This is a genomic window from Stenotrophomonas sp. YJH_SMC_94-11 (genome assembly GCF_059370435.1).
Genome location: NZ_JCAFTR010000013.1, coordinates 1 through 56,000, shown reverse-complemented (window position 1 = coordinate 56,000; position 56,000 = coordinate 1). Strand labels below are relative to the sequence as shown.

The 56,000-nt window shown below is 67.6% G+C and carries 52 protein-coding genes and 1 pseudogene (1 of these 53 running past the window's edge); 20 read left to right on the top strand and 33 right to left on the bottom strand.

Going from position 1 to position 56,000, the window contains the following annotated elements:
• Positions 1-424, top strand: partial view of an EamA family transporter RarD gene (gene rarD, locus AC5P74_RS18880; protein ID WP_065178981.1) — the end only. Its footprint begins 473 nt before the window's first position; only the last 424 of its 897 coding nucleotides appear in the window; the start codon falls outside the window, past its left edge; it ends in the stop codon at positions 422-424.
• A gap of 120 nt (positions 425-544) precedes the next feature.
• Here the strand turns inward: rarD and AC5P74_RS18875 are convergent, their stop codons facing one another.
• Entirely contained in the window at positions 545-3,370 is a 2,826-nt protein-coding gene (locus tag AC5P74_RS18875; RefSeq protein ID WP_346607461.1) for a TonB-dependent receptor, read from the bottom strand.
• Positions 3,371-3,728: 358 nt separating this feature from the next.
• On the opposite strand from AC5P74_RS18875, the gene AC5P74_RS18870 reads away from it, so the two are divergent.
• Positions 3,729-4,028 carry a YrhB domain-containing protein gene (locus AC5P74_RS18870; RefSeq protein ID WP_346607462.1) on the top strand — a complete coding sequence of 100 codons (300 nt, stop codon included), beginning with the start codon at positions 3,729-3,731 and terminating at the stop codon, positions 4,026-4,028.
• A 74-nt stretch (positions 4,029-4,102) separates the two neighbouring features.
• Here the strand turns inward: AC5P74_RS18870 and AC5P74_RS18865 are convergent, their stop codons facing one another.
• The 4 genes from AC5P74_RS18865 to AC5P74_RS18850 all read right to left on the bottom strand — a co-directional run bounded on the left by AC5P74_RS18865 (position 4,103) and on the right by AC5P74_RS18850 (position 8,643).
• Positions 4,103-5,419, bottom strand: coding sequence for an ABC transporter permease (locus AC5P74_RS18865; RefSeq protein WP_053500634.1), 1,317 nt, complete (start codon positions 5,417-5,419; stop codon positions 4,103-4,105).
• Between the two features lie 12 nt (positions 5,420-5,431).
• The gene (locus AC5P74_RS18860) at positions 5,432-6,589 is read right to left on the bottom strand and encodes an ABC transporter permease (protein ID WP_005420575.1); all 1,158 of its coding nucleotides are present in this window, start codon (positions 6,587-6,589) and stop codon (positions 5,432-5,434) included.
• Positions 6,590-6,603: 14 nt separating this feature from the next.
• Positions 6,604-7,293: an ABC transporter ATP-binding protein gene (locus AC5P74_RS18855; RefSeq protein ID WP_053500632.1), complete on the bottom strand. Its 690-nt coding sequence runs from the start codon at positions 7,291-7,293 to the stop codon at positions 6,604-6,606.
• A 102-nt stretch (positions 7,294-7,395) separates the two neighbouring features.
• Positions 7,396-8,643, bottom strand: coding sequence for an efflux RND transporter periplasmic adaptor subunit (locus AC5P74_RS18850; protein ID WP_111176978.1), 1,248 nt, complete (start codon positions 8,641-8,643; stop codon positions 7,396-7,398).
• A 202-nt stretch (positions 8,644-8,845) separates the two neighbouring features.
• On the opposite strand from AC5P74_RS18850, the gene AC5P74_RS18845 reads away from it, so the two are divergent.
• From AC5P74_RS18845 to AC5P74_RS18835, 3 genes are read left to right on the top strand one after another with little or no spacing between them, the layout of a single operon-like run.
• On the top strand, positions 8,846-8,974 hold the full coding sequence (locus AC5P74_RS18845) for a hypothetical protein (RefSeq protein WP_257244013.1): 129 nt from the start codon (positions 8,846-8,848) through the stop codon (positions 8,972-8,974).
• Complete coding sequence (locus AC5P74_RS18840; protein WP_206619909.1) at positions 8,971-10,194, top strand: sensor histidine kinase; 1,224 nt, start codon at positions 8,971-8,973, stop codon at positions 10,192-10,194. Before AC5P74_RS18845 ends, AC5P74_RS18840 begins: the two co-directional genes overlap by 4 nt.
• On the top strand, positions 10,191-10,793 hold the full coding sequence (locus tag AC5P74_RS18835; RefSeq protein WP_171958078.1) for a response regulator transcription factor: 603 nt from the start codon (positions 10,191-10,193) through the stop codon (positions 10,791-10,793). The genes AC5P74_RS18840 and AC5P74_RS18835 overlap by 4 nt, the downstream gene beginning before the upstream one ends.
• A gap of 559 nt (positions 10,794-11,352) precedes the next feature.
• Here the strand turns inward: AC5P74_RS18835 and AC5P74_RS18830 are convergent.
• The 9 genes from AC5P74_RS18830 to AC5P74_RS18790 all read right to left on the bottom strand — a co-directional run bounded on the left by AC5P74_RS18830 (position 11,353) and on the right by AC5P74_RS18790 (position 19,261).
• Complete coding sequence (locus AC5P74_RS18830) at positions 11,353-11,889, bottom strand: cytochrome b (protein ID WP_005420561.1); 537 nt, start codon at positions 11,887-11,889, stop codon at positions 11,353-11,355.
• Complete coding sequence (locus tag AC5P74_RS18825; protein ID WP_346607464.1) at positions 11,886-12,989, bottom strand: catalase family peroxidase; 1,104 nt, start codon at positions 12,987-12,989, stop codon at positions 11,886-11,888. The genes AC5P74_RS18830 and AC5P74_RS18825 overlap by 4 nt, the downstream gene beginning before the upstream one ends.
• Positions 12,990-13,124: 135 nt before the next feature.
• Positions 13,125-14,492 (bottom strand): leucyl aminopeptidase family protein, encoded by a 1,368-nt coding sequence (locus AC5P74_RS18820; protein ID WP_346607465.1) that lies wholly within the window; start codon positions 14,490-14,492, stop codon positions 13,125-13,127.
• 3 nt (positions 14,493-14,495) lie between these two features.
• Positions 14,496-15,215, bottom strand: coding sequence for an HAD family hydrolase (locus AC5P74_RS18815; protein WP_053499497.1), 720 nt, complete (start codon positions 15,213-15,215; stop codon positions 14,496-14,498).
• A 31-nt stretch (positions 15,216-15,246) separates the two neighbouring features.
• Positions 15,247-16,356 (bottom strand): AI-2E family transporter, encoded by a 1,110-nt coding sequence (locus tag AC5P74_RS18810; RefSeq protein WP_005420552.1) that lies wholly within the window; start codon positions 16,354-16,356, stop codon positions 15,247-15,249.
• Positions 16,357-16,423: 67 nt separating this feature from the next.
• Positions 16,424-16,885 carry a hypothetical protein gene (locus tag AC5P74_RS18805; RefSeq protein WP_053499495.1) on the bottom strand — a complete coding sequence of 154 codons (462 nt, stop codon included), beginning with the start codon at positions 16,883-16,885 and terminating at the stop codon, positions 16,424-16,426.
• Positions 16,882-17,352, bottom strand: a complete 471-nt coding sequence (locus tag AC5P74_RS18800; RefSeq protein WP_004153834.1) for a phage holin family protein — start codon at positions 17,350-17,352, stop codon at positions 16,882-16,884. The genes AC5P74_RS18805 and AC5P74_RS18800 overlap by 4 nt, the downstream gene beginning before the upstream one ends.
• A gap of 8 nt (positions 17,353-17,360) precedes the next feature.
• A complete protein-coding gene (locus AC5P74_RS18795; RefSeq protein WP_004153835.1) occupies positions 17,361-17,726 on the bottom strand; it encodes a hypothetical protein in 366 nt (121 codons plus the stop codon).
• A 101-nt stretch (positions 17,727-17,827) separates the two neighbouring features.
• Entirely contained in the window at positions 17,828-19,261 is a 1,434-nt protein-coding gene (locus tag AC5P74_RS18790; RefSeq protein WP_005420544.1) for a Do family serine endopeptidase, read from the bottom strand.
• Between the two features lie 491 nt (positions 19,262-19,752).
• Here AC5P74_RS18790 and AC5P74_RS18785 point away from each other — a divergent pair, with 491 nt between their 5' ends.
• The gene (locus tag AC5P74_RS18785; protein ID WP_053499493.1) at positions 19,753-20,640 is read left to right on the top strand and encodes a hypothetical protein; all 888 of its coding nucleotides are present in this window, start codon (positions 19,753-19,755) and stop codon (positions 20,638-20,640) included.
• 106 nt (positions 20,641-20,746) lie between these two features.
• Positions 20,747-21,439 (top strand): hypothetical protein, encoded by a 693-nt coding sequence (locus tag AC5P74_RS18780; RefSeq protein ID WP_346607466.1) that lies wholly within the window; start codon positions 20,747-20,749, stop codon positions 21,437-21,439.
• 15 nt (positions 21,440-21,454) lie between these two features.
• On the opposite strand, the gene AC5P74_RS18775 is transcribed toward AC5P74_RS18780, so the two are convergent.
• Both AC5P74_RS18775 and AC5P74_RS18770 read right to left on the bottom strand, forming a co-directional pair.
• Positions 21,455-21,814: a DUF1428 domain-containing protein gene (locus AC5P74_RS18775; protein ID WP_005420538.1), complete on the bottom strand. Its 360-nt coding sequence runs from the start codon at positions 21,812-21,814 to the stop codon at positions 21,455-21,457.
• A 91-nt stretch (positions 21,815-21,905) separates the two neighbouring features.
• A pseudogene (locus AC5P74_RS18770) lies at positions 21,906-23,793 on the bottom strand (S9 family peptidase).
• 210 nt (positions 23,794-24,003) lie between these two features.
• On the opposite strand from AC5P74_RS18770, the gene AC5P74_RS18765 reads away from it, so the two are divergent.
• A complete protein-coding gene (locus AC5P74_RS18765) occupies positions 24,004-24,576 on the top strand; it encodes an OmpO family porin (RefSeq protein ID WP_171958086.1) in 573 nt (190 codons plus the stop codon).
• A gap of 198 nt (positions 24,577-24,774) precedes the next feature.
• Entirely contained in the window at positions 24,775-25,452 is a 678-nt protein-coding gene (locus AC5P74_RS18760; RefSeq protein WP_032954668.1) for a response regulator transcription factor, read from the top strand.
• A gap of 6 nt (positions 25,453-25,458) precedes the next feature.
• On the opposite strand, the gene AC5P74_RS18755 is transcribed toward AC5P74_RS18760, so the two are convergent.
• Complete coding sequence (locus AC5P74_RS18755; protein WP_049414316.1) at positions 25,459-25,848, bottom strand: DUF6165 family protein; 390 nt, start codon at positions 25,846-25,848, stop codon at positions 25,459-25,461.
• A 178-nt stretch (positions 25,849-26,026) separates the two neighbouring features.
• On the opposite strand from AC5P74_RS18755, the gene AC5P74_RS18750 reads away from it, so the two are divergent.
• Positions 26,027-26,725 (top strand): TorF family putative porin, encoded by a 699-nt coding sequence (locus AC5P74_RS18750; RefSeq protein ID WP_206619913.1) that lies wholly within the window; start codon positions 26,027-26,029, stop codon positions 26,723-26,725.
• Here AC5P74_RS18750 and AC5P74_RS18745 read toward each other — a convergent pair.
• Positions 26,722-27,870 carry an MFS transporter gene (locus tag AC5P74_RS18745; protein WP_346607471.1) on the bottom strand — a complete coding sequence of 383 codons (1,149 nt, stop codon included), beginning with the start codon at positions 27,868-27,870 and terminating at the stop codon, positions 26,722-26,724. The two genes, AC5P74_RS18750 and AC5P74_RS18745, sit on opposite strands and share 4 nt — an antisense overlap.
• A gap of 143 nt (positions 27,871-28,013) precedes the next feature.
• On the opposite strand from AC5P74_RS18745, the gene AC5P74_RS18740 reads away from it, so the two are divergent.
• Positions 28,014-28,901: a LysR family transcriptional regulator gene (locus AC5P74_RS18740; RefSeq protein ID WP_206619915.1), complete on the top strand. Its 888-nt coding sequence runs from the start codon at positions 28,014-28,016 to the stop codon at positions 28,899-28,901.
• Here AC5P74_RS18740 and AC5P74_RS18735 read toward each other — a convergent pair.
• Positions 28,870-29,337: a YehS family protein gene (locus AC5P74_RS18735; protein ID WP_005420526.1), complete on the bottom strand. Its 468-nt coding sequence runs from the start codon at positions 29,335-29,337 to the stop codon at positions 28,870-28,872. The genes AC5P74_RS18740 and AC5P74_RS18735 overlap by 32 nt on opposite strands.
• A gap of 84 nt (positions 29,338-29,421) precedes the next feature.
• Between AC5P74_RS18735 and AC5P74_RS18730 the strand changes: the two genes are divergently transcribed.
• Positions 29,422-29,910 (top strand): hypothetical protein, encoded by a 489-nt coding sequence (locus AC5P74_RS18730; protein WP_005420525.1) that lies wholly within the window; start codon positions 29,422-29,424, stop codon positions 29,908-29,910.
• A gap of 88 nt (positions 29,911-29,998) precedes the next feature.
• A complete protein-coding gene (locus tag AC5P74_RS18725) occupies positions 29,999-30,751 on the top strand; it encodes an SDR family NAD(P)-dependent oxidoreductase (RefSeq protein ID WP_005420523.1) in 753 nt (250 codons plus the stop codon).
• 127 nt (positions 30,752-30,878) lie between these two features.
• Here AC5P74_RS18725 and AC5P74_RS18720 read toward each other — a convergent pair whose 3' ends face one another.
• The 4 genes from AC5P74_RS18720 to AC5P74_RS18705 all read right to left on the bottom strand — a co-directional run bounded on the left by AC5P74_RS18720 (position 30,879) and on the right by AC5P74_RS18705 (position 34,992).
• On the bottom strand, positions 30,879-31,766 hold the full coding sequence (locus tag AC5P74_RS18720; protein WP_053499477.1) for an SPOR domain-containing protein: 888 nt from the start codon (positions 31,764-31,766) through the stop codon (positions 30,879-30,881).
• 21 nt (positions 31,767-31,787) lie between these two features.
• Positions 31,788-33,476, bottom strand: coding sequence for an arginine--tRNA ligase (gene argS, locus AC5P74_RS18715; protein WP_005420518.1), 1,689 nt, complete (start codon positions 33,474-33,476; stop codon positions 31,788-31,790).
• 114 nt (positions 33,477-33,590) lie between these two features.
• Entirely contained in the window at positions 33,591-34,295 is a 705-nt protein-coding gene (radC, locus tag AC5P74_RS18710; RefSeq protein ID WP_014035697.1) for a RadC family protein, read from the bottom strand.
• 70 nt (positions 34,296-34,365) lie between these two features.
• Positions 34,366-34,992, bottom strand: a complete 627-nt coding sequence (locus tag AC5P74_RS18705) for a response regulator (protein ID WP_005420514.1) — start codon at positions 34,990-34,992, stop codon at positions 34,366-34,368.
• A gap of 199 nt (positions 34,993-35,191) precedes the next feature.
• On the opposite strand from AC5P74_RS18705, the gene coaBC reads away from it, so the two are divergent.
• The 3 genes from coaBC to AC5P74_RS18690 are packed head-to-tail and all read left to right on the top strand — an operon-like array spanning position 35,192 to position 39,312.
• Complete coding sequence (coaBC, locus tag AC5P74_RS18700) at positions 35,192-36,481, top strand: bifunctional phosphopantothenoylcysteine decarboxylase/phosphopantothenate--cysteine ligase CoaBC (protein WP_005420512.1); 1,290 nt, start codon at positions 35,192-35,194, stop codon at positions 36,479-36,481.
• A complete protein-coding gene (dut, locus tag AC5P74_RS18695; protein ID WP_005420510.1) occupies positions 36,478-36,951 on the top strand; it encodes a dUTP diphosphatase in 474 nt (157 codons plus the stop codon). The genes coaBC and dut overlap by 4 nt, the downstream gene beginning before the upstream one ends.
• A 12-nt stretch (positions 36,952-36,963) precedes the next feature.
• The gene (locus tag AC5P74_RS18690; RefSeq protein WP_053499476.1) at positions 36,964-39,312 is read left to right on the top strand and encodes a phosphomannomutase/phosphoglucomutase; all 2,349 of its coding nucleotides are present in this window, start codon (positions 36,964-36,966) and stop codon (positions 39,310-39,312) included.
• A gap of 78 nt (positions 39,313-39,390) precedes the next feature.
• Here AC5P74_RS18690 and AC5P74_RS18685 read toward each other — a convergent pair whose 3' ends face one another.
• The 8 genes from AC5P74_RS18685 to pyrE all read right to left on the bottom strand — a co-directional run bounded on the left by AC5P74_RS18685 (position 39,391) and on the right by pyrE (position 48,889).
• Positions 39,391-40,104, bottom strand: a complete 714-nt coding sequence (locus AC5P74_RS18685; RefSeq protein ID WP_070489915.1) for a response regulator transcription factor — start codon at positions 40,102-40,104, stop codon at positions 39,391-39,393.
• Positions 40,085-42,745 (bottom strand): ATP-binding protein, encoded by a 2,661-nt coding sequence (locus AC5P74_RS18680; protein ID WP_053500336.1) that lies wholly within the window; start codon positions 42,743-42,745, stop codon positions 40,085-40,087. Before AC5P74_RS18680 ends, AC5P74_RS18685 begins: the two co-directional genes overlap by 20 nt.
• Before the next feature lie 51 nt (positions 42,746-42,796).
• Positions 42,797-43,447 (bottom strand): potassium-transporting ATPase subunit KdpC, encoded by a 651-nt coding sequence (gene kdpC / locus AC5P74_RS18675; protein WP_495205027.1) that lies wholly within the window; start codon positions 43,445-43,447, stop codon positions 42,797-42,799.
• Entirely contained in the window at positions 43,444-45,501 is a 2,058-nt protein-coding gene (kdpB, locus tag AC5P74_RS18670; RefSeq protein WP_346607469.1) for a potassium-transporting ATPase subunit KdpB, read from the bottom strand. The genes kdpC and kdpB overlap by 4 nt, the downstream gene beginning before the upstream one ends.
• Before the next feature lie 10 nt (positions 45,502-45,511).
• Positions 45,512-47,221, bottom strand: coding sequence for a potassium-transporting ATPase subunit KdpA (gene kdpA / locus AC5P74_RS18665; protein ID WP_053500329.1), 1,710 nt, complete (start codon positions 47,219-47,221; stop codon positions 45,512-45,514).
• Between the two features lie 12 nt (positions 47,222-47,233).
• Positions 47,234-47,326, bottom strand: coding sequence for a potassium-transporting ATPase subunit F (locus AC5P74_RS18660; protein WP_005407770.1), 93 nt, complete (start codon positions 47,324-47,326; stop codon positions 47,234-47,236).
• Between the two features lie 221 nt (positions 47,327-47,547).
• Positions 47,548-48,210, bottom strand: coding sequence for a hypothetical protein (locus tag AC5P74_RS18655; protein WP_005420473.1), 663 nt, complete (start codon positions 48,208-48,210; stop codon positions 47,548-47,550).
• 19 nt (positions 48,211-48,229) lie between these two features.
• A complete protein-coding gene (gene pyrE / locus AC5P74_RS18650) occupies positions 48,230-48,889 on the bottom strand; it encodes an orotate phosphoribosyltransferase (protein ID WP_005420471.1) in 660 nt (219 codons plus the stop codon).
• A gap of 161 nt (positions 48,890-49,050) precedes the next feature.
• On the opposite strand from pyrE, the gene AC5P74_RS18645 reads away from it, so the two are divergent.
• The 3 genes from AC5P74_RS18645 (at position 49,051) to AC5P74_RS18635 (ending at position 51,461) form a co-directional block, all read left to right on the top strand.
• A complete protein-coding gene (locus tag AC5P74_RS18645; RefSeq protein WP_005420469.1) occupies positions 49,051-49,851 on the top strand; it encodes an exodeoxyribonuclease III in 801 nt (266 codons plus the stop codon).
• Positions 49,848-51,152, top strand: a complete 1,305-nt coding sequence (locus AC5P74_RS18640; RefSeq protein WP_495205025.1) for an AmpG family muropeptide MFS transporter — start codon at positions 49,848-49,850, stop codon at positions 51,150-51,152. The genes AC5P74_RS18645 and AC5P74_RS18640 overlap by 4 nt, the downstream gene beginning before the upstream one ends.
• Positions 51,153-51,230: 78 nt before the next feature.
• Positions 51,231-51,461 (top strand): hypothetical protein, encoded by a 231-nt coding sequence (locus AC5P74_RS18635; protein ID WP_005420465.1) that lies wholly within the window; start codon positions 51,231-51,233, stop codon positions 51,459-51,461.
• Between the two features lie 68 nt (positions 51,462-51,529).
• Here AC5P74_RS18635 and AC5P74_RS18630 read toward each other — a convergent pair whose 3' ends face one another.
• Complete coding sequence (locus AC5P74_RS18630) at positions 51,530-52,657, bottom strand: anhydro-N-acetylmuramic acid kinase (protein ID WP_053500325.1); 1,128 nt, start codon at positions 52,655-52,657, stop codon at positions 51,530-51,532.
• A gap of 65 nt (positions 52,658-52,722) precedes the next feature.
• Positions 52,723-54,195 carry a M23 family metallopeptidase gene (locus AC5P74_RS18625; RefSeq protein ID WP_053500323.1) on the bottom strand — a complete coding sequence of 491 codons (1,473 nt, stop codon included), beginning with the start codon at positions 54,193-54,195 and terminating at the stop codon, positions 52,723-52,725.
• A gap of 167 nt (positions 54,196-54,362) precedes the next feature.
• Here AC5P74_RS18625 and tyrS point away from each other — a divergent pair, with 167 nt between their 5' ends.
• Positions 54,363-55,574 carry a tyrosine--tRNA ligase gene (gene tyrS / locus AC5P74_RS18620; RefSeq protein ID WP_005420460.1) on the top strand — a complete coding sequence of 404 codons (1,212 nt, stop codon included), beginning with the start codon at positions 54,363-54,365 and terminating at the stop codon, positions 55,572-55,574.
• Positions 55,575-56,000 lie beyond the last annotated feature (426 nt).

The window sequence follows — 56,000 nt, the reverse complement described above, 5'->3', positions numbered from 1 at the left end:
CCTGGCCTGTTCGTTCGGCTTGTATGGCCTGCTGCGCAAGCTGGTCTCGGTCGACCCGGTGGCCGGCCTCGGCGTGGAGAGCATGTACCTGTTCCTGCCGGCGCTGGCGTTTGCGATCTGGGCCGAGAACGGCCACGGCGGTGCGTTCTTCCATGGTTGGGGCTGGCGCAACGACCTGCTGCTGATCTTCGGCGGCGCGGTCACCGCAGTACCGCTGATCGGCTTCGCCTACGGCGTGAAGCGCATTCCGCTGTCGCTGGTCGGCATCCTGCAGTACATCGCGCCGAGCCTGCAGCTGCTGCTGGGTGTGTTCTTCTTCCATGAGGCATTCGACACTGCCAAGGCGATCGGGTTTGCAGCGATCTGGGCTGGCCTGGTGCTGTTCGTCGGCGACAACATCCGCACGATGCGCGCCAAGCGCTAGCGCCGGCGGGGATCCGACCCCGCTTCCACGCAAAAAAGAACGGCGCCCCGAGGGGCGCCGTTCTGCTTCCATCCACGGCCAGGAGAGAGGGATGGCCGTGGCGGGAACGCGGCTGCAGGCTTAGAAGCGCTGCTGGTACTTCATGTACATGAAGCGGCCGATGTCGAAGCCACCGTAGTAGGTGAAGCTGCTGTTCGGCTGGCTGTACATGATCGGGCCCTGGTGGTTGAACACGTTGTTCACGCCCAGTGACACGGTGCCATCCCACGGCAGGCTGTAGCGCACCTGCAGGTCGTGGAAGGTGTTGGAGCCCACCTTGTTGGTCGGCGAGGCGCTGGTGTACGACGAGTTGAAGCCCGGCATGTTGCACTCGTCCATGTACGAGCACTTCTCCTTCATGCTGGAGTAGTAGCGCGCGGTCCAGCCGATGCCGAGGTCGCCATACTGCCAATCCAGGTTGAAGGTGGAGCGCACGCGGAAGTCGCCCGCCCAACCGGTACGCTGTTCCACCGGGGTGGTGGCGGCGCTGTCGTTGCGCTGCTCCAGATAATCGGTGTAGGTGGTGTTCCAGTTGACGGCGAACTTGCCGAACGCGGTTTCCGGCAGGCGGTAACGCACGTTGATGTCATAGCCGGCAGTTTCGCGGTAGCCCGCGTTGACCAGCGAGCGGTCCAGCGCGTTGACCTGGCCGTTGCTGCCACGGGTGAAGCGGCCACAGGCAGCATCCGAACCCTGCACGTAGCACTGTTCCAGGATGTTGGTGGCCGACTCACCGACGATGGCGTTGTCGATGCGGATCTTCCACCAGTCCAGGCTGACGTCCAGGCCCTGCACGAAGTCCGGGCTGTAGACCAGGCCCACGGTCCAGGTCTTGGCGGTTTCCGGCTTCAGGTCCGGGTTGGAACCCGAGCTGAAATCGGTGGTGGCCTGCTGGCCGGGCTTGGTGGCCACGCTGCCATCGCTGTTGAGCTGGCGGAAGTTGGCCGGCACCTTCAGCGCCTGGCAACGGGCGGCGACGGCCGCGCTGCTGGCGGCGGTGCCGAAGGAGGTATCGCACGGGTCGGTGAACGAGTCGCGACTGCTGACGGTGCCGCCATACAGGTCATCCACGGTCGGCGCACGGAAGCCGGTGCCGTAGGTGGCGCGCACCAGCAGGCTGTCGATCGGCTTCCACTTCAGGCCGAACTTGCTGTTGGTGGTGGAACCGAAGTTGTTGTAGTCCGAGTAGCGACCGGCCACGTCCAGCGACAGTTCGCGGGCGAACGGCAGGTCGGCCAGCAACGGCACCTGCAGTTCCAGGTAGGCCTCGTTGAGCGAGTAGTTGCCGCGGGTCGGCTGGCCGCTGGTGCCGGCGATCTCGCCCTTCTGCACCTTCATGTCCGGCGTGTAGCTGGCCTCCTCGCTGCGGTGCTCGAAGCCCATCGCGGCCAGGATGTCGCCGGCCGGCAGGGTGAACAGCGAACCGGAGATGTTGCCGCTGGCGACCTTGGTGGTGCTCTGCATCTTGTCGACGAAGCGGGTGAACAGGTAGTCCTGCACGTCCTGGTTGCTCAGCGAGCCCGGGCCGGTGTAACCCATCGGGGCAGCCGGGTTCCACGGCACGCAGCCGGCGATCACCGCGCCCGGCGCACCGCAACGGGCCACGTTGCCGTCCATGAAGGACGGGCCGACGGCCAGGTTGACGTGCGGCTGGTACATGCTGCCGGTACCGATGCGCTCGCCTTCGTTGCGGTTGTACATGTAGTTGATGTTCCAGTCCCAGTACCGCGAACCGGTTTCGAAGCTGCCTTCCAGGCCGATGCTGGCGCGCTTGGTTTCCAGGTTGTTCTCGGTGCCGCGCGGCAGTTCCTCGGTGCGGTGCGCGAACAGCGCATCCTGGCCCCACAGGTTGAACGCGCTGTCCTTGGACAGGGCGGCACGGCTGCCATTGCGGGCCTGCGCGGCGCTGACCGAGTACGGGTAGCCGGCCAGGTGCTTGGTCGACTCGCGCTTGCTGTACAGCGCGTCGGCGACGATGCGCAGGTTGTCGGTGATCGAGAAGCCACCGTTGGCGAACACCGAGGTGCGCTCCAGGCCGGTCAGCAGGCTCATGTTCGACTTGGTGTTGGCACCATCGGCCGGGTTCGGCGCATGGAAGTTGCCGGCCTTGCTTGGGTCGCCGCCCGGACCCACGGTCAGGTTCTTGCCGCCGACGGTGACGTAGCCCCACGGCGTGTTGCCGTTGAGGCCATCGTTCGGGTGGCGCGGGCCGTTGGTGTAACGGCTGAACTCGCGGTCCTTGCCCAGCACCTCGTCTTCCTTGGTGCGCTCGGCGCCCACGCTGAACCAGCCGCGCTCGAAGGTCTTGCCGAAGGTTGCACTGTATGCGCGCTTCTGGCCGTCACCCTGGCCGTACTGGCCGACATAGACGCTGGCTTCGCCACCATCGAAATTCTTGCGGGTGATGATGTTGACCACACCGGCGATGGCATCGGAGCCGTACAGCGCGGAGGCGCCGTCGGTCAGCACTTCCACGCGCTCGACGATGGACGACGGGATCGAGGCCAGGTCGGAGTAGCCGCCGGCGCTGACGCCCATGCGGCGGCCGTCGATCAGCACCAGGCTGCGTTCCGGGCCAAGGTTGCGCAGGCTGACGTACATGCCGCCGAAATCGCGCGAAGAAGTCAGCGACGAGGCGCGGCTCATGCTCGGCGCCCCGGCGGCAGGAATGTCCTGCAGGATGTCGGCGACGTTGACGTAACCCTTCTTCTCGATCTCGGCGCGGTTGAGCGCGACCACCGGCTGTGCGGTTTCGACACTGGCCTGGCGGATGCGCGAGCCGGTGATTTCGATGCGGTCGAGGTTGGTCGGGGTATCGCCGGCGCTCTGTGCGAAGGCGGGGGTGGTGCAGCTGGCGGCCAGCGCGATGATGATCGCGTTGCGCAGCGGATTGGTTTTCAGGGACATCCGTGAAATCTCGTGTTTCAGTAAAAACATGCGCCCGTTCTATGGGCGCGTGGGGTGCTGCAAACCAACGTGGGGGGCGCGATTCTAGAATGTTTCCATTCGTAACTGTTTGTCTCGACGCCGCTGGAAGTGCGCGAAGATGAATCGCAACCAACAATCCACAGATGCACTGTGCGCAGCCTCACGCGCACTGCGTTTGCGATGAGTAGAGGCATCGATAGCGGCACAGAACCGCCACGCTTGAGCGGTTGTGACAACACGCCGCAGTGCGCACTTGTACGCAGGTGCCTATCCGTTGCGATGCATCCACCCGCATGAAATGCTCTTCGCGCTGTCATCGAAAACAAGAGACGAAGGAATGATCCAGCTCGACGAAGCACGCCGTCGCGTGCAGGCTGCACTTGCCAGCGACGATGAGCCGGTTGCCATCACGCACGAGCATGAGATGGTCGAAGGCTGGCTGTTCTGCTTCCAGTCGCTGCGCTACCTGCACTCCGGCGAGATCTCGGACGCACTGGCCGGCAATGGCCCGATCTTCGTCGACAGGCATACGGGTGAGCAGCACGCGCTGGGCACGGCGTACGCGCCGGAGGAGGCTGTTCGCCGGCATTTGGCCCTGCGGCACCCACCATCCGATGTTGCGGCGATGGATGCCTGAGTTCAGCAACGAAAAAGGGACGGAGCCTTCGCTCCGTCCCCCTGCGTGATGCGCAGTCCACCGCTGCATGATGCTCAGGTTTCGCGCAGCGCCGTAGTGATCGGCAAACGCGCCGCGCGCAGCGCCGGGAACAGGCCGCCGACCAGGCCGATGCCCAGTGCCCATTTCAGGCCGGTCCACAGCAGTTCCGGTGATACGTGGAACTTGAACACCACCGCGCTGAAGTTGCTGCCGATGGTGGACACGCTGTAGCCATTGAACAGCAGCCATGCAACCGCACAGCCGAGCAGGCCACCGAGCAGCGCCAGCAGCATCGTTTCCAGCATCACGGCCGTCACCACCGGCAGGCCGCGGAAGCCGATCGCACGCATGGTGGCGATTTCGCGGGCGCGCGTGGCCACGGCCGCATACATGGTGTTGAGCGCGCCGAACACTGCACCGACCGCCATGATCGTGCCGATCACCTTGCCCAGAATGTCGATCAGCTTGGTCAGCCCGCCGCCCTGCTTGCTGTAGTAGACGCGGGTGGTTTCCACGTCCAGCTTCAGGCGTGGGTCGGCAGCGACGGCCGCCTTGAACTGATCGAAGCCGGCCTTGCCATCGGTACGCACGCTGATCGACTGCCAGGCGCTGCGCTGGTAGGTGGCGGCCAGCGTATCGGCGTCGGTCCACAGTTCCGAATCATGCGCATCGCCAGTGGCGAACACACCGACCACGGTCCAGGTCTGGTTGCCCAGCGTCAGCGTCCTGCCGACCTCCATGTCGCGGAACTGGCCCTTGGCGCCCTGGCCGACCACGATCTCGCGCAGCCCGGTGGCGAACTTGCGGCCCTCAACGATCTTGACCTTGTCATGCACAGCCCACGCCTGCGGGCCGACGCCGCGGAACTGCGCGTTGACGTCGGTGCCATCGGACTTGGACACCAGGTTGACCACCTGCGACAGCTCCGGTGACAACAACGGCCGGCCCTGCGCATCGCGGCTGATGCCGGGCAGGGTGGACAGCATGGGTACCTGTTCGCGGGTGATCACCGAGTTGGTCTCGGCCTGCGAGCCACCGCGCAGCACGATGGCAGTGGTGTCATCGCCGGTGTTGTTGAGCGTGGCCTGGAAGCCTTCGCCCATCGCCAGCATCGCCACCAGCACGCCGACCACGCCAGCGATGCCGACCACGATCACCGAGGACGCGCCCCAGCGCTGCGGCAGGCTGGCAACGCCGATGCGGGTGGCGGCCAACGCCAGCCGTCCACCGCGGGTCAGCAGCAACCACAGGGCCACCAGCACGGCCACGGCCAGCACGCCGATCCACGGCAGCCCGATCCACAACACCAGGCCGATCGCAAGCAGCAGCACGGTTACGCCGTTGCCCAGCCACTTCTTGAGCTTGTTCATCTGCAATCCTCCTCAGCGGCCGGCCAGTGCATCGACGATCTTCAGGCGCTTGGCACGCAGCGCTGGCAACAGGCCGACGATGATGCCGATCACCACGATCAGGCCCAGCCCCATCAGCCAGGTTGGCGTCGGCACGTGCGGCGGCAGCATGCCCATGCTCTTCGGGCCGATGGCCGGCAGGATCAGGGCGGCCAGGCCCATGCCGATCAGGCCGCCCAGGCCGATCAGCAACACCGACTCCACCATCACCAGGGTCAGCACGGTGCTGTCCTTGAAGCCCAACGTTTTCAGCGTGGCCAGCTCCGGCACGCGCTCGCGCACGGCCTGCGCCATGGTGTTGCCGGTCAACAGCAGCAGGGTGAAGAACACCGCGCCCATGATCGAGGTGACGATCATGCCGATATCCGCGAACTGCTTGACGAAGGCCTGCTGGAACGCCGATTCGGTCTGGGTCTTGGTCTCGTGGTCGGAGTTGGCCGAGATCGCATCGATCGCCTGTGCCACCCGCGAGGAATGGTCCGGGTTGTCCAGCGTCACCGTGTACCAGCTCACCTGGTTCTTGATGTAGTCGTTGGATTCATCGAAGTACTTCCAGTTCATCATCAACTGGCGTTCTTCGTTGGCGGCCAGCGCACGGTCCTTGGAACGGTAGATGCCCTTGAGCACCAGCGGCCAGTCGTTGCTGCCGCCACGCGGGAAGATCGTCGCCTGCAGCGGGATGGTGTCGCCGATCTTCCAGCCGAACTGCTTGGCCAGGGTTTCGCCGACGATGGCGCCGGTGCGGGTCTGCTTCCAGTCCTCCAGTTGTGCCGGATCGATCTGCAGCTCGCGGTAGACATCGAAGTAGTTGGGTGACACCGAGAAGTTCGGGAAGAAGTTCTTCGGGTCCTGGTAGATGCCACCAAACCACATGCCATAAGCCACGTCACGGACGCCGGCCACCTGCCGAACCTGTGCTTCCAGCCGGATCGGCAGTGACTGGGTGATCGACAGCCGCGAGGCCACCACCAGGCGGTTGGCGCCTTCCACGCTGCCACCCGACGAGAACGCCACGCGCACCGAATCGAGCATGCCGAACAGCAGGAACGCGGCCACCACCGACAGCAGGGTCAGCAAGGTGCGCGTGCGGCTGCGGAACAGCTGCGCCCACACCAACGAGAAGTATTTCATCGCTGTGGCCTCCGTCAGTGGGCCAGCGGCGCGTCGGCCAGCTCGCCCTTGTCCAGGTGCACCGTGTGCGTGGCGTACTCGGCGGCCTTCGGGTCATGGGTGACCATGATGATGGTCTTGCCGTGCTCGCGGTTGAGCTGCTGCAGCAGGCCGAGGATCTCCTCGGCCGATTGGCGGTCGAGGTCGCCGGTTGGTTCGTCGCAGATCAGGAAGGTCGGGTCGGAGACGATCGCGCGGGCGATCGCCACGCGCTGCTGCTGGCCGCCGGACAGTTCATTCGGGCGGTGGCTGCGACGGTCGGCCAGGCCGACCAGGGTGAGCGCGATTTCGGCATTGCGGCGGCGCTGCGCCGCACTGAGGTGGGTCAGCAGCAGCGGCAGTTCCACGTTCTTCTGCGCGGTCAGCATCGGCATCAGGTTGTAGAACTGGAATACGAAGCCGACATGGTGGCTGCGCCACGTCGACAGCTGGCCGCCACTCATCTGGTCGATGCGCTCGCCCTCGATGCTGATCTCGCCGCCAGTGGGGCTGTCCAGGCCGCCGATCAGGTTGAGCAGGGTGGTCTTGCCCGAACCGGACGGGCCCATCAGCGCGACGAAGTCGCCGCTGGCGATGTCCAGGTCGATGCCGTGCAGCACCTTCACTTGCTCGGGGCCACGCTGGTAGGTCTTGGTGATGTTGCGCAGTGAAACCAGGGTCGACATGGGTGGTTCTCCACGGGAGGCGGGAAACGGGGAAGCGCACCTGCGGCGGCCGCAGGCGTGCGTCGAGCGATGCTGCCGGCCGCGCCCACGGGCGCCAGGCCGTTACTGCGCTTGTTTCTGTTGCACCTTGGCGCCATCGCGCAGGGTGTCCGGCGGGTTCACCACCACCGATTCACCTGCGCTCACGCCCTTGAGGATCTGGCGGTCCTTGCCCATCGCCTGGCCGGCCTCGACCGTGCGCTGCTGCACGCGGCTCTCGTCACCCAGCACGAAGGCCACCGAGGCACCGTCGCGCTGCACCACGGCGCCGCCGGGCACGCGCACGCCCTGCGGCTTGGCCGCGGCCTGCGGCTGCGCCTGTTCCAGGAAGCTGACGCGCACGCCCATCTCCGGCACGATGCGCGGGTCCTTCACCTTCAGCGCCACGCGCACCTTGACCGTGGCCTTGCCGCGGTCGGCGGTGGGGATGATGGCGATCACCTCGCCGGGAATCTTCCATTCCGGGTAGGCGTTGAGCGTGGCTTCTACCGGCATCTTCGGCTGCACGCGGCCGATGAAAGCCTCGCCGACCTCGACTTCGATCTCCAGCGAGTCCATGTCCACGATGGTGCCGATGCCGGTACGGGTGAACCCACCACCCGCCGACAGCGGCGAAACGATCTCGCCGGGCTGCGCCGCCTTGGCGGTGACCACGCCGGAGAACGGCGCGCGCACGATGTTGTTGTCCACGCCCAGATCGGCGATGGCCAGCTGGTCGTTGGCAACCTTGACGTTGCGCTGCGCGGTATCCAGCTGCGCACGCAGACTGTCGCGCTGGGCCACGGCCTGGTCGTACTGCGAGCGCGAGACCAGCTGCTGGCCAACCAGCGCCTGCAGGCGGCTGGCTTCGGCGGCGGCCTGCTTCTGCTGTGCCTCCAGGCCGGCCACCTGGCTGCGCGCAGCCTGCAGCTGCGAGGCATACAGGCTGCGCTGCGCGTCGGCATCGATCGGGTCGAGCGTGGCCATCACCTGGCCGGCTTCGACCCGCATGCCTTCCTCGATCATCACCTCGCGCACCTTGCCGGTGATCTTGGCCGACACCGTGGCCATGCGACGGGCAACCACGTAGCCACTGGCGTCGAGCACCGAACTGCTGGCGCTGCCCTGCTGGATGGCCACGGCGGGAGCGGTTTCCACCTCTACGGCCGGTGCGCGACTGAACAGGTAGGCCACGGCCGCGGCGACCAGCAGCACGACCACGATGATCGCGATCCACAACCAGCGGCGACCACCGCCATTGCCTCCGGAGGCCGGCGGCGGCGACTTGCGGTCGATACGGAGTTCCTTCAACAGCTCGGCAGAAGCGTTCATTCGTTCCATCACAGGCGTTCGGGCGGGTGTGGCCGGAAGCGCGGACGACGGCGGTTCCGGCGGTGGAGCGTGCGGCACAGCATGAAGGCAGGCACAGCGATGACGGCAGTGACAGCTGTCATCCGATGACACTGACGGCGGCAACTGCGAAATGTGACCACGACGGCACAGGATGGCAACGTCTCCGCTACCGGTACCGCCCATGGATCCGATCGCCCTATTGCCGGCCCGCCGCAGCGGCGCCGCCAAGCGTACCGTGATCTGCGCTCGGCTGCGCCAGTGCCGCCCAGCCGGCGGTGGCGCCTGCGCGCAGGCGGCTGAACTGGCATGATCGGCGGCGATCGTCCCCGCCTGGAACCGCCCGTGCCGTCCATCTGGCTTGCCTCGCTGCTGCGCCCCGCGCCCGACTCAGCGGTGGCCGATACGCTGCGCCGGGGAAAGTCCCCCTGGGGCGAGGCAATCCACCTGCTGTGGTCAGTGTGGATCTTCCTGACGCCCTTGCTTGGCCATGGCTTCACCCTGCGCTGGCTGCTGCTGACGCTGGCCAGCTACCCGGTGTTCCTGCTGCTGTACGCCAAGGTGATGGTGGCGCCGCGCCATCACGCCCCGCGCTATGCCCTGGGCCTGATCGCGATGTCGCTGGTGCTGCTGCCCTGGTACCCGTCCGGGCTGACCTACTTCGTGTTCGGCTGCGTGCTGCTGCGGGTGAGCGGTCGCGGAGGGTGGTGGCAGTATCTGCTGCAGCTCACTGGCCTGAACCTCCTGTTCTGCAGCCTCGCCCTGCTGTTCCAGTACCCGTGGCAGAGCCTGGTCTGGATCCCCGCCGTGTCCTATATCGTCGGCCTGGTCGTGAACGTGGAGGCACTCAACCAGCAGAAGGATGCGGCACTGCAGCTGTCGCAGGACGAGGTGCGGCGGCTGGCGGCCACTGCCGAGCGCGAACGCATCGGCCGCGACCTGCATGACCTGCTCGGTCACACCCTGTCGCTGATCACGTTGAAGCTGGAGCTGGCGCGCAAGCTGCACGACCGCGGCGACGGGCGCGCGCGGCTGGAGATCGGCGAGGCCGAGGCCATCGCCCGCGAAGCGCTGGCACAGGTCCGCAGCGCGGTCACCGGCATCCGCGCCAGTGACCTGGCCGGTGAGCTGGCGTCGGCGCGGCTGCTGCTGGAGTGCCAGCAGGTCCACCTTCAATACGCACCCCCACCGGCGATGCCGGTGGATGTCGAACGTGGGCTGGCGCTGGTGCTGCGCGAGGCCGCGACCAATATCGTGCGCCACGCACAGGCGACGCAGGCACGGGTGGAGTTCATGCTGGAGGGACGCATGCTGGCGATGCAGATCCGCGACGATGGTCGTGGCGGCGTGCAGGCCGAGGGCAATGGGTTGTGCGGCATGCGCGAACGCGTGGCCGCCCTGGGTGGGAGCCTGCAGGTGCAGTCCGCAAGGGGCGAGGGTACGGTGCTGACCGTGCGCGTGCCACTGGCCGCCGCGACCACACCGCTGCCGCCAAGCGTGCCGCCGTCGCTGGTGCAGGACGGTGCCGCATGATCCGCATCCTGCTGGCCGAAGACCAGGCGATGGTACGCGGCGCACTGTCGGCACTGCTGGGCCTGGAAGCGGATATCGAAGTGCTGGGCAGCGCCGCCGACGGCGAAACCGCGTGGCGCATGCTGCAGCAGCTGCAGCCGGACATCCTGGTGACCGACATCGAGATGCCGGGCTTGTCCGGGTTGGAGCTTGCACAGCGCATCGCGCGTCACGAGCTGCCGATCAAGGTGGTGATCGTGACCACCTTTGCCCGCGCCGGTTTCCTGCGCCGTGCGTTGGAAGCGGGCGTGCTGGGCTATCTGCTGAAGGATGCACCGGCCGAGAACCTGGCCGAGGCACTGCGCAAGGTGAAGCAGGGCATCCGCGCGATCGACTCGCAGCTGGCACTGGATGCGTGGTCGCAGGCCGATCCGCTGACCGACCGCGAGCGTCGCGTGCTGCGGCTGGCGGGCGAGGGCCGCACCGCCAGCGAGATCGCCGAACAGCTGGGGTTGTCGCACGGCACAGTGCGCAACTATCTGTCCGAGTGCATCGGCAAGCTGGGCGTGGCCAATCGCATTGAGGCGTACCGGCTGGCGCGGCAGAAGGGGTGGTTGTAGGGGCGGCCTGCCTTTCCTGGTGATGTCGTTTCCGCGACCGCGGGTGGGTGTCACTTTCTTTGCGCGCAAAGAAAGTAACCAAAGAAACGCTCCGCCGGCCGCGAGCCGGCGCGCTTCGCACGCCGGTGCCCTGCGCTCCTCGGTCCGTCGAGGGACGGTGCGGGAACTCGCTGCGCTCAGACACCCGCACCTCTTCGCCCTCGCCGGACCTGCGGTGCTCGGCTCGCTCAAGGCGGACTTGAAGGTCAAGATCAACAGCAAGAGCATCCACGCATGGCGTGGATCTACTGGGTGCAGCTGTCGCTCTTGATGTTGGGTCCGCCTTGAGCGAGCCGAGCATCGCAGGGGAATCAGGGGCGAAGAGGCGCCGGTGTTTGAGCGTAGCGAGTTCGGCGCCGTCCCCTGATTCACCGAGAAGCACAGGGCACCGGTGCGCAGCACCGGCTCGCGCTCTGGCGGCGCGTTTCTTTTGGTTACTTTTCCTTTCGCGCGAAAAGAAAAGTGACACCCCCCGCGGTCGCGGAAACGATCCGCCGGGAACTCCCGGCGAACCCGATCATCACTCCTTCCCGCGCGCCATCGCCTGGAACACCCCGTCCCGCCGCACCCACAGGTGGAACAACGCCGCACCCACATGCATCAGCACCGTAGCGAACAGCACATACGCCAACAGGCTGTGCGCATTGCGCAAGGCGGCATACAACGCCGGGGTGTGCGGCACGATCGGCGGCAGGTGCAGCCCTCCCCACAACACGATCGGGTATCCGCCGGCCGACAGCATCGCCCAGCCGATCAACGGCATCGCCAGCATCAGCGCGTACAGCATCCAGTGCGAGGCCTTGGCCGCTACCCCCTGCCAGACCGGCAGGTCGGCAGGCAGCGCCGGTGGGCGATGGCGCAGCCGGTTGTACAGGCGCAGCAGCGCCAGCAACAGGATCGCGATGCCCAGTGGGCGGTGCAGGTCGATCAGCGCGGGACGCAGGTGCAGCGAGGCGACCATGGTCACGCCGATGAACAGCATGGCGACGATCATCAGCGCCATGGACCAGTGCAGCACCCGCGCCAGCAGGTTGAAGTGGCCGTTGCCGGTGCTCATCGTGCGGCCTCCTTCGGTTGTTCGACGTTGCCGCTGGCGCGCTCGCGTTCACGGCGGTTGAAGGACTGCGAGTACACCGCAGAGCGGGCCGCCAGGATCGGATCATTACTGCCGCGCATCCCACTGGGCAGGATCAGCGGATCGAAGTTGATCTGGCCGCAGGCGCCTTCTTCCTGCGACTGCATGCGGTCCAGGCTGAGTACGCCCGCCACTACCTGGTCACGCGACTCGGGCCACGGTACCGACGGATCATCGATGGCATCGCCGGGCTCGGCGGTGGTCACGACCAGGTTCCAGCGTACCGGGCCGCGGGCCAGGCGCTGCTGCAGTTCCTGGCTGAGGAAATCGACGCTGGCCTGCTTGCGCGCTTCCGCATCCATCTCCACCACCGGCGCCAGCGGCTGCCAGCGCCAGCGCACCGCACGCTTCTGGCCCTGCGCATTGGTGAACCAGAAACTGTTGACGCTGTTGAAAGTGGTGTCGGCCCAGCTGCTGGTCCATGGCGCTGTCTTCGCCCACTGCTGGAACGCCTGCGCACTGGGGTATTTCGCCAGCACTGCCGCCATCTTCTGCGGGTCCGGCTTGCCGGTGGCCGGGTCGGGAATCGAGGCGCGGGTCTGCTCGTAGAACGCCTCGGCCGTGGGTACCGCAAAGAACGGGAAGCTGTTCATCGCCATGCGCCATTCCTGGCCATCATCGCTGACCATCTGCACCGCCAGGCTGCGCACGCGTGCGGTGTTGTCGGCGCCGTAGGGGTCGCCGCCACCGATCGACAGGCGGCCCATCACCGGCACACGCGTCTGCGAGAACACCCGGGCACTGGACAGGGTAGGGGCCTGTGCGCTGGGTTCGAACCAGCCGCTTACGCAGACGCCCTTGCTGTGTGCACGGCGGAAGCCCGGATGGGCCGGGCCGGTGGCCTCGATGGTGTCGGTGAAGCGCTGCGCGGTGAGGCGGTCGCCCATCCAGCCGGCCAGCCAGGCGAAGGCCAGCGCCACGGTACCCAGGATGAGCGCGATCAGCGCGATCCAGAGCAGGGGGGAATGCTTGCGCGGTGCGCCCGGCGTCTGGCCGGCACGGGTGTAGCCAAAGAGCGACATGGTCGGAGTCCTGCCTTCACGGAGCGTGTGGGTGGTCGACCCACACATCCTCGCAGAACCCTTCCAGGCCCGGTATTCAAATTTTCGTCAAGTTTGCCGGGGACGGCGTGCCGACCAAGGCCGGCACCCACCCGATCAGCTGTAACGCGCCTTCAACATCGCCCACGCCGAGCGCAGCGCCAGCGCTTCGCCACCGGCCGGACGGCCCGGGCGTTCACCGTCGTTCCAGGCGTACACGTCCAGGTGCGCCCAGCGCTGGCCGTCTTCGAGGAAGCGCTCCAGGTACAGCGCGGCGGTCACCGAGCCGGCCATGCGCGAACCGGCATTGGCCAGGTCGGCAATGCCGCTGCTCAGATAGCGCAGGTAGGGCCGCCACAGCGGCATGCGCCAGACCGGGTCACGGGTTGCGTCGCCGGCCTGCAGCCACTGCTGTGCCACCGTGTCGTCGTTGCTGAAGAGCGCCGGCAGATCCGGACCCAGCGCGATGCGTGCGGCACCGGTAAGAGTGGCGAAATCCAGCACAAGGTCCGGCTTCTGCTCACCGGCGAAGGTCAGCGCATCGCACAGGATCACGCGGCCTTCGGCATCGGTGTTGTCGATCTCCACGCTCAGGCCCTTGCGGGTGGCGATCACTTCGCCCGGGCGGAACGCATCCGGACCGATCGCATTTTCCACCGCCGGCACCAGCAGCGTCAGGCGCACCGGCAGTCCGCGCGCCATCACCAGGCCGGCCAGGGCCAGCGCATGCGCGGCGCCACCCATGTCCTTCTTCATGTTGCGCATGCCGTCAGCCGGCTTGATGTCCAGGCCGCCGGTATCAAAGCACACGCCCTTGCCGACCAGCACCAGTGCCGGGTCGGTTTCCTTGCCCCAGCGCAGCACCACCAGGCGCGGCGCACGGTGCGAAGCGCGGCCCACGGCGTGGATGGCCGGGAAGTTCTGCTTCAGCAGTTCATCGCCGGTGATCGCCTCGACCTGCGCACCATGTGCATCGGCCAGTGCACGCGCGGCGTCTTCCAGCTGCTGCGGCCCCATGTCTTCGGTCGGGGTGTTGACCCAGTCGCGCACGCGCAGGCTGGCGGCGATCAGGTCGGCCACTTCGCCGGACGGTGAGGCCACCAGCTGCGCCGGGGCGCGGTTGCGCTTGCGGTAACGGTCGAAGCGGTAGCTGCCCAAGCCCCAGCCCAGCTGCAGCAGCGCCTGTTCGGCGGCAGGCAGTTCATTGGCCAGCTGCCAGACACTGCCTTCCGGCAGCGCGTGCGGCGCATGCGCATAGCTGTAGGCATCGGCGCGATCACCGACACCGATCACCGCGCCGGCCAGGCCCTCACTGCCGGGCAGCAGGGCCACGCCGTGCGCACCGGCAGTGAAACCCTGCGAGGCCAGCCAGGCCTGGGTGGCGGCCGGTTGGCCGTCCTTCCAGGCGGCGAACTGCTCGCGGTCCAGCACGTACAGCGGCAGCGCCGCGGTGGTGTCGGCGGTGAAACCAGTGATCTCGCTCATGCGTCAGGTACTCCGGGATGCGGCGGCGTCGAGGTTGGCGTCCAACCAGTCGGCCAGGCCGGTGAGGGTGTCGAACTGCAGGTCCGGCTGCAGTTTCGGATGGGTCCAGGTGGCTGCTTCGCGGTTGATCCAGCACCCGCGCAGGCCGGCGGCGATCGCCCCGGCCACGTCCATTTCGGCGTGGTCGCCGACATGCAGTACCTGTGCCGGCGCCACACCCAGTCGGGTGCAGGCGGCGTGGAAAATGCTTGCCTCCGGCTTGGCCGCGCCGTGTTCGCGCGCGCCCAGCTGGAAGGCGAAATGATGCGCCAGGCCGATCCGCTCCAGATCGGCGTTGCCGTTGCTCAGCGCTGCCACCGGCACCCGCGCGGCAATCCGCGCCAGCGCATCGATCGCATCGGGATAGCACTCGACCTGATTGCGCGCGGCGTAGAACGCTTCGTACGCTGGCTCCAGCAGATCGAGGCTGGCGCCACTGGCGTGCAGCGCTTCGTGAAGGGTCAGCCGACGCAGCGCGCTCAGGTCGTGGTGGAGGTGCGGATGGGCGTGGTACAGGCGCTCGCGCAGTTCGCGCATCGCCGCTACCGGATACATCGCGGCGGTGGCGGGGCTGTGTTCACGCATCCACTCGTGCAGGACCAGGTCGATGCGGGCGCCGATCGGAGCGAACGGCCACAGCGTGTCGTCAAGGTCGAGGGTGATGGCTTGGACGGGGAAATTCACCCCGCCATTCTACGCCTGCCCGCGCGGGCTTTCATTCCAGCAGCCGTGCCCAGCCCTGCATGCCGTCCAGCCGTGCCAGCACCAGCTTGATGCAGACCAGCAGCGGCACCGCCAGCAGCAGGCCGATCATGCCCCAGGCCCAGCCGAACACCATCAGCGCCAGGATCAGCACCAGCGGCGACAGCTTCATGCGCCGGCCCAGCACGATCGGGGTCACCATCTGCCCTTCCAGAGTGTGCAGGGCCAGGTACGCGGCCGCCGGCAGCAGCGCCTGCAGCGGGTCGCGGAATTCCACGAAGCCCATCAGCAGCATCAGTGCCACGCCGATCAGCGGGCCGACGTACGGGGCAAAATTCAGCAGCGCGGCCACCGTGCCCCACAGCAGCGCCTCCTGCAGGCCGATGCCGAGCAGCATCAGCACGCCTGCGAACACCAGCCCGACCAGGGTGTTGATCACGCTGATGGTCAGCACGTAGCGCGAGACCTCGCGCTCGATCGACCGCAGGATGTCGGCGGTGAAGCGCTGCTGCTGGCGGTTCGGGAACAGCGCGATTGCCGCGCGCTGCAGGCTCTGCCCATAGATCATGAAGAACAGGGTCAGCAGCACCACGGCCAGCACCGAGGCGGCTAGCCGTGGCGCGCGGGTCAGCATGCGGTACGGGTCGTCGAGCTGGGTGCGGATCACCTGCACCTTGTGGTTGCTGTCGCCGCCGGCGACGCGCGCGAAGTTCTCCGCCGCCTGGTTGGCCTGCTGCACCGGCTTGGTCAGGTCCTGCACCTGGCGGGCGACCTTGCGCAGCTGCTGCGGGGCTTCCTGCGCCCATTCCATCGCCGGGCCGATCAATTGCACCGCCAGCGAACCGGTCACGCCCAGGCCGGCGCCGAGAATCAGCAGCGCGCCCAGCGCGCGCGGAATCCACAGTTTCTGCAGCAGCCGCAGGATCGGGTTGCCGACCAGTGCGAAGAACATCGCCAGCAGCACCGGCAGGATGATGTCCTGCGCAGCCCACAGCGTGTAGCCCACCGCCAGGGTCGCCAGCACCACCAGCGACATCGGCCCGCGTGGGCGAGACGGAGGCGGCAGCGGTGCCTCCGGGTCCTGCGGATCGGCTGGTGACAGGGACAGGGAGGACTCGCTCATCGACGCATCAGCCGGAAAGGGGAGCGCATTATCCGCCGGCCGCGATCGGCGCGGCGGATTCCATGGATCAACGTTCGGACAGTTCGGTGGCGGCTTCGGCCGGGCGCGGTTCGCGCGGCTCCGGTTCTGCGGCGGGCCGTGGCGCCGGCGCTGGGGCGGGCCGTGCGGTTGATGCCGATGCGGCCGCCTGTGCCTGTTCGCTGGCGTTGTCGGCTTCTTCGGCCGCATCGTCGGCGGTAGCCGCAGCCTGCGCCGCCATCGCCGTGGCGAACGCTGCCTGCGCACTGGCGAACAGGTTCGACACTGAACCCACCATCTGCAGCCAGCGCGCACCGTTGACCTTGCCCGGCATTTCCAGCTTGCCGGCAATGAAGCCACCGGCCAGGCCCACTACCACGATGCGTAGTGGCGACCAGCCCTGGCGCCAGACCTGGCTGAGCGTGGACCAGTGGTCCTGGGTCTCGACCAGACGCACGGTCACCACCTGTTCGCAGCGCTTCACCCGCCGCTGCAGCGCACCGAACTTCATGGCTTGCCCTCTGGCAGCTGCACATCGGCATCGGGGTCGTCTTCGCTGGGCTCGTCGAACAGGCCCAGGCGGGACAGCTGGCGCCGGGTGGCGTGCATGCCGGTGTGGTGGAAGAAGTAGGACACCCGCCAGATCGCATAACCGGTGACGGCCAGGCTCAGCAGCGAGGTGATCAGCAGGGCCTGCAGCCAGCTCAGGCCCCAGCTTTGCAGCAGGGCGATGAGGGTGGCGGCCATCAGCAGCCAGGCCGACGCACCGAACACGATCGCTACCCCGGCCCAGGCCAGTGCACGGCCGAATGCGCTGCGAGCCAGCGCGAAGTCGGCCGAGGCCAGCCGGCGCAGCGAACGCAGCGAGTGCTTGGCCGAATCGGCAGCGGCACGACCGGCCGCGCCGACCTGGCGGATGCTCTCATCCAGCGGCGGGGTGGCCGCCGGATCAGGGGCTTGCGCGTTGTCTTCGCTCACGCCGCGGCTTACTTGTCGCTGCTGCCGCGGGCCAGCTTGGCGATGATCCAGCCGGCAGCGAAGGCCACGCCGAACGAGGCCAGCGGACGTTCGCGGATCAGCTCGGCGGCGCTGTCGATCAGGTCCTTGCCCTTGTCCATCAGTGCATCGACCTGTTCCTTGGCAGCGGCCCCGCCGAACTCGGCGGCGGCCAGGCCGGACAGCGCGCTGTCGGACAGTTCAGCCTTGACGTTGGCCTTGCCGATCCGCAGTTCGTCGGTCGCGGCACCGGTTGCGCCCTTGATCGCACCGCCGGCGGCCGTGGCGGCCTGCTTCAGATGGGAACCGGCTTCACCCAGGTGTTCCTTCAGGTTCTCGGTATTGGTGGGGCTCATCGAATCACTCCTGTTGCGATGGGGGAACGGGCGTCGGCGGTGCCGACCTGGACTGACAGCAATAGCATTGCCGGGGTATAGGGGGTGTTACGGCAGGGCGATCAGCGCATCACGAGCTGGCCCTGCTGCTGGCCATTGTTGCGCAGCACGCGCACCACCAGGGTCGGCGGGCGTTGCTGGAAATTGGCACGCCAGCTGGCCAGGTCGGCGAATTCACCCACGGTGGCGTCGGTGATGATGTCGCCCTGCTGCAGGCCGTTGCTGGCCGCGCGGCTGCCGCGCTTGACCTCGCTGACCAGCACGCCGCCGACCCCCGACTGCCGCAGCGACTCGGGCAGGTCGACGAAGGTGGCGCCGGTCAGCCGCGGGTCCAGGCTCTCGCCGGTGACCGCACGTGCCTGTTCCTTCAGCGTTGCCTTGATCTGCACGGGCTTGCCTTCGCGGCGGACGTCCAGCGTCATCGGGCTGCCGACGGCGGCCAGGCCTTCCACGTTGTGCAGGGCTTCGGCGCTGTCCACGCGTTGGCCGTTGGCCGAGACCACCACGTCGCCCGGCTTCAGCCCGGCTGCGGCAGCGGCCGAGCCGGCCAGCACGCGGGTGATCAGCGCACCACGTGTTTCGGCCAGGCCCAGTCCCTGCGCAATCTGCGCGGTCAGGTTCTGGCTTTCCACCCCCAGCGTGCCGCGCACCACCACGCCGTGCTTGACCAGCTGGTCGACCACGCTGCGCGCCAGGTTCGATGGAATCGCCAGGCCCAGGCCGATGTTGCCGGCCATGCTGCCCTGCGGGTTGAAGCTGGCGGTATTGATGCCGACCAGCTGCCCCTGCAGGTCGACCAGTGCACCACCGGAATTGCCGGGATTGATCGACGCATCGGTCTGGATGAAGTTCTGGTAGCCCAGCCCGCGGATGCCGCTGCGGCCCACCGCCGAGACGATGCCGGACGTGACCGTCTGGCTGAAGCCGAACGGGTTGCCGATGGCCACGACGAAGTCGCCGACCCGCAGCTGGTCGCTGTTGCCCAGCTTGATGTCGGTGAGGTTCTGCGCCGGAATGCGGATCAGGGCGATGTCGGTATCGCGGTCCGAACCCAGGAACTGGGCCTTGACCGTGCGCCCGTCGGCCAGTGTCACCTGCACGTCATCGGCGTTCTCGATGACATGGTGGTTGGTCAGTACCAGGCCTTCCTTGGCGTCGATGATCACGCCGGAGCCGAGCGATTCGTTGATGCGTTCCTGCGGGATGTCCGGGAACAGGCGGCGGAAGAACGGGTCGTTGAAGAAGGGATTGCGTACGCGAACTACCTGCTTGGTGTTGACGCTGACCACCGCCGGCATCGCCTTCTCCAGCATCGGTGCCAGTGACGGTACCGCCTGTCCGGCCACCGAGGCCGGCAACGCTGCGGTGGTCGGCAGGACCGCCGGCAGCGGCGCGGCGTCGGCACGGTTGTCCAGGTGGGCATTGATGCCGGTGGCAACGAAGCCACCGAAGGCGGCGGCGATTGCGAGCGTGAGCAGGGTGGGAAGCGGTCGCATGGGAGTCGGTTCGCTGGCGTGGGTGGGGGCTGTTCGGGCCTACGGTAAAACAAGGCTGAATGAGTGTGTCGCGATCTGGATAAATGCGCCATGAAAACGGGGGCCTCGAAGGAGGAGCGCGGGGGCCAAAAACGCGGCTGTGGCGACACCCGGGCAGGTGATGGGTGCGCCACTCAAGGCCAACGCGCGCCGCACTGGCACAGGCGGATGCTTGCGCAGTTCCGCGCAGGCGGGTGCCGCAATGCGCCACGACGGATGCCGGACGCTGCATCCGTGCACGTGCGCGCGACGACGGCCAGACAATGCTGGGTTCGCGTGGCGCAGCACTGAAAAAAAGGGGTTTGCTGCGAACCGCAGGTGGCAACTAGGGCTGCTGCGTACACCATCGGCGTCGCAACAGATGCGATTGCTGGCACATGCCCCGTTCCACGATCGTCAATGTCGGTATAGCATCGCCCCGTTTTGATACTTAAGGCCCGCAGGAGGGCAACATGAGCAACGGTAATGGTGTGTCGGTCGTGACCGACGCTGTCGAGAACGTGAAAGAAACCGCCACCAACGTCGGCGAGACCATCGCCCACGCCGCCGAAGACGCAGTGAAGTCGGTCAAGAAGACCGTCAAGCGCGCCAGCAAGGCTGCCGGTACCCGCGTTGCCAAGGCCAAGAAGGCCGTGGCCAAGGTCGAGAAGACCGTTGCCAAGAAGGCCGAGAAGGCTGCCAAGTCGGTCGGCAAGACGGTTGCCAACGCCAAGAAGAAGCTGGAAGCGGCCAAGAAGAATGCCAAGGCCGAAGCTGCTGCCCTGAAGAAGGAAGTGGCGAAGAAGAAGGCGGCTGCGGGCAAGGCCGTGACCAAGAAGGCCGCCGCTGCCAAGAAGACCGCCAAGGCCGCCACCAAGGCTGCCGGCAAGAAGGTCGCCACCGTGAAGAAGGCCGCCACCAAGAAGGCTGCTGTCGCGAAGAAGACCGTTGCCAAGAAGACCACGGCCGCCAAGAAGGTGGTTGGCAAGAAGGTCGCCACCGCCAAGAAGGCTGTGGCCAAGAAGACCGTCGCCGCCAAGAAGGTTGCCGGCAAGAAGGCAGTGGCTGCGAAGAAGGTTGTCGGCAAGAAGGTTGCCGCCACCAGGAAGGTCGCCACCAAGAAGACCGCCGCCGCCAAGAAGGTTGTCGGCAAGAAGGCTGCCGTCGCCAAGAAGGCCGTTGCCAGGAAGACCACTGCTGCCAAGAAGGCTGTCGGCAAGAAGGTCGCTTCGACCAAGAAGGTCGTCGCCAAGAAGGCTGCACCGCTGAAGAAGGTCGCCGCCAAGAAGGCTCCGGCCAAGAAGGCTGTTGCCAGGAAGGCCCCGGCCAAGGCCGTGCGCAAGGTCGCCAAGCGCAAGTAATCGCGCCGTGACCGAAGGCCCTGCCGCCCACCGGGTGGTGGGGCCTTTCGCGTTTTCGGGGCGCGGTCTGGGGCAAGATGCAGATTCTTCCCGCCGGAGCCCCAGCATGCGCGGTATCGATTTCAGTTCCTGGCAGGGCGTGCTGTCCACGTTGGCCGGCCTGGTCCTGATCACCCTGCTGGGCGTGGGCATCCGCCTGCTGGTGATGCAGACCCTGCAGCAGCGTCGCGAGCGCGAGAACCGGCAGATCAACGAGCGGCTGCGCACACTGATGGCGGCCTACAAGACCCTGGGCGGTTCATTCACTGGTGAACTGGGCGTGGATCCCAGCCATCGCCGTGATCTGCGCCAGCGCGAAGCGGCCGAAGGCATCGCCGAACCGCGTTCAGATCGAACGCGCCGCATCCGCGATGCGGTCGAGGCCGCGCTCTCGGACATCCTGTTGCTGGGCACCGACGAACAGGTGCGGCTGGCCGCGCGCGCTGCCAACGAACTGGCACAGGGGCGACCGGTGCATACCCACGAACTGGTGGTCTCGCTGCGCGACTTCGTGCGCGAAGCGCTGGACCTGGCGCCGATTCCTCCCGACCTGCGGATTCCGCCGCAGGGGCCGACCCGCCCCGCTGCCAGTGGTGGCGGCAAGGGGCGCAACGATGGCGATGCCAAGGGCGGCCGTGCGGGTGGTGGCGGAGGTGGGGGCGGCGGAATGGGCACTGGCATGGGCGGCATGGGCCTCGGTGCCGGCGCCGCACTGGGCGCCGGCCATGCCGCTGCCAGCGATGAAACGGACGCGCGCTGAGCACGTCCGCCGGGTTCAGCGGGTCAGCTCGTAGATCGGCACGAAGCCGCCGTAGATCATCCGCGCACCGTCAAACGGCATCGGATTCTTCGTTGGATCAAACCGCGGGTCTTCCATCATCTTCTTCATACCGGCGTCGCGGGTCGATTTGTCGGGCCATTCGATCCAGGAAAACACCACCGTCTCGTCCGGCGTGGCTTTCACCGCGCCGAAGAAATCGGTGGTCTTGCCGTGCGGCACGTCATCGCCCCAGCACTCCACCACGCGCAGTGCGCCGTACTCGATGAAGACCGGATCTCCTGTGCGTGCATGGGCGAGGAACTTCTCCTTGTTGGCGGTGGGAACCGCCAGGACGAAACCATCGATGTAGCTCATTGCCAGCCTCCGGATGGACCGTGCCACATGCACGGCCTTCAAATACACGACGAACCAGCGCGGCGGGGATCGACATCCCGCGTACGCCTGTTCAGCCTGGGCCACCCGGGAGCGGGGCCAGCGCCGTATCCGGTGGCTGCTGGCCGGCCAGGTGGCGCACGAAGTAGTCCCACATGCGGTGCGTATAGGTGGCGTCGTTGCGGAACAGTTCGTGGTCCTGTCGAGCCAGGTACAGCAGGTCGTAGCTACGCTGGGCCTTGTTCAGGGCCGCGGCCAGCTGCAGGGTCAGCGCGGGTGGCGCGTTCTCGTCCAGTTCGCCATAGACCAGCAGCAGATGCCCGCGCAGGTTGCCGGCCAGCGCCGCATTGTCGAGACCGGCAAAGGGGGCCGGCACGCCATCGGCCATGGCTGTGGCTGGCACCACGCCACCGAACAGCCGGTCCATGCCGTGCAGGGCGCCGCCGTACATGCCCTGGAAATTGTGGCTGCCGGCCGAGGCCACGGCCACCCTGTAGAACGCGGGGTAGCGCAGCAGGGCACGCGCCGCGCTGTAGCCGCCGAACGAATGCCCATAGATGCCGACCCGCTGCAGATCGATACCCTGGTAGCGTTCGCCCAGCTGGCGCAGTGCGGCCACATGGTCATCGAGCTGTACATCGGCGCCGTGCAGGAAGCTGCTGTCATGGAATGCCTTGTCGCGGCCGCCGGTGCCGCGGGCATCGATGCTGACCACCACGAAGCCGAGCTCGGCGAGGCTGGCGCGGGATACCGGGTTCTGCGCCGAGACCGCTTCGGCATAGGTGACCGGCGCATTGCTGATGAAAGCACCGCCGTACATCGCGTCGATCACCGGGAAGCTGCCGTCATCGCGATAGTCGCGGGGCAGGTAGATGGTGGCGAAGATCGGCGTGCGCCCGTCGGCGGCCAGCAGCCACGTTGAGCTGCAGGCGGGTATCACTGGACTCCTCCAGCACGGTGCGCAGCGCACCGCTGCCGGCGTCGATCTCTACCAGGCGCAGGCGCCGTGGCATGCCGAAGTGCGCCATCGCGGCGTACAACCGGCCACCCTCCCAGCCCAGGATGCCCGCCTCGCTCAGGATGTTCCAGCCCTCGGGCAGGGTGATGTCCTGCTGCCGGCCGCTGCGTATATCGACGATGTACAGGCTGTCGCGCACCTGCTGTGCATCGCCCAGTACCCCCAGCTTCACGGTGTGCACGCGTGGGCGCGCGCTGTTGGCCGGCGTGCTTTCCAGATAGGGGTAGTCCTGCAGCGCACGCTCGTCGTAGCGGATGCCGGCCACGTAGCGGCCATCCGGTGACCAGCCGACCGCAAACGGCCGCACCGGCATCCGGCCCTGGCGGCGCGGAATGCCGCGGAGGGTGAAGTCCGGCAGTACGCCATAACCATGACCGGGTTCGCCGCCGGTGGTCAGTGCCCGTGCCGCCGTTCCGGGCGACTGCAGCCACAGATTGTGGTCGCGCACCTGCAGCCAGGCATCGCCAGCGGGCGAAAGCAACGCATCTGCCGGCGGCATCGCATCCTGCGACGGCGCGCATTGCCAGCGCGGCCACCGGCAATCGATCGGCGCCTCGCCGCTGAATCGCAGGCGCAGGCCATCGTCGGTTGCCTGCACGCTGGCCAGTCGCAGGCGTGGCCCGCTGGCACCGAAGGGCGCCACCGCGCTGTCCAGTGCGGCGGGCTCGAACAGGACCTCGCCAGTTGCCTGTAGCGGGTCGACCAGTACCGCCTGGCGTCGACCGCGTGCATCCTCGCGCTCATACCAGAAGCGGCCATCGGCCAGCCAGTTCGGCACGACCGAGGCATTGCGCAATGCACCGCGCAGGTGGCTGTCGTGCACGCGCTCGGCGCGCTGGTAATCAGAAGGCTGCAGTGGCTGAGCCGATACAGTGGAACACCCGTCGATGAAGGCGAGGACGACAGCGCAGAGCGGGAACCGCAGCGGGGCAGGCACGTGCAAGGCAACCTCCTGTTGCAAGGGTCAGCGGAACTCGAATGCACGCGCGCCGCGCGCGTATGCCAGATACAGCCTGAATCAAGCCAAAAAATTCAGCAATGCGAAGGCTGCTGTTTTCAGGGAGCGTTGTGGCGAATAACGGAGAATTTACATTCCCGATGCGATGGCGCCCTGGCGCTGCTGCACACCATAAGAAAGTAAAGGTGTACCCCCATGAAGAATTCGCTGATTGCTCTGGCCCTGGCCGCTGCCCTGCCGTTCACCGCCTCGGCTGCTGAAAACCTGTCCTACAACTACGCCGAAGCCGACTACGCCAAGACCGACAACGACGCGTTCAAGTCCGACGGTTGGGGTGTGAAGGGTTCGTACGGCTTCCTGCCGAACTTCCACGCTTTCGGTGAGTACAGCCGTCAGGAATTCGACCACACCAACGTCAAGCTGGACCAGTGGAAGATCGGTGCCGGCTACAACGTTGAAATCGCTCCGAGCACCGACTTCGTTGCCCGCGTTGCCTACCAGAAGCTCGACCCGAAGCATGGCCTGGACTTCAACGGCTACAGCGCTGAAGCCGGTATCCGCACTGCCTTCGGCGCCCACGCCGAGGTCTACGGCATGGTTGGCTACGAAGACTACGCCAAGAAGCACGGCGTGAATCCGGAAGGCCAGTGGTACGGCCGCCTGGGTGGCCAGGTCAAGCTGAACCAGAACTGGGGCCTGAACGGCGAACTGAAGATGAACCGCGACGGCGACAAGGAATACACCGTCGGCCCGCGCTTCAGCTGGTAACTGCTGTTCCGGCGCGCCTGCGCGCTGGAGGCGTCTCGACAGGCCCGGCTCTTGCCGGGCCTGTTGCGTTTGTGGCGGCGCGAAACAAAATGCCGTCTGACTGGTGGCGCACGCGGGCCGAGCATTGCAAGGAATTGGATTCCGCCGCTGCGGGCACCGGCCTACGGTGGATGTTCCATGTTGCCTGGACAGGCCGCGATGCCACCGACACTCCCGCCCCTGCGGCCTGATCGGCCACGACGCCTGGCGCTGCTGGATCCGCACCCGGTACTGCGGTTGGGCGTGGAAGTTCTGCTCCGCCAACACAGTGGTGTGCAGGTGCGCGTGAGCCTGTCCAACGAGGCGCACCTGCTGCAGCTGCTGGAGCGCAGCCCGAGGTGTGTCGACCTGCTGCTGATCGATGCGCTGCCGATGGGCGACCTGGGCGATGGATTGGCCCTGCTGCGCGTGCTGTCGCAGCGCTGGCCGGCGCTGCCGGTGCTGGTGCTCTCGGCGCACTGCAACGCCAGTACGGTGACCACCGCGATGCGAGCCGGCGCGCGCGGCTTCCTGTCAAAGTCGATGCCACCGGAGACGTTGCTGCGCGCCATTGACGTGGTCGCTCGCGGAGGGCGCTTCGTGCCACCGGAACTACGCGAGGAGCTGAAGCTGCCACGCACACGCCGGGTATCTGCACCGGTGCTGACGCCGCTGAGCCAGCGCGAGCGTGAAGTGCTCGGGTTGGTGCTGAAGGGCGTCAGCACCAGTGAAATGGCCCTGCGCTCAGGGCGCTCGGCCAGCACCATCAGCTCGCAGAAAACCTCGGCCTACCGCAAGCTCGGCATCCGCGGGGATGGTGACCTGTTCCGCTTCCGCCACCTGCTCGAATGCGGCTGAGCGGCCTTACTCGCCCTGGTACTGCTTCTCTTCCACCAGCGCCGAACCGGCCACGCGGTTGATCTCGTTCTTCACCTGCACGCGCTCGCCATTGGTGCCATAGACACCGCGTGCCAGCTGGATGAACGCATCGTCGAACACCTGGGCCGCTTCCTTGTCGCGCAGCTGGTCCTGGATGTCCCACATGCGTTCGTTGATCGCCTTCAGCTGCTGCTTCAGCGCGTCCAATGCCGGCTGCGCCTGCAGCTGCTGCTGCAGCAAGGGCAACAGGCCATCCAGTTCGGTGCGCACGTTGGCCAGCTTGGCAGCATCATCGATGCGCTCGGCCTTGATCTCGAGAATGGTGATCTTGTCGATCAGCTCGCCGATCGATACCGGGGTCAGGATGGCGTCCACGTGGTTGGTTCCTGGAAACAAGGCGTCATGATACCGCGCGGCTGGCACGTAGCCTCCATCCACGGGATTTACGCCGAATTTGCGCGGCAGGCCGGGCAGCGCCCTCGATCCGTTACGGCGGCGCCCCCGACACTGCCGTCCCGGCGGCGCGACCGCCTTCGACGAGGAACACAGTGCAGTGAACAGCAAGGAGACGATGGCGGCGCTGGTGGCCGCCCTGGCAGGGCTGCTCGGGATCGGCAGCGCGCAGGCACAGGTGCAGGCCAGTGGCAGTGCTGCACTGACCAGCGACTACGTGTGGCGTGGCAGCTCGCAGAGCGATGGCGACCCGGCGGTGCAGGCCGGCGCGAAGGTCTCGATCCCGTCGGGATGGTACGCCAGCGTGTGGGGTTCGAACGTTTCGTTCAAACCGGACAATGGCGCGCGCAGCGAGTTCGACCTGGTGGCCGGCTGGTCCGGCGCACTGGCGCCGGCCTGGAACCTGGATGCGAACCTGACCCGCTACGTGTACCCGGGCACCGGCCGCACGCTGGACTGGACCGAACTCAACACCACGTTGACCTGGAAGCAGCGTGCCTGGCTGCAGGTCGCCCATTCCAGCGATGCACTGGCCGGTGGCCATCGCGGCACCTATGCCCAGCTGGGTGTGCTTGTGCCGCTGCACGAACGCGTCCGCCTGGAAGCGGCGGTGGGCCAGTACTGGCTGGCCACCGCGCAGGGCCCGGACTACCTGCATGGCCAGCTCAGTGCCATTGCCACGCTGGCCCCGGCATGGGAGCTGCGTGCCACCGTGCACGACACCGACAGTGCGGCCAAGCGCCTGTTCCCGGGCAATGCCGGGGGGCGTTGGGAGCTGGCGCTACAGGGCAACTTCTAGCTGGCCACCGAGGCCTGGCGCGCGCGCAGCGCGCCGGGCAGCCACAGCAGCAGGGCCAGCACGGCCACGGCGGCACCGGCCACGCAGACGCCGGTCCAGCCGAAGCGCTGGTAGACCTGTGCAGACAGCAGCGAGCCCAGCGAGCCGCCGATGAAATAGCCGGTCATGTAGCCGGCATTGAGGCGGTTGCGTGCCGCAGGCTGCAGCGCATAGATCAGGTTCTGGTTGCTGACATGCAGCAGCTGCGCGGCCAGGTCCAGCACCACCACGCCCACCAGCAGCGCCAGCAGCGAGTGGGCCGACAGCCCCAGTGGCAGCCACGACAGCAGCAACAGCGCCAGTGCAATGGCGGTGGCACGTCCGGTCTGGCCACGGTCGGACATGCGACCAGCCAGACCCGCCGCCAGCGTCCCGGCCGCACCGACCAGCCCGAACAGGCCGATGGTGGCGTCGCTGTAGGCGTACGGCGGTTGTGCCAGCAGGAATGCGAGCGGGGTCCAGAAGATCGCGAACATGGCGAAGCTGCAGGCGCCCAGCAGCGTGCGCTGGCGCAGCACCGGTTCCCGCACGAACAGCTCGCCGATGGAGCGCAGCAATGCGAAATAGCCAAGGCCGGCGCTGTGGTGGAATCGCGGCAGGCCGCGCTGCAATGCCAGTGCGGTCAGCACCAGGGTGGCAGCGGCGATCGCGTACACCAGGCGCCAGTCGCCCAGGCTGGAAAGCAGGCCGGCCACGGTGCGCGCCAGCAGGATGCCCAGCAGCAGGCCACTCATCAATGTTCCGACCACGCGGCCACGATGTTCCTGCGCGGCCAGCGTGGCGGCGAACGGCACCAGCACCTGGGCCACCACCGAAAACAGGCCGGTGATCGCGGTGCCCACCAGCAACCAGGTCAGCGACGGTGCGCAGGCACTGATCACCAGTCCGCCCGCCGACAGCAGGCTCATCACCACGATCAGGCGGCGGCGTTCGAACAGGTCACCCAGCGGCACCAGCAGGATCAAGCCGGCGGCATAGCTCAGCTGCGCGGCGGTAACCACCATGCCGACCTGGCCGAACGGCACGCCGAAGGCGTCGGCGATGGTGTGCAGCAGCGGTTGCGCGTAGTAGTTGCTGGCCACGGCCACGCCGGTGGCGACCGACATCAGCAGCACCTGCCAACGGTGCAGAGGGGGAAGGGACGGGCTCACGCGATGTTCCAGGAAGCGGGGGGCACAGTGTCCGCCTGCTGCGAGCATGATGGAAATGAATCATCATCATCCATGCCATCTGAAAACAAGATAGTTGTATGAATCTCAAGCAGCTCGAGTTCGCCGTGGCGCTGGCCGAGGAGGGCAATTTCACCCGTGCCGCCGAGCGCTGCCACGTGGTGCAGTCCGCGCTCAGCCACCAGGTCGCCCACTTGGAACAGGAACTGGGTGCCACGCTGTTCGAGCGCCTGCCGCGCCAGGTGCGGGCCACCGCCGCCGGCGAGGCGTTGCTGGTGCACGCACGCCAGGTGCTGGCCAGCCTGCGCCACCTGCGCGCCGACGTGGCCGCCGTCAGTGGCGAAGTGCGTGGGTTGCTGGCCATCGGGCAGATTTCCTCGCTGACCGGAATCGACGTTGTTGCGATGCTGGCGGCCTTCCAGCGCGTGCACCCGCAGGTGGAGTTCCAGTTGCGCGTGGACAAGAGCGAGGACCTGATCGCGCAGGTACAGTCGCGCGCGCTGGATGTGGCACTGGTCGGCCTGGCGCCTTCGGCAGCGCTGGACGGTGTCTGCCATCAGGTGCTGCAGGAGGAGGATCTGGTGGCGGTACTGGCGCCATCGCACCGGCTGGCCGGGCGCAAGCGGCTGCCATTGGCCGCACTGCAGGATGAAGCACTGGTCGACTTCCCGCGCGGCACCGGCGCACGCCGGCAGACCGATGATGCTTTTGCCGCAGCCGGACTGCCGCACACGGTCCGTTTCGAGGTCAACCTGATGGAACTGGTCGAGCGCTTCGTCCGCCATGGGTTGGCGGTCGGCATCGTGCCGGCATTGATCGCCGATGGGTTTCAGGGCGTGGTGCAGATTCCGCTGCAGCCGACCCCGACCCGGCGCGTGCACCTGGTCTGGCAGCGCCTGCCGACACCAGCGGCGCGGGCGTTCGTCGACGCCGTGCTCAACCGCGCAGGCGCAGGCTCAGGCCCTTGAGGAAGTTGCGCAGCATCTGGTCCAGGCAACGCCGGTAGTTGGCGTGCCCGGGTTGGCGGAACAGCGCGCCCACTTCCGACTTGGAGACATTGAAACCTGCGCTGGCAAAGATCTCCATCAGGTCCACGTCGCGCAGCTGGAACGCCACGCGCAGCTTCTTCAGCACCAGGTTGTTGTCGATGCGGGTTTCCACTGCGCGCTGCGGCTGGCTCTCGTCGCGGCCACGCAGGTGCACGATCAGGCCGTCGAGGAAGTGCGCCAGCGCGCTGTCGTTCATCGCCTCGAAACCGGCTTCGTCCTCGCGGCGCAGCCAGGCCTTCACCTGCCCGGTATCCACGGCAAAGGCCGGGTCGGCCATCTGGCACAGGGCGACCACGTGCTGGTCACCCAGGTCCAGGGAGTAGCGCACGCTGCGCAGGACATCATTGTTGATCATGGCCCAATTGTACCGGCCCCTGGCGTGTCACCGGAGTGTCATCGAACTGCAGCATCGTGAGCACTCGTTCGCTGGGACCCTTGCATGCGCCGGTATCTGTTTTCCGCACTACTGCTCGCCGGCAGCTTCGCTGCCTTCGCCCAGGACCGCTTCGTACCCGTCGAGCGGCGCCTCAGTGCATCCCAACTGGCCGAGGTCGGGCTCAGTCCAGCGCAGTTGCAGGCGTTGAACCGGGTACTGCGCGAGGCAGAGAGCACGACCGCTGCGTCGACGGCAGCGGTGGCCCCGGTCGCTGCGCCGCTGCCTGCCAATGTGCCGGCACCGGCAGCAATGCATCTGGGCCTGGATGACGAACCGGTCAGTGCCCGTGTAGTCGGAGAGGTCGCAGGCTGGCAGCCCGGCACGCTGTTCACCCTTGATAACGGCCAGCAATGGCAGGTGATGAAGGGACAGATGAAGCTGCGCAAGGTGTTGCAGTCGCCGCAGATCGCCGTTGTTCCAGGAATTGCCGGGCGCTGGTTCCTGCAGGTCGACGAAGACCTGCCCAAGGCCAGAGTGTTTCGCGTGCGTTGAGCCGGGGGGACGGCTGGACGGCGGGCAACTCAGGACGGGCCGGGAATGCCAGAATGGGCGTCCGGTTTTTCCCCCCTGGAGTTGCCTGATGACCCGCACTGTCCTGATTACCGGCGCCACGTCCGGCTTCGGCGCCGCCGCCGTCCACCGCTTCGCCCAGGCCGGCTGGAAAGTGATCGCCACGGGCCGCCGCAGCGAACGCCTGCAGCCGCTGGTCGAGCGCTACGGCAAGGACGTGGTGCACGCCGCCGCCTTCGACATCCGCGATGCGGTGGCGATGGAGGCGGCCCTGCTGGCGCTGCCGCCGGCCTTTGGCGAGATCGACCTGCTGGTCAACAACGCTGGCCTGGCGCAGGGCACCGCGCCGGCACAGAGCGCCACGCTGTCGGACTGGACCACGATGATCGACACCAACATCACCGCGCTGGTGACCCTGACCCACCGGCTGCTGCCGCAGCTGGTGGAGCGCAAGGGCGCGATCATCAACATCTCGTCGGTGGCCGGCGTCTACCCGTACCCGGGTGGCAACGCCTACGGTGGCACCAAGGCCTTCGTCAGCCAGTTCTCGCTGGGCCTGCGTTCGGACCTGCACGGCACCGGCGTGCGCGTGACCACGATCGAGCCGGGCATGGCCGAAACCGAATTCACCGTGGTACGTACCCATGGCGACCAGAACGCCTCGGACAAGCTCTACAGCGGCGCCAACCCGATGACCGCCGAAGACATCGCCGAGCAGATCTTCTGGGTGGCCAGCCTGCCGCCGCACCTGAACATCAACCGGCTGGAGCTGATGCCGGTCAGCCAGTCGTTTGCCGGATTCCAGGTCGCCCGCGAGGGCTGACCTGCTTCGCGGGTCCTGTAGAGCCGAGCCTATGCTCGGCTTCGTCTGGATTCAGCCGAGCATGGCTCGGCTCTACAGAAACGAAAAAGCCGGGCACTGCCCGGCTTTTTCATTCACATCGGCAGGCTTACTGCGCCTTGATCGCCATCGCCTGCAGGCCGGTGCCATCCAGCTTCTGCTTGGCTTCGGACAACTCGCCGGCACTGCCGTACGGGCCCATGCGCACGCGGTACACGGTCTTGCCGTTGATCTGCGCCGACTCCACGCGTGCCGCCAGGCCCATCATGGCCAGCTTGGCCTTGGTGGCTTCGGCGTCACCGGAAGCCCCAAAGGCTCCTGCCTGCAGGATGTAGCGGGCGTTGTCGGCGGCCGCCGGTGCAGCCGCGGATGCCGGCGGTGCCGATGCGGCGGGCGCGCTTTCCGCGCGCGGCGCCGGAGTGGCGGCCGCCGTGCTGGCCGACGGGGTTGCCGCGGCCGGGCGCTCGCTCAGCGGTGCCGGCAACGGACGGTTGGTCGCGGTTACCGGCGCGGTGCTTGCGACGCTGGCCGTTGCGGTCGGTGCCGGCGTGGCCGTACTGGCCGGCGGTACCGGCTTGCCCTCCAGCGCGGCCTGCGCGCGCGACGCTTCGGCCTTGGCCCGGCGCTGATCCTCGGCGCGCGCGCTGGCGGCCAGTTCGGCGTCGGACATTTCCACTTCCTTGCCCGGCAGCAGGGTGTAGAAGTCGTACTGCGTCGCGGCGGGCTTCTCCGGTTCGGCCGGCTTCGACGTGGCCGGCTGCGCGGCCGGCTGGCTGCCGACATCGCTGTCGGCATCAGCGACCGGGGCCGGCTGCGCGTTCGGGTTCGGCTGCGGACCGGCACGCAGGAAGCCATCGCCTTCGCCCTTGAACAGGTTCGGCGCCGCCAGGAACACCACGGCGGCGATCGCCACACCGGCCACCAGCCACACCCATCCGGGGGTGCCCTGGCTGCTGCTGTTGCGTCGTGCCTGGGTTTTGCCGCGTCGTGCTGCCATGTGTACTGCGTCTCCTGATGCTTACATTTTTTCCGGGGCACTCACGCCCAGGAGTTCGAGGCCGTTGGCCAGCACCTGGCGCGCCGCGCAGGCCAGGGTCAGCTTGGCGTTGCGATCGGTGGCGTCGTCCACCAGCACCGGCGTCCCGTGATACCACGTGTGGAAGGCATGCGCCAATTCACGCAGGTACTGCGCCACCAGGTGCGGCTCCAGCGCCACGCCGGCCGCTTCCACCACTTCCGGATACCGCGAGATCTCGTTCATCAGCCCCAGCGAGGCATCGTCGGCCAGGCGGCCCAGATTGGCCAGGCCATTGCCCTGCTCGTACACAAGGCCCTTTTCCTGGGCCTGGCGCAGCAGGCTGCAGACGCGGGCGTGCGCGTACTGCACGTAGAACACCGGATTGTCGTTGCTCTGCTGGCGGGCCAGGTCGATGTCGAAGGTCAGCTGCGAATCGGGCTTGCGCGCGATCAGGAACCAGCGGGTCGCATCGCGGCCGGCCTCCTCGATCAGGTCGCGCAGGGTGAAATAGCTGCCGGCACGCTTGGACAGCTTCACTTCCTCGCCGCCGCGCATGACGGTGACCATCTGGTGCAGCACGTATTCCGGCCAGCCCTGCGGGATGCCCACTTCCAGCGCCTGCAGGCCGGCGCGTACGCGCGCCAGCGAGCCGTGGTGATCGGCACCCAGTTCGGTGATCGCGCGCTCGTAGCCGCGCTGCCACTTGGACAGGTGGTAGGCCACGTCCGGTACGAAGTAGGTGAAGGTGCCGTCGGACTTGCGCATCACGCGGTCCTTGTCGTCACCGAAATCGGTGCTGCGCAGCCACAACGCGCCGCCTTCCTCGTAGGTGTGCCCGGAGGCCTGCAGCTTGGCCACGGCCTCGGCGACCTTGCCATCGGCGTACAGCGAGCTTTCCAGGAAGTAGATGTCGAAGTCGACGCCGAAGGCGGCCAGGTCCAGGTTCTGCTCGTTGCGCAGGTAGGCCACGGCGAAGCGACGGATCGCCTGCATGTCGTCCGGGTCCTTGGCGCCGACCACCAGCGTGCCTTCCAGGTCAACGCTGGCGCCGGCCATGTAGGCGCGGGCAACATCGGCGATGTACTCACCGCGGTAGCCGCCTTCCGGCCAGCCTTCCTGGTCCGGCGCAATGCCCTTCACGCGGGCCTGCACCGACAGCGCCAGGTTCTCGATCTGTACGCCGGCGTCGTTGTAGTAGAACTCGCGCTTGGCGTTCCAGCCGTTGGCGTCGAGCACGCGGGCCACGCAGTCGCCGATCGCCGCCGCGCGGCCATGGCCGACATGCAGCGGGCCGGTCGGGTTGGCCGACACGTACTCTACGCCCACCGTGCGGCCATTGCCGGACAGGTTGCGGCCGTAGTCGTGGGCTTCCTTGATGACCGACGCGGCTTCGCGCTGGTATGCAGCCGGAGCCAGGTGGAAGTTGATGAAGCCGGGGCCGGCGATCTCGACCTTGCTGACGTCCTCGCTGCGCGGAAGCGCCTCGACCAGCGCCTGAGCCAGTGCGCGCGGATTGCTGCGCGCGGCCTTGGCCAGCAGCATCGCGGCGTTGGTGGCGAAGTCGCCATGGTCACGGGTCTTCGGGCGCTCGACCACGAAGTCCGGCGGCAGGGAGTCGGCGGGCAGGGTGCCATTGGCGCGCAAGGCTTCGATGCCTTGGCTGATCAGGGCGCGGAGGAGATTTTTCACGAGGCCTGCTGTGAGAATGAGCGGCGGAATCGCCCATTTTAGCGCAGATACCCGCGCCCACGCTGACCAGAACATGCCTGTGGGGGGGATCTGCCCGGCCCTGGTCAGGCCCGCTCAGCCGAACAGGCGTGGCTGGGGCGGGGACAGCAGGCCCCGTTCAGCAAATGAAACGGGGCGGCCTTCGCCGACCACGAAGTGGTCCAGCAGGCGTACGTCCACCAGTGCCAGCGCCTGCTGCAGTTCATCGGTGATCCGGGTATCGGCGCCGGAGGGTTCCGGGTCGCCGGAGGGGTGGTTGTGGCTGAGGATCACCGCTGCCGCATTGTGCAGCAGGGCTCGCCGCACCACCTCGCGGGGGTAGACCGGGGCGGCATTGATGGTGCCCTGGAACAGTTCCTCGCAGGCGATCAGCCGGTGGCGGTTGTCCAGGAACAGCGCCATGAAGATCTCGCGGGCCTGGCCGCGCAGGCGGTGCTGCAGGTAGCGGCCGACCGCGGCTGGGTTGTTGCCGACCGCCTCGCCCTGCTGAAGCTCGGCGGCCAGGTAGCGATGGGCCAGTTCCAGGCCGGCGGCCAGGGCACAGCTTCGTGCCGGCCCCAGCCCCGGCAACCGGGCCAGCTCGCGGGCCGGGCGGTCCAGCAGCACGCGCAGGGGGCCATGCGCCTGCAACAGGTCGCGGGCGGTCTGCACCGCGTCGCGTCCACCGAAGCCAGAGCCGAGGAACAGCGCCAGCAGCTCTGCGTCGGACAACGTGGCGGGGCCGCGGGCGATCAGCTTCTCGCGGGGACGTTCCTGCTCGGGCCAGTCATGGATGGGCATGCCTGCATCATCGCCAGCGCGGGTAATGCGTCCCATCAGGGCAGGGCGCACGCCCGGGTAGGCTGTTGCCTCAGTCGCGTCGCGACTGCAGATAGGCGAACAGCTCCTGGTTGTTCTGCAGCCCCAGCTTGCGCTTGGCTTCGGCCTTCTGCCGGCTGATCGTTTTCGGGCTGCGGCCGCAGTGGACGGCGATGGCGTTCACTTTCAGCCCGGCGGCCAACAGGTCCAGCACTTCCTGTTCGCGGGCCGACAGCGCCGCCGGTTCACGCGCGAACATCAGGTCGCGCGCCTGCAGGTGATGGCGCAACTGCTGCGAGACGAACACCTGCCCGGCCATGGCTGCGTTCAGGGCCTGCGGCAACTCGCCGAAATCGGCGCACTTGTCGACCAGGCCACTGACACCTTCACGCAGCAGGCCATCGAGCAGGCCGGGGTGACGGGCGCCGGTGAGCACCACCACGGGCAGGCCCGGGTGGCGTGCGCGCAGCTCAGCGATCAGTTCCGGGCCATCCGGGCCGGTACCCGGCATGGAGAGGTCGGTCAGCACCGCGTCGCAGCCGTGGTGCACGACCAGCTGCAGCAGCTGGGCGCCGTCACGCGCGCTGCCGACGACCTCCATCAGATGGGTCTGCAGCACGATGCGGATGCCGTGCAGGACGACGGGATGGTCGTCGGCGATGATGATGCGCGGGTGCACGCGGGATCCTCGAAAAGCGAAGCGGCACACCAGCGGTGGCCACTGACGATTCTGCAAACGTGGCCGGCCTACAGGTATAGGAAAGTTCCGAATCGCGGTGTCTTGAACCCCGGAAGCGTTGTGGTGCAAGTCCCATCTGCTGATAGCCGCCCGCTATGTGCGCTGTGCACCGGGACATTACCGACCATCGGGTAAGCTAATGCCCTCGTTTGCACAGGAATTCCAGGTGGCTGACTCCCCCAACGCTTCCCCCGCGCCGGCCCGCGCGCTGGAAGGCCAGAAACTGCTGTTGTGCGTCGGAGGCGGGATCGCGGCCTACAAGGCCCTGGAGCTGGTGCGGCGCCTGCGTGACGCGGGCGCCCAGGTGCAGGTGGCGATGACCGCCGGCGCCCAGCAGTTCGTCACCCCCCTCAGCTTCCAGGCCCTGTCCGGGCAGCCGACCCGCACCACGCTGTGGGACAGCGCCGCCGAGCAGGCCATGGGCCACATCGAGCTGGCCCGCTGGGCCGACCGCATCGTGGTCGCGCCGGGTACCGCCGATCTGCTGGCGCGGCTGGCCCAGGGCCATGCCGATGACCTGGTCAGCACCCTGTGTCTGGCCAGCACCGCACCGCTGACGATCTGCCCGGCAATGAACCACCGGATGTGGCTGCATCCGGCTACCCAGGCCAACATCGCCCTGCTGCGCCAGCGCGGTGCGCAGGTGATCGGCCCGGTCGATGGCCCGCTGGCCGAAGGTGAATCCGGCCCCGGTCGGCTGGCCGAACCGGGCGACATCGTGGCCGCGCTGGCGACCAATGGCGGGGTCGTTGCGACGGTTGCCGCGCCGGAAACCCGTGCCCTGCAGGGGTTGCGCCTGCTGATCAGTGCCGGCCCGACCTACGAAGACATCGATCCGGTGCGCTACGTCGGCAACCGCAGCAGCGGCAAGATGGGCTTCGCCCTGGCCGCCGCCGCCGCCGCGCTGGGCGCGCAGGTGGTGCTGGTCAGTGGCCCGGTACAGCTGCCGACGCCGCCGGGCGTGCAGCGCATCGATGTGCGCTCGGCCGCGCAGATGCGCGATGCCGTACTGAAGTCGCTGCCCGCCGACATCTATATCGGTGCCGCCGCAGTGTCCGACTACACCCCGCGCCAGGTCGCCGCGCAGAAGCTGAAGAAGACCGCCGACAGCCAGTCGCTGGTGATCGAGCTGGTGCGCACGCCGGACATCCTGGCCGAAGTCGCCGCGCAGACGCAGTCGCTGAAGCTGGTGGTCGGCTTTGCCGCCGAGACCCATGACGTGGAGAAATATGCTCGCGGCAAGCTGATCGACAAGCGCCTGGACCTGGTGATCGCCAACCAGGTCGGCATCAGTGGCGGTGGTTTCGAGAGCGACAACAATGCCGCCACGGCCTTCTGGCAGGACGGTGAACAGGTATTCCCGGCCACCTCCAAGCGCGAACTGGCCGAACAACTGCTGGCGCTGATCGCGCGGAGACTCCAGGCATGACCCAGGCATCCCTTTCCCAACCGCTGCAGGTCAAGCTGCTCGATCCGCGCTTCGGCGACAGCTGGCCGCTGCCGGCCTACGCCACCGAAGCCAGCGCCGGCATGGACCTGCGCGCGGCGCTGGATACCGCGCTGACCCTGCAGCCGGGCGACACCGCGCTGGTGCCCAGCGGCCTGGCCATCCACATTGCCGACCCGAACCTGTGCGCGGTGATCCTGCCGCGTTCCGGGCTGGGCCATCGGCATGGCATCGTGCTGGGCAACGGCACCGGCCTGATCGATGCCGACTACCAGGGGCCGCTGCTGATCAGCGTCTGGAACCGTGGCCGCGAGGCCTTCACCATCGAGCCCGGCGATCGCATCGCGCAGCTGGTGGTGGTTCCGATTGCCCGCGTCAGCCTGCAGGTGGTGGATACTTTCACCGACAGCGTGCGGGGCACGGGTGGATTCGGCCATACCGGGGTGCGTTGACAGGGGACATCGATGAGCGGCATCGGGGAAGGACAGCGGGGACGGTCGTTGGGTCGCAGTGCACCACTACTGGGGGTGCTGTTGATCCTGTTGGCCGGCTGGTTCGGATGGAGCGCGGTGCAGCAATGGCGGCAGGAGGCCAACGGGCAGGCGCTGGAAGAAGCGCGTGACCAGGCTGTGCAGGGCCTGCAGCAGGCCGCTGCAGGCCAGTTGCAGCAGCTGCAGCAGCAGTTGAAGAACGATCGCGTGCAGCAGGCGCTGCAGGCCGGCGATGCCGCTGCGGCGGCGCTGGCCGTGCGCGAGAGCTGGACCGGAGTTGAGCAGGTCGAGGTGCTGACGGCCGATCTGGCCAACGCCTATGCCGATCCGGCCACCTTCGGGTATGCACGCCTGGCCCTGCTGGAAGCCGCGCTGGCCGAGGCCAGGCCCAGCCTGCGCGTGGTCCGCGACGGCGGCGGCAATCGCCTGGGCCTGGCCGCGCCGGTGCAGCTGGGCAGCTTGGGGCCGGCCGTGATCTATGTGCGCCAACCGCTGCTGCGGCTGACCTCGCCGCTGGACCAGGTGCGCGCGCCGTCCGCCGGCTTCCTTGGCCTGCGCCAGGGCGGCTTCGATCTGGTCACCCAGGGCGACGCGGGCCTGGCCGAAAGTGCGGAAGCCCTTGCGCGCCCGGTTGCAGGCACACCGTTGCGGCTGGTCGCGTCGGTGCCGAATGTCGACGCCGGTCCGCTGGGCCTGGGCGCGCTGGCCAGCGCCATTGTGGCGTTGCTGCTGGCGTTCATTGCCGTGTTGCTGGTGGTGGGACGTGACCGACTGCCGAAGTCGCTGCCCTTGCCGCGCCGCGCCGCAGCGTCCGAGGCCGACCATGGCCCGACCCTGAGCGAGAGCCTGCAGCAGGCGCCGCCACCCGAGGCCGCTGTGACCGGCAGTGGCGATGCCGCGCCACCGCCGCCACCGCCAGTGCCCGCTGAAGAGCTGGCCGCCGGCATCTTCCGTGCTTATGACATCCGCGGCGTGGTGGGCAGTGAACTGACACCGAAGACCGCGGCGCTGATCGGCCAGGCCATCGGCACCGTGGCACTGGAGCAGGGCCTGCGCGAGGTGGTGATCGGTCGCGATGGCCGCCTGTCCGGCCCGGAACTGGCCGCAGGGTTGGCCGAGGGCCTGAGGCGCGCCGGTTGCGCGGTGATCGACATCGGCCTGGCACCGACTCCGGTCGTGTACTACGCCGCCTTCCATCTGCGTACCGGCACCTGCGTGGCAGTCACCGGCAGTCATAACCCGCCCGAGTACAACGGCTTCAAGGTGGTCATCGGCGGCGAGACGCTGTCCGGCGATGCCATCACCGATCTTTACCAGCGCATCGTCGAGGGCCGCCTGGTGCAGGCCGCCGAGCCGGGCGACTACCAGCAGCGCGATGTCAGTGCCGACTACATCCAGCGCATCGCCGATGACGTGCAGCTGGACCGTCCGCTGAAGGTCGTGGCCGATGCCGGCAATGGCGTGGCCGGCGCACTGGCGCCGCAGCTGCTGGAAGCGATCGGCGCCGACGTCATCCCGCTGTACTGCGATGTCGACGGTACCTTCCCCAACCATCATCCCGACCCGAGCGAACCGGCCAACCTGGAAGACCTGGTGCAGACGGTCAAGCGCTTTGGCGCCGATCTCGGCGTTGCCTTCGATGGCGACGGCGACCGGCTGGGCGTGGTGACCGGCGAAGGCCGGATCATCTACGCCGATCGCCTGCTGATGCTGTTTGCTGCCGATGTGTTGATGCGCAATCCGGGCGCGATGGTGATCTACGACGTGAAGTGCACCGGCAAGCTGTCCGACCACGTGTTGCGCAACGGTGGCAGCCCGCTGATGTGGAAGACCGGGCATTCGCTGATGAAGGCGAAGATGCGCGAGACCGATGCCGAGCTGGCCGGCGAGATGAGCGGCCACTTCTTCTTCAAGGAACGCTGGTTCGGTTTCGACGACGGTCTGTACGCCGCTGCGCGATTGCTGGAGATCCTGGCCCAGCGCGAGGAAACGCCGGGCGAGGTGCTGGGCGAGCTGCCGGAAATGGTCGCCACGCCGGAGCTGAAGGTACCGGTGGCCGACGGGACGCCGCATGCCTTGGTGGCGATGCTGGTGGCGGCGGCGCAGTCCCCGGACAACCCGTATGTGGGTGGCCGCCTGTCGACCATCGACGGGCTGCGCGTGGACTTCGCCGATGGCTGGGGCCTGGTGCGTGCCTCCAATACCACGCCGGTGCTGGTGCTGCGCTTCGAAGGCAACGACGAGGCGGCACTGGAACGCATCCAGGCCCTGTTCCGCAGCCAGCTGCAACCAGTGCTGGGCGACACCCCGCTGGGGTTCTGACCGATCCTGGTGGGTGCCGACCGTTGGTCGGCACGCCTTGCCCGCTCTTGGTAGGTGTCGACCTTGGTCGACACACCCTCACCCCTTGAACCGCAACCCCACGCCCGGCTCGGTGAACAGGTAGCGCGAATCCAGCGCCGAATCGCCCAGCTTGTGCCGCAGCTTGCCGACCAGGATGCGCAGGTAGTGGGTGTCGTGCTGGTGGGTCGGCCCCCAGATCTCCTGCAGGATCTGCGGCTGGGTCACCACCCGTCCGGCATTGCGCAGCAGCAGCGACAGCAGCGCGTATTCCTTGCGGGTCAACGCCACCGGCTCACCCTGCAGGGCGACTTCGCGACGCACCAGGTCCACGTGCAGGTGGCCATCGTCGAATACCGGCGGTATGCCATCGGTCGGCACGCTGCGCGTGCGCAACAGCGCCCGCACGCGCGCCATCAGTTCCTGCGTGCCGAACGGCTTGGTCACGTAGTCGTTGGCGCCGGTATCCAGTGCGCGCACCTTCTCGGCTTCGCCGGCGCGCACGGTCAGCATGATCACCGGCACCTGGCTCCACTGGCGCAGCTGTTCCAGGACCTCGTGGCCTTCCATGTCCGGCAGGCCGATATCCAGGATCACCAGGTCCATGTCCTCGCTGGCGGCCAGCTGCAGGCCTTCCTGGCCGGTGGCGGCCTGCCGCACCTGGTAGCCCTGCGCGCGCAGGCTGATGTCCAGGAACCGGCGGATCTGGGTTTCATCATCGATCACCAGCACGCGTGCGGCCGGCACGCTGGCATCAATCGGGGTCGGGCTCATCGTGGGAGGCTGGCTTGAGCAGGGGCAGGGTGATGCGGATCAGGGTACCGCGACCGTCGCGTCCGGGCAGCGCCTGCACGCTGCCGCCATGTGCGCCGATCATGCCCTGGCAGATGGTCAGGCCCAGGCCGGTGCCGTGGCGGCCTCGGTCACCGCGCTCGACGCTGTAGAACATGTCGAAGATGCGCGCGCGCTCGTCATCGGGAATGCCGGGGCCGGCGTCGATCACGTCGATGCGCAGCTGGCCGTCCAGCTCGCGCGCCTGTACCTGCACGGCGGCGTCGGGCGGCGAGAACTTGGCCGCGTTCTCCATCACGTTGAACACGGCCTGTTCGACCAGCGCCGGGTGCACCCAGATCGGTGCCAGCGTGGCTGGAATGTCCAGCTCCAGCCGCACCTTTGGCTGGTAGCGCTGCAGGCGCCGTGCCGCCGAGCCGATCAGCTCGTCCACGCCGATCCAGTCGCGGTTGATCTTCAGCCCTTCGTGGCCGAGCCGGGTCATGTCCAGCAGGTTCTGGATGTAGCGGTCCAGCCGTTCGCCCTCGACCAGGATGGTGTCCAGCAGGGCGCGGCGATCAGCGGTATCCATCGCTGCACCGTAGCTGGCCAGGCTGTCGGCCGACCCGATCATCGCCGCCAGCGGCGAGCGCAGGTCGTGCGACACCGAGGAGAGCAGGGCCGAGCGCAGCCGCTCGGTCTCGTTGCTGACGTGCGCCTGCTCCAGTTCCGCCACCAGCCGCGTGCGCAGCGCGGCCTGGGCGATGTCATCGACCATCGCTTCGGCCAGCTGCCGCTGCTCGGGCAGCAGGCGCGCCTGTGCGCCGGGCAGGTACAGGCCGGCCACGCCGATCGCACGGTCTTCGCCGTCCAGCAGCGGCAGGAACCACCATTGCGCGCCGGCCAGGGTATCGGTGAAACGCCCGCTGGGCTGGCCGTGGCGCAGCGCCCAGTCGGCGGCAGCCAGGTCGGTATCGCCGGGCTGGCTGCGGCCGCCGGCGGCGGTATCGGTGCCGATCCGCAGCCACGCCGGCACGTCCAGGGCCTGCTCCAGCGCATGCCGGCCCGCCTGTGCCACCTCGCCGTTGCCGGCCGCGCTGGCCAGCTGGCGTCCCAGCTGCTGGCGCGCGCGCGCATGGCGGTTGGCCGCACGCAGCGCGATGACCTGCATGCGCAGGCGCGAGGCCAGGCGCCCGGCCACCAGTGCCGCGGCCAGGAACAGGAAAACGGTGATCACGCCCTGGCGTGCACCGATGGCGAAGGTGAAGCGCGGCGCGATGAACAGGAAGTTGTAGGCGAGGAAACACAGGATCGCGGCCATCACCGCCACGCTGGCGCGCGTGCGTGCAGCCACCAGTACCACCGCGACGATGAACACCATCGACAGGTCGGCCATGCCCACCCAGTGTTCGGCCAGCCACGCCACCGCACAGGCCAATGCGGTCGCGATCAGGGCTTGTGCAGGCTCGTAGCTGATGCCGCGCATCGGCGGCAGCAGGCTCTCGCGGCGCGAGCGTGCGCGTGCCTGCGGCGTGCTGATGATGGTGATCTCGTAATGCGCGCCACGCTGGATCAGCTGCTGGGTCAGGGTGCGGTTGAACATCCGTGCCAGTGGACGTTCGCGGGTACGGCCCAGCACCAGGGTCGACACGCCGTTGTGTGCGGCATGGTCGAGCAGGGCATCGGCAATGCTCGATCCATGCAGCAGTTCGGCGTCGCCGCCCAGCCGCCTTGCCAGCGCAAAGGCCGCATCGATCTCGCGCCGGGTCGCCTCGTCCTGGCGCCGGCCCTGCACGGTCACTACCGTCCACGGCGCGTCACGGCGCTCTGCGATGCGCCGCGCCACGCGCACCAGGTATTCGCTCTGGCCGCCCCCGTCGATGGCCACCAGAACGCCGCGACGCAGGGGCAGATTGCCTTCGCCACGCGCGGCGCGGGTTTCGCGCAGGCTGCTGTCGACGCGGTCGGCGGCTTCCTGCATCGCCAGTTCGCGCAGCGCGGTCAGGTTGGCCGGTGAGAAGAACGCCTGCAGTGCCTGCGCGGCCTGTTCCGGCACATAGACCTTGCCCTGCTGCAGGCGCGCGATCAGTTCGCGCGGCGGTAGATCGACCAGCACGATGTCGTGCAGGCGGTCGAGCACGCCGTCGGGCACGGTCTCGCTGACGCGCACGCCGGTGATCCGCATCACCACGTCGTTGAGGCTTTCCAGATGCTGGATGTTGACCGTGGTCCAGACGTCGATGCCGGCGTCCAGCAGCTCCATCACATCCTGCCAGCGCCGCTCATGACGGCTGCCGGGCGCATTGCGATGGGCCAGTTCATCCACCAGCACCAGCGCTGGATGCCGTGCGAGCACTGCATCCAGGTCCATCTCCTGCAGGGCATGGCCATGATAGGCCACGTCCTTCAGCGGCAGCTGCGGCAGGCCCTCCAGCAGCGCCTGGGTATCGGTGCGTCCATGGGTTTCCACCAGGCCCACCACCAGGTCGACGCCGCGGCGCAGCTGTTCCTGCGCGCGGGTCAGCATGGCGTAGGTCTTGCCCACGCCCGGCGCCGCACCGAGGAACACGGTCAGCTTGCCGCCGGCTTCGCGTTGCAGGCCTTCAACCAGGGCATCGGCCTGGCGGGTACGTGCATCAGTCATGGGGGCCGCTGTCATGGCCACCATTGTGCGCGCAGCAGGTGCAGCCCAGCATCACGGCGCCTTGGCCGCATGGTCCAGCGCGAAGTTCAGCGTCACCACGTTCACCCGTGGCTGCCCGAACAGGCCCCACTGGCGCCCTTCGGTATGCGCCTGCACCAGTGCCTGCACGCGCTCCACCGGCAGGCCACGGGCACGCGCCACGCGTGCTACCTGCAGCTGCGCCGCCGCAGGCGACAGCTGCGGATCCAGTCCGCCGGCGGACTGGGTGACCAGGTCCGCTGGCACCTGCGCCGGGGCGACACCTTCGCGCGCGGCCACCGCAGCGGTGCTGGCGGCGACGCGTTCGGCCAACGCCGGGTTGCTGCGCGCCAGGTTGGAACCGGCCGCGGCCATCGGGTCGTAGTTGGCCGCCGACGGACGCGCCTGGAAGTAGCCGTCAGCGGTGAACGGCTGCGCCAGCCAGGCCGCGCCGCGCACCTGGCCGCTGCCATCGCGCAGCAGGCTGCCTTCGGCCTGGGTCGGGTAGGCCAGGCCGGCAAAGCCGGTGGCGATGCCGGCATAGACCGCGCCGGCCAGCAGCAGGGTGGCCAGGCCCAGGCCGATCGCCGGGCGCCAGCGGGCGCCATCCTGCAGGCTGGCCACGCGGGCCTCGGCCTTGGCGTCGCCCGGAAGGGAAGATGAGGTGGAAGCAGAACGGTTCATGCGCCGAATACCAGGACAAGAAGGAGGTCAATCGCCTTGATCGCTGCGAACGGCAGCAGCACGCCGCCGAGGCCGTACACCAGCATGTTCCGGCGCAGCAGTGCGGTGGCGGTGGCCGGGCGGAAGCGCACGCCACGCAGGGCGAGCGGGATCAGCGCGGGAATCACCAAAGCGTTGAAGATCAGCGCCGCCAGCACCGCGTTGCGCGGGCTCGACAGCTGCATCACGTTCAGTGCGGCCATGGTCGGAACGGCCGCGGCGAACAGCGCCGGCAGGATCGCGAAGTACTTGGACACGTCGTTGGCCAGCGAGAAGGTGGTCAGCGCGCCGCGGGTGATCAGCTGCTGCTTGCCCACTTCCACCACCGACAGCAGCTTGGCCGGGTCCGAATCGAGGTCGACCATGTTGCCGGCCTCCTTCGCCGCCTGCGTGCCGGAGTTCATCGCCAGGCCGATGTCGGCCTGGGCCAGCGCGGGAGCATCGTTGGTGCCATCGCCCACCATCGCCACCAGTCGGCCACCGGCCTGTTCCTGGCGGATGCGTGCCAGCTTGTCTTCCGGACGGGCCTCGGCGATGTAGTCGTCGACGCCAGCCTCGGCGGCAATGGCTGCTGCCGTCAGCGGGTTGTCGCCGGTGATCATCACCGTACGGATGCCCATCGCCCGCAGCTGCGCGAACTTCTCGCGCATGCCGTGCTTGACCACGTCCGACAGCTCGATCACGCCCAGCACGTGGCGACCCTCGGCCACCACCAGCGGGGTGGCGCCATTGCGCGCGACCTGCTCGACGCGGCCGGCCAGTTCAGCCGGCACGTTGCCGCCCAGCGCCTGCACGTGGGCGCGGATCGCATCGGCAGCGCCCTTGCGGATCTGCCGCCCATGTTCCAGATCCACGCCGGACATCCGGGTCTGGGCACTGAAGGCCAGGTAGTCGGCATGGTCTGGCTCGGCGGTGGCGCAGCCCTGTTCGCGCGCCAGGCGCACGATCGACTTGCCTTCCGGGGTCGGGTCGGCCAGCGAGGACAGCAGCGCCGCCTCGCGCAGTTGGCTGGCATCGATGCCGGCCAGCGGATGGAAGTGGCTGGCCTGGCGGTCGCCGTAGGTGATGGTGCCGGTCTTGTCCAGCAGCAGCACGTCGACGTCGCCGGCCACTTCCACCGCCTTGCCCGACTTGGCCAGTACGTTCGCGGCCAGCGCACGGTTCATGCCGGCGATGCCGATGGCCGGCAGCAGGCCGCCAATGGTGGTCGGGATCAGGCACACCAGCAGCGCGATCAGCAGCAGCGGATCGACCTTGACGCCGACGGCTGCACCAATGGCCGGCAACGTGGCCACCACCACCAGGAAGGTCAGCGTCATCGCCGCCAGCAGCAGGGTCAGCGCGATCTCGTTGGGGGTCTTCTGGCGGTTGGCACCTTCCACCAGCGCGATCATCCGGTCCAGGAAGCTGTGGCCCGGCTCGGCGGTCACCCGCACGATGATCTGGTCGGACAGCACCTTGGTGCCACCGATCACACCGGAACGGTCGGTACCTGCCTCGCGCAGCACCGGTGCCGATTCGCCGGTCACCGCCGCTTCGTTGATGGTGGCCAGGCCCTGCACGATCTCGCCATCGGCCGGCACCAGCTCACCAGCACTGACGATCACATGGTCGCCCGGGCGCAGTTCGGCGGCCGGCACCTGGGCTTCTGCGGCACCCGGCTGCGGCGCCGCCAGCCGGCGTGCCACCAGGTCCTGGCGGGCACGGCGCAGTGACGCGGCCTGGCCACGGCCACGCGCCTCGGCCACTGCTTCGGCGAAATTGCCGAACAACACGGTCACCAGCAGGATCGCGGTCACTGCCAGGCCGAAGCCCAGCGGCGCATTGCCGGTCAGTGTGACGATGGCCGCGACGATCGTGCCAGCCATCACCACCGCCATCACCGGGCTGCGCACCAGGTGCATCGGCGAGAGCTTGCGTACTGCTTCGACCAGCGCACGGCGCAGGCCGGCGCCATCAAGCAGCGCAGGGCGCGGGGCAAGGGAACTACGGGTGGAACTTGCGTGGGTACTCATCGGGGTGTCCTTAGTGCAGTCCCAGGCTGAGGTGGTCGGCGATCGGGCCGAGTACCAGCGCCGGCATGAACTGCAGCACGGTCAGGATGACGATCACCGAGACCAGGGTCAGGGCGAAGGTCGGGGTTTCGATCTGCAGGCTGCCGGCAGACTCCGGCGCCTGGCGCTTGGCGGCCAGCTGTGCGGCCACCACCAGCGGGATGATCAGCAGCGGGAAGCGGCCCAGCAGCAGCACCAGCGAGCAGCTCAGGTTCCACCACAGCGTGGCGTCGCCCAGCCCCTCGAAGCCCGAGCCGTTGTTGGCGTAGGCCGAGACGTACTCGTAGAACACCTGGCTGATGCCATGGAAGCCCGGGTTGGAGGTAGCGGCCAGCCCGGGCACGGCCAGGGTGATCGCGGTGAACACCAGCAGGGTGATCGGCTGCAGCAGCACCAGCAGGGCCAGCAGGCGTACCTGTGGCGTCTCCAGCTTGCGGCCGAACAGTTCCGGCGTACGTCCGGTCATCAACCCGGCCAGGAACACGCCCAGCAGCAGGTACACGATGAACTGCTGCAGGCCACAGCCGATGCCGCCCCAGATCGCGCTGACCAGCATGTTGACCATCGCGATGCCGCCACTCAGCGGCGCCAGCGAGTCATGCATGCCGTTGACCGACCCGTTGGAGACCTGGGTGGTCACCGCCGCCCACAGCGCCGTGCCGTCGGCGCCGAAGCGCACCTCCTTGCCTTCCATCAGCAGCGGCGTGGCGGCGCTGGCACTGTGCCCTTCGCTCCACACCATCGCGCCGGTGGACAGCAGCGACATGCCCAGCATGCAGCTGAACACCAGGGCGCCGAACCGGCGCCGGCCGGTGAACGCACCGATCATGAAGATCACCGCCATCGGCACCAGCAGGATGCCGACGATCTCCAGCGCGTTCGACAGCGGGGTCGGGTTCTCCAGCGGGAAGCTGCTGTTCGGGCCGTACCAGCCGCCACCGTTGGCGCCCAGCTGCTTGGCCGCGACCATCGCCGCCACCGGGCCCAGCGGCAGTTTCTGTCCGGTCATGCCGGCGCTGGCATCGATCGGCGTGGCCTGCGGGCCACCGGCCATCGTCGACGGCACGCCCTGGCTGGTCAGCAGCAGGGTCCACACCAGGCACAGCGGCAACAGGAAGCGCACGCACAGGCGCACCACGTCCACGTAGTAGTTGCCCACCGCCACCTGGCGGTCGTCGCCGGCACCGGTGGCCGCCGCAGCCTGCGGCGCACGCGAGAACAACGCGCGCAGCGTGGCCACAGCCAGCGCCAGGCCCATCATCGGTGTCACCACCTGCAGGCCGGTGATGCCGGTCATCTGTGAGAGGTAGGACAGCTGGGCCTGGCCCGAATAGTGCTGCTGGTTGGTGTTGGTCAGGAACGAGATCATCGTGTGCAGCGCGGTGTCCCAGCGCATGTTCGGGATCTGGTCCGGGTTCAACGGCAACCAGGCCTGGGTCATGAACACCGCCTGGGTCAATACGGCGATCACTACGTTGCTCAGCACGAAGGCCAGCACGTAGCCGCGCCAGGACATCGCGCGCGAGGGATCGACGCCGAACACCTTGTACAACGGCTTTTCGATCCAGTTGAACAGCACGTCGGCCTTCATCGGCGTGCCGCGCATCACGCGCGCCAGGTACAGGCCCAGCGGCCACGCCAACAACAGGCTGGCGGCAATAATCACAAGCATCTCGGTCATGGCAGGCTCCGCTCAGAACGACTCGGGCCGCAGCACGACATAAAGGAGATAGGCGGCGGCGACCAGCACCAGCACGCCACACAACAACGACAGCCAGGGGGACATTGCAATAGCGTCCTGGTGGAACCCCTCCACCTCAGGCCGTCATCGTCGTCCTGCCGCCCATAAACGCACTACGCGCCGGACCGTGCCGACGCGTAAAGAGTGCATAAATTCCGTGGGCCAAGCCGTAACCAGGCGCCGCCCACTGTAGAGCCGGGCCCATGCTGGGCTGCTCTTTCCCAAGGCCACGCGGAGCCAAGCATGGGCTCGACCCTACAAGCGAATCACGGCGCCTGACTCGCTGGCGCCACGCCCTTCAGCTCGCGGTAGCGCTGCAGCGTGCTGTCGATCTCGGCCTTCAGCGCCTGCTGCTGCTGCAGGAACCCGGCCTGCAGGCGCTGCTGCGCCCGCAACTGCACGTGCCGCTGACGGATCGCCTCGGCCTGCTTGTCGGCCACCTTGCCACCGGCCAGTTCTCGGTCGCCAGCGGCCGACAACAGCGCTACCAGCGATTCGCGCAGGCTGGTGACGTTGTACTCGGCGGTCTTCAGGTTGTTGTCGAGCACTTCCTGGCGCTCGGCGAACACCCGGCGCAGGTCGTCCTCGCTGCCATAGGTGGACAGCATCGCCTGTTCGGTGCGCTGGCGGGTCTGCTCGGCCATCAGGTCCAGCTGCTGCTGCTGCGCCTCGGTGCTGGCCGCGGCGCGCTCTTCGTCGGTCAACGCGCGCTGGACCTGCGCATTGCGCAGGCCGCTCTTCGCGTTGAACTCCTCGCGGGCGTGATTGACCGCATCGGCTGGCAGCGAATCGCTGCAGATCCGCTCCTTGCCCTCGTTCCAGCAATACAGCTTCTTCTCCACTTTGCCGCCGTCGCGCGACTGCGCCGGCACGGTGGACGGCACGGCCAGCAGCAGGCCGGCAAAGAGAACGGCAGGAACTCGGGACATGACCTTTCCCCTGGGTCGGTCAGCGGATCGAACGGACGCCGTACTGGGCCCGGTAGGCTTCCAGCGGCTGGCGGTAACCCACAAGTTCCGGGTTGCCGGAGGCGAAATCAAGCAGATCGGCCAGCGACGCCACGGCGATCACCGGAATCCCGGCCTCTTCGGCCACCGACTGCGCCGCCGAGCGGCGGTCGGTTTCCGAGGCGATCTCCTGGCGGTCCAGGGCTACCACGATGCCGGCCGGGGTGCCGCCGGCAGCGCGGATGATGCCTAGCGCTTCGCGGATCGCGGTACCGGCGGTGATCACGTCGTCGACGATCAGCACGCGCTTGCCATTCATGTCGGCGCCGATCAGCTGGCCGCCTTCGCCGTGGTCCTTGGCTTCCTTGCGGTTGAACGACAGCGGCAGGTCGCGGCCGCGCTGGGCCAGCTCGCAGGCCATCGCGGTGGCCAGCGGAATGCCCTTGTAGGCCGGGCCGAACACCACGTCGTACTTGATCCCGCTGGCATCGATGGCATCGGCATAGCAGGCGCCGAGCTGGGACAGCAGCGAACCGGAGTCGAAACGGCCGGCGTTGAAGAAATAGGGGCTCAGCCGGCCGGACTTGAGGGTGAACTGGCCGAAGCGCAGGGCGTCGGCGGTCAGGGCCAGCTGCAGGAAACGGTGGCGGTGGTCGCTCATCAAAACTCGATTCATCTTCATTTGGAGCACAAATCCTAATCCAGCTGGGCGTTTCGCGCTCGTCCGGCCCCGCGTGAAGGCTGTCGCGGCGCTGCCTGGCGGACTGCGCAGCCCCACGGGCAACCGGTATGCTTGCCCGGTTTCCCGCCGCAGGTCCCCGCATGCGCATCATCAGTTTCAACGCCAATGGCATCCGTTCCGCCGCGACCAAGGGCTTCCTTGACTGGTTCCGTGCCCAGGACGCCGACGTCCTGTGCATCCAGGAAACCAAGGCCCAGGAAGACCAGCTGACCGACCCGATGTTCCGTCCGGATGGCCATCACTGCTTCTACCGCGACGCCATCACCAAGAAGGGCTACAGCGGTGTGGCGATCTACAGCAAGCGCGAGCCGGACCAGGTCATCACCTCGCTGGGCTGGGCCCCGTTCGACGACGAAGGCCGCTACATCGAGGCGCGCTACGGCAATCTCAGCGTGGTCTCTTTCTATATTCCCTCCGGCAGCTCGGGTGACCTGCGCCAGGGCTTCAAGTTCGAAGTGATGGAATGGCTGCGCCCGATTCTGGAGGAGTGGGCGCGCAGCGGCCGCGACTACGTGCTGTGCGGCGACTGGAACATCGTGCGTTCGGCGCTGGACATCAAGAACTGGAAGTCCAACCAGAAGAATTCCGGCTGCCTGCCGGAGGAGCGCGACTGGCTCAACGCCCTCTGCGCCGACCATGGCCAGGCCACCGATGTCGCCGCCGGCCGCGGTTGGGCCGATGCCTACCGCCTGCTCAATCCCACCGGCGAGGATTACACCTGGTGGAGCAACCGCGGCGCCGCCCGCGCCAACAACGTCGGTTGGCGCATCGACTACCAGTTCATCACGCCGGGCCTGCGCGACAAACTGCGTAGCTGTTCGATCTACCGCGACGAGCGCTTCTCCGACCACGCCCCGTTCACCGTGGACTACGACCTGTGACCGAGGCCGCCACGCCGGTCAGCTACAAGGGCTGGGCAGGCATCAAGCGCGCCTTCGGTACCCCGTCGGCGCTGACCATGGCCATGCTTGGCTTCGGCAGTGGCCTGCCGTTCCTGCTGATCGCTTCGCAGACGCTGTCCACGCGCCTGCGCGACGTCGGCCTGGACCTGGGCAGCATCGGCCTGATCAGCCTGGCCAGCTTCTTCTACCTGCTCAAGTTCCTGTGGGCGCCGCTGCTGGACCGCTATGCATTTCCGCTGCTGGGCGCGCTCGGCCGCCGCCGTTCGTGGCTGCTGGTATCGCAGGTGCTGGTGCTGGTCGGCCTGGTCGCACTGGCCTTCGTGCGGCCGGAAGAGGGCGTCTGGCCACTGGTGGTGTGGGTGCTGGTGGCGTCGTTCGCTGGCGCCACCCAGGACTCAGCGGTCGATGCCTACCGTATCGAGATCGCTCCGCAGACCGCGCAGGCCGCGCTGGCGGCCACCTATACGCTGGGCTACCGGATCGGCCTGATCCTGGCCGGTGCCGGCGCGCTGTACCTGGCGCAGTTCGAAGGCTGGATCGTCGCCTACCTGGCGATGGCCGCGCTGATGCTGCTGCCGATCGTCACTACCCTGCTGTGCGCCGAACCGGAGCGCCCGGCCACGGCGGTGCAGCGTCGCATCGATATCGCCGAAGCCTTCGTCCAGCCCATCTCCAGCTTCTTCAGCCGTAATGGCGTGGCGTTGGCCCTGGTGCTGCTGGCCTTCGTCGGCCTGTTCAAGTTCCCCGATCAGGTGATCGGCGTGATGGCCGGGCCGTTCTATCTCGATTCGGGGTTCGACAAGGCCGACATCGCCACCGTGTCCAAGCTGTTCGGTGTATGGATGGGGATCGGCGGTGCGTTCCTGGGGGGTATTGCGGTGGCCGCATTCGGCTTCCGGCGCATGCTGCTGGTGGCCGCACTGGGCGTGGCGATGTCCAACCTCGCCTTCCTGCTGATGGCGCACAACCCAGGCAAGCTGTGGGCGTTCTATGCCGCGCTCAGTGCCGACAACCTGTTCCAGGGGTTCGCCGGCACCGTGCTGGTGGCCTTCATGTCGTCGCTGACCGACCGCAACTTCACCGCCACGCAGTACGCGTTGCTGGTATCGCTGGCCAACCTGCCGGGCAAGTTCATCGGCGGTGTCTCCGGATACATCGTTGAAGCGACGTCCTACAGCACGTTCTTCATCCTCAGCTCGATCACTGTGGTGCCGACCCTGCTGCTGCTGGCCTGGCTGTGGCCGCGGATCGCCGACCGCGGGCCGCCGCCGGTCGCCTGATTGCCTGCCCGCCCGGACTGCGGGATCATCGCCCCCGACGCGCCGAGGGGGCGGTGCCTTGCGAACGGGGAAGTGAGCATGGCCGACGTTGTGCTGCGGGACCTGGACCCGCTGCTGCTGGAACGTATCCGACGTGTCGCGGTCGCCCGCGGCTGGACCCATGAACAGACCTGCGCCGCCTTGTTGGAGCAGGGCCTGTTCAGCAGTGAACTGGAGGTTCGCTCCGGCTTCGGCGATCCCGAAGTGGACGCCCTCTCCGATGCGATCGCCGCCCTGCAGGCCTTGCCCGCAGGGCAGGGCTTCGATTAGCGGCTTTGTAGAGCCGAGCCCACGCTCGGCTGCCCGGTGAATCCACGCCGTGCGTGGATGGCGCCACCTCACGCCAGGTGGATTGCTCCAAGGATCCGCGGCCCCTTCGCTCCGGTCACGCTCGGCAGGTTGCCGGCCAGCCCGTCCATCGTCCGCTGCGCCAGCCAGGCGAATCCCATCGCCTCCACGTACTCCGGGTCCAGCCCATGCACCGCGCTGGACTCCACCTGCACCTCCGGCAGCCGCGCCGCCAGCCGCTTCATCAGCTGCCGGTTGCGTACGCCGCCGCCACAGACCAGCAGGCGCCGGGTCTGCGGCTGCTGCGCCAGCAGCGCATCGGCCACGGTTGCCACGGTCAGCTCCAGCAGCGTGGCCTGCACATCGGTGGCGGCGTACTGGCCTTCCCCCATGTGCGCCTCGGCCCAGGCCAGGTGGAACTGCTCGCGCCCGGTGCTCTTCGGCGGCGGCAGCGCGAACCACGGGTCCGAACGCCAGCCGGCCAGCAGGCCCTCGTCCACCGCGCCACTGGCGGCATACGCGCCATCGGCATCGAAGGTACGGCCGGTGTGGCGCTGGCACCAGGCATCCATCAGCGCGTTGGCCGGGCCGGTATCGAAGCCGCGCACCGCGCCTTCGCGCGGGATCAGGGTCAGGTTGGCGATGCCGCCCAGGTTGAGCACCGCGCGGTCTTCATCGGCGGCACCCAGCATGCCCAGGTGGAAAGCCGGCATCAGCGGCGCACCATGCCCCCCGGCCGCTACGTCGCGACGGCGGAAGTCGGATACTGTGGTGATTCCGGTCAGTTCGGCGATGCGGTTGCCGTCGCCCAGCTGCACAGTGAACGCCGGATCGGCCAGCGGGCGGTGTCGCACGGTCTGGCCGTGCGAGCCGATCGCGCGCACCTGGCTGCGGTCCACGCCGGCTTCGGCCAGCAGCTGGTTGGCGGCCTCGGCGAAGTTGATCGCAATCCGCGCGTCCAGTTCGCCCAGCTCCTCCAGCGAATCCAACGGGCCACCTTCGCCCAGCGCCACCAGCCGCGCGCGCAGCACCGGTTCCCAGCGTGCGGTCAGGCCGTGCACGAAGCGGCAGCCACCGCCCGCGGGAAACTGCACCAGCGCGGCGTCGATGCCGTCGGCGCTGGTGCCCGACATCAGGCCAAGATACAGGGGGGCGTCAGCGTCGGCAGTAGTGTTCATGGCAGGCACAAAAAAAGGACGCGGCAAGCTTGGGCTGCCGCGTCCTTGCTCGTCAACGCAGGGGCTCAGCCGCGCTTGCGGCCGGTCGCCTGCTTGTCCTTGGCGCTGGCCACCTCGGCGGCGGCCTCGTCGCGGCTGGTCGGTGCCGGGCTGGCATCGGCGTAGATCAGCTTCTCCATGCCCTGGATGCGGGCCATCGCTGGCGCGGTCTGCGCGCGGAAGGCGACCAGCTCGGCGCCCTTCAGCGGCTCCGGCGGCGGCATGGTCACGGTCAGCGGGTTGCGGTGTTCGCCGTTGACCCGGAATTCGTAGTGCAGGTGCGGCCCGGTCGCCAGGCCGGTCGAGCCGACATAGCCGATCACCGTGCCCTGGGCCACGCGCTGGCCGGTCCTGATGTTCGCAAAGCGCGACATGTGGCCGTACAGGGTGGTGTGGCCTCGACCGTGGTCGAGGATCACCACATTGCCGTAGCCGCGCTGCACGCCCGCGAACTGCACGCGGGCATCGCCGGCGGCCATGATCGGCGTGCCGGTACGCGCGGCGTAGTCCACGCCCTTGTGCATGCGCATCTTGCCCAGCACCGGGTGCTTGCGTGCGCCGAAGGTCGAGCTCAGCCGCGCGAACGGGATCGGCATGCGGATGAAGCTCTTCTTCAACGAACGGCCGTTGATGTCGTAGTACTCGGACTTGCCGTTGCGGTCGAAGCGGAAGCCGGAATAGGTCTTGCCCCCGGTGGTGAAGGTCGCCGCCAGGATCTTGCTGGTGTCCACCTTCTCGCCTTCGCGCCAGGTCTCGTCCATCACCACGCTGAAGCGGTCGCCCGGCTGCAGGTCCTTGGAGAAGTCGATGTCGTACTTGAAGATGTCGTCGGTCATCGTCGCGATCGCCGACGGCGACAGCCCGGCCCGGCGGGCCGCGGCATACAGCGAACTGGTGATCTCGCCGCTGGTGACCACGGTACGCGTGGAAGTCTCGCGCCGCGTCACCTTCTCCTTGATGTCATCGCCGGCCAGGCTCAGTTCCACCCGGTTGTCGGCGTCGCGATCGAAGCGGATGCTGCGCAGGTCGCCGGACAGCGGCATGTCGAAGGCGATCTCGGCGCCCGGGCGCAGCTTGGTCAGCGCCTCGCGCGCACCGGGGTGCTCCAGCACCCGGTGCAGGGTGGTGGCCGGAATGCCGGCTTTGTCGAACAGGTCGCTCAGGGTCTGGCCGCGCTGGATGCGCAGCACCTGCCAGCTGTCGCCCGGCACCTGCTGCTGGCGGGCCATGGTCAACGGCGGCAGCGGCAGCGCCAGGCTGGTGTGGCTGTCCGCGTAAGGCGCATCAATGGTGTGCGAGAAACCGGGGACGATCGTCGCCACCAGGGCGCCGATGGTCGCAAACAGGCTGGCGTGCATCCAATGGCGGCGGGTCCAGCGCTCATTGAAGGCGGCGGGAAGGTGTTGCCTGAGCTTCCGATGCAGGGCGTTGTCGTGCAGGACGTGAAGGCGTTCCTGGAAGCGCTGCTTGCGTGCGCGCCCTTGTTCGGAATTGTGCATCGGCGGTTTTTTCCTGGCGGCCCGGGAGCGCGGGCCTGATCGCCGGTTACCATAGACACCTGAGAAAACCGCGTCAAACCCTTGTGCCCATTGGCTTTTGTGAAGCCAATCGGGTTAACTTTGCTTTAACACCCCACACAAGAATCGGCGTTGCCGGGAGTAGTCACGTGTCCTCGATTGAAGAAGCCCTTGCCCTGATCGGCCGCGGTGCCGACGAGATCCTCAAGCTCGAGGATCTGCGTGCGCGCCTGCAGGAAGGCCGCCCGCTGCGGATCAAGGCCGGCTTCGACCCCACTGCGCCCGACCTGCACCTGGGCCACACGGTGCTGCTGAACAAGATGCGCCAGTTCCAGGACCTCGGCCACCAGGTCATTTTCCTGATCGGCGACTTCACCGGCATGATCGGCGATCCCTCGGGCAAGAGCCTGACCCGCAAGCCGCTCAGCCGCGATGACGTGCTGGCCAACGCCCGTACCTACGAGGAACAGGTGTTCAAGGTGCTCGACCGCAGCCGTACCGAAGTCCGCTTCAACTCGGAGTGGTTTGGCAAGATGGGCGCGGCCGACATGATCCGCCTGGCCGGCCAGCACACCGTGGCACGCATGCTCGAGCGCGACGACTTCGCCAAGCGCTATGCCGCCCAGCAGTCCATCGCCATCCATGAGTTCCTGTACCCGCTGGTGCAGGGCTACGACTCGGTGGCCCTGGAGGCCGACGTCGAGCTGGGCGGTACCGACCAGAAGTTCAACCTGCTGATGGGCCGTGGCCTGCAGGAACACCATGGCCAGAAGCCGCAGGTGGTGCTGACCATGCCGCTGCTGGAAGGCCTGGATGGCGTCAACAAGATGTCCAAGTCGCTGGGCAACTACATTGGTATCAGCGAGCCGGCCATCGACATCGTCACCAAGACCATGAAGGTGGACGACACCCTGATGTGGCGCTGGATCGAGCTGCTGTCCTTCGACATCAGCCAGGCCGAGGCCGTGCAGCTGCGCGAGCAGGTGGCCAATGGCGGCCTGAACCCGCGCGTGGTCAAGCTGCGCCTGGCGCGTGAGCTGGCGACCCGTTTCCACGACGCCGTGGCGGCAGAGCAGGCGATTGCCGGCTGGGAGGCGGCGGTGACCGGGCAGGGCGACATCACCCAGTTGCCGCTGCAGGATGTGGCGATCCCGGCCGAAGGCCTGCGTATTGCCGCGTTGCTGACGGCGGCCGGCCTGACCCCGAGCAACTCCGAAGCCAACCGCAAGCTCAAGGAGCGCGCGGTGAAGGTGGACGGTGAAGTGGTTGAAGACGGCCAGCAGGTGCTGCAGCCGGGCTTCGAAGGCCTGCTGCAGGTCGGCAAGCGCACCTTCGCCCGCGTGCGCCTGGTTGCTGGCTGAGAAGAAGGAAGGGCCGGCGCCAGCCGGCCCTTCCTTATGCTCTTGTAGAGCCAAGCCCACGCTTGGCTCATCTTCGCGGGAGCCTACCGCAGCGCGCCGGATGAACGGATGCAACATCCGGTGAAAAAAATCGCCACACCCCCTTCACAAATGATCGGAATGGGGACATACTTCTCCTCCCCCGTCGCAGGGGTCGCCACCAAGGGGCTTCAGCGACAACAGGGCGCCCACCACCGCCGAACGAGATGATCGAACGAAGGTGTTGACGGACTGAAAAAGTCTGGCATAATGGGCGGCTCGCTACGAAGGAAACTTCGCAGCACACGGGAACGGCGCTGAGGCCACTTCCCCGGATCTTTGAAAGTATGCGCAGGTATCTTGTGAAGGCGCCTGCAGGAAGGATGATTGTCCATCTTGCAGACGTTT

Excerpts from the sequence above, each read along its gene's own strand:
- AC5P74_RS18875 (WP_346607461.1), bottom strand. The coding sequence starts at position 3,370 with ATGTCCCTGAAAACCAATCCGCTGCGCAACGCGATCATCATCGCGCTG.
- AC5P74_RS18870 (WP_346607462.1), top strand. The coding sequence starts at position 3,729 with ATGATCCAGCTCGACGAAGCACGCCGTCGCGTGCAGGCTGCACTTGCC.
- AC5P74_RS18865 (WP_053500634.1), bottom strand. The coding sequence starts at position 5,419 with ATGAACAAGCTCAAGAAGTGGCTGGGCAACGGCGTAACCGTGCTGCTG.
- AC5P74_RS18860 (WP_005420575.1), bottom strand. The coding sequence starts at position 6,589 with ATGAAATACTTCTCGTTGGTGTGGGCGCAGCTGTTCCGCAGCCGCACG.
- AC5P74_RS18855 (WP_053500632.1), bottom strand. The coding sequence starts at position 7,293 with ATGTCGACCCTGGTTTCACTGCGCAACATCACCAAGACCTACCAGCGT.
- AC5P74_RS18850 (WP_111176978.1), bottom strand. The coding sequence starts at position 8,643 with ATGAACGCTTCTGCCGAGCTGTTGAAGGAACTCCGTATCGACCGCAAG.
- AC5P74_RS18845 (WP_257244013.1), top strand. The coding sequence starts at position 8,846 with ATGGATCCGATCGCCCTATTGCCGGCCCGCCGCAGCGGCGCCGCCAAG.
- AC5P74_RS18840 (WP_206619909.1), top strand. The coding sequence starts at position 8,971 with ATGATCGGCGGCGATCGTCCCCGCCTGGAACCGCCCGTGCCGTCCATC.
- AC5P74_RS18835 (WP_171958078.1), top strand. The coding sequence starts at position 10,191 with ATGATCCGCATCCTGCTGGCCGAAGACCAGGCGATGGTACGCGGCGCA.
- AC5P74_RS18830 (WP_005420561.1), bottom strand. The coding sequence starts at position 11,889 with ATGAGCACCGGCAACGGCCACTTCAACCTGCTGGCGCGGGTGCTGCAC.
- AC5P74_RS18825 (WP_346607464.1), bottom strand. The coding sequence starts at position 12,989 with ATGTCGCTCTTTGGCTACACCCGTGCCGGCCAGACGCCGGGCGCACCG.
- AC5P74_RS18820 (WP_346607465.1), bottom strand. The coding sequence starts at position 14,492 with ATGAGCGAGATCACTGGTTTCACCGCCGACACCACCGCGGCGCTGCCG.
- AC5P74_RS18810 (WP_005420552.1), bottom strand. The coding sequence starts at position 16,356 with ATGAGCGAGTCCTCCCTGTCCCTGTCACCAGCCGATCCGCAGGACCCG.
- AC5P74_RS18805 (WP_053499495.1), bottom strand. The coding sequence starts at position 16,885 with ATGAAGTTCGGTGCGCTGCAGCGGCGGGTGAAGCGCTGCGAACAGGTG.
- AC5P74_RS18795 (WP_004153835.1), bottom strand. The coding sequence starts at position 17,726 with ATGAGCCCCACCAATACCGAGAACCTGAAGGAACACCTGGGTGAAGCC.
- AC5P74_RS18790 (WP_005420544.1), bottom strand. The coding sequence starts at position 19,261 with ATGCGACCGCTTCCCACCCTGCTCACGCTCGCAATCGCCGCCGCCTTC.
- AC5P74_RS18785 (WP_053499493.1), top strand. The coding sequence starts at position 19,753 with ATGAGCAACGGTAATGGTGTGTCGGTCGTGACCGACGCTGTCGAGAAC.
- AC5P74_RS18780 (WP_346607466.1), top strand. The coding sequence starts at position 20,747 with ATGCGCGGTATCGATTTCAGTTCCTGGCAGGGCGTGCTGTCCACGTTG.
- AC5P74_RS18775 (WP_005420538.1), bottom strand. The coding sequence starts at position 21,814 with ATGAGCTACATCGATGGTTTCGTCCTGGCGGTTCCCACCGCCAACAAG.
- AC5P74_RS18765 (WP_171958086.1), top strand. The coding sequence starts at position 24,004 with ATGAAGAATTCGCTGATTGCTCTGGCCCTGGCCGCTGCCCTGCCGTTC.
- AC5P74_RS18760 (WP_032954668.1), top strand. The coding sequence starts at position 24,775 with ATGCCACCGACACTCCCGCCCCTGCGGCCTGATCGGCCACGACGCCTG.
- AC5P74_RS18745 (WP_346607471.1), bottom strand. The coding sequence starts at position 27,870 with ATGTCGGTCGCCACCGGCGTGGCCGTGGCCAGCAACTACTACGCGCAA.
- AC5P74_RS18740 (WP_206619915.1), top strand. The coding sequence starts at position 28,014 with ATGAATCTCAAGCAGCTCGAGTTCGCCGTGGCGCTGGCCGAGGAGGGC.
- AC5P74_RS18735 (WP_005420526.1), bottom strand. The coding sequence starts at position 29,337 with ATGATCAACAATGATGTCCTGCGCAGCGTGCGCTACTCCCTGGACCTG.
- AC5P74_RS18730 (WP_005420525.1), top strand. The coding sequence starts at position 29,422 with ATGCGCCGGTATCTGTTTTCCGCACTACTGCTCGCCGGCAGCTTCGCT.
- AC5P74_RS18725 (WP_005420523.1), top strand. The coding sequence starts at position 29,999 with ATGACCCGCACTGTCCTGATTACCGGCGCCACGTCCGGCTTCGGCGCC.
- AC5P74_RS18720 (WP_053499477.1), bottom strand. The coding sequence starts at position 31,766 with ATGGCAGCACGACGCGGCAAAACCCAGGCACGACGCAACAGCAGCAGC.
- radC (WP_014035697.1), bottom strand. The coding sequence starts at position 34,295 with ATGCCCATCCATGACTGGCCCGAGCAGGAACGTCCCCGCGAGAAGCTG.
- coaBC (WP_005420512.1), top strand. The coding sequence starts at position 35,192 with ATGCCCTCGTTTGCACAGGAATTCCAGGTGGCTGACTCCCCCAACGCT.
- dut (WP_005420510.1), top strand. The coding sequence starts at position 36,478 with ATGACCCAGGCATCCCTTTCCCAACCGCTGCAGGTCAAGCTGCTCGAT.
- AC5P74_RS18690 (WP_053499476.1), top strand. The coding sequence starts at position 36,964 with ATGAGCGGCATCGGGGAAGGACAGCGGGGACGGTCGTTGGGTCGCAGT.
- AC5P74_RS18685 (WP_070489915.1), bottom strand. The coding sequence starts at position 40,104 with ATGAGCCCGACCCCGATTGATGCCAGCGTGCCGGCCGCACGCGTGCTG.
- AC5P74_RS18680 (WP_053500336.1), bottom strand. The coding sequence starts at position 42,745 with ATGACTGATGCACGTACCCGCCAGGCCGATGCCCTGGTTGAAGGCCTG.
- kdpC (WP_495205027.1), bottom strand. The coding sequence starts at position 43,447 with ATGAACCGTTCTGCTTCCACCTCATCTTCCCTTCCGGGCGACGCCAAG.
- kdpB (WP_346607469.1), bottom strand. The coding sequence starts at position 45,501 with ATGAGTACCCACGCAAGTTCCACCCGTAGTTCCCTTGCCCCGCGCCCT.
- kdpA (WP_053500329.1), bottom strand. The coding sequence starts at position 47,221 with ATGACCGAGATGCTTGTGATTATTGCCGCCAGCCTGTTGTTGGCGTGG.
- AC5P74_RS18660 (WP_005407770.1), bottom strand. The coding sequence starts at position 47,326 with ATGTCCCCCTGGCTGTCGTTGTTGTGTGGCGTGCTGGTGCTGGTCGCC.
- AC5P74_RS18655 (WP_005420473.1), bottom strand. The coding sequence starts at position 48,210 with ATGTCCCGAGTTCCTGCCGTTCTCTTTGCCGGCCTGCTGCTGGCCGTG.
- pyrE (WP_005420471.1), bottom strand. The coding sequence starts at position 48,889 with ATGAGCGACCACCGCCACCGTTTCCTGCAGCTGGCCCTGACCGCCGAC.
- AC5P74_RS18645 (WP_005420469.1), top strand. The coding sequence starts at position 49,051 with ATGCGCATCATCAGTTTCAACGCCAATGGCATCCGTTCCGCCGCGACC.
- AC5P74_RS18635 (WP_005420465.1), top strand. The coding sequence starts at position 51,231 with ATGGCCGACGTTGTGCTGCGGGACCTGGACCCGCTGCTGCTGGAACGT.
- AC5P74_RS18630 (WP_053500325.1), bottom strand. The coding sequence starts at position 52,657 with ATGAACACTACTGCCGACGCTGACGCCCCCCTGTATCTTGGCCTGATG.
- AC5P74_RS18625 (WP_053500323.1), bottom strand. The coding sequence starts at position 54,195 with ATGCACAATTCCGAACAAGGGCGCGCACGCAAGCAGCGCTTCCAGGAA.